The following is a 56767-nucleotide window of genomic DNA, read 5'->3' on the forward strand; positions in this document are numbered from 1 at the left end:
CGCGGTGCGGCGCAGCGCGAACCAGGTCCCGGCGGCGGCGAGCAGGGCCACGATGACGCCCACGTGCACGGCGGTGCCGGCCAGCAGCGGCAGCCGTGCGGCGACCTCCAGCGGCCGGGTGGCGGGCTGGCCGGAGCCGGCGGGGTCCTTCCACGGCTCGTAGATCAGGTACAGCAGGACGTCGAGGGCGATGTAGTTCAGCAGCAACGTGGTGACGGCCTCGTTGACGCCGGCGGTCAGCCGCAGCGCCGCCGCCAGCCCCGCCCAGGCGGCCCCGGCCAGCGCCCCGCCCGCCAGCAGCAGGACCAGGACCAGCGATCCGGCCAGCCGGGGGTCCAGGGCCAGGCCGATCCCGGCGGCGGCGACCGCGCCGATCACGACCTGGCCCTCCCCGCCGACGTTGGTCAGGCCCGCCCGGGCGGGGATCACCACCGCCAGGGCGGCCAGGACCAGCGGCACCGCCTTGATGGCGATCTGTTCGAGGGTCGGCGGGCTGGTGAGCGTCGAGGTGACCATGCCGGACAGCACGGCCAGCGGATCGGCGCCCTTGGCGGCCAGCAGCAGGCAGAACAGGACCAGCGCGCCCAGCAGCGCGGCGGCCCAGCGCCCGGCCGCCGACAGCGCGGCCCGGCCCCGGGACGGGGCGGTGGTCTCGGGCAGGACGGGTGCGGCGGCGGGCGCGGTGGCGGTCATGCGGCGCTCCCCAGCATCAGCCGGCCGATCTCCTGCCGGTCGGCGCCGGTGGCCGGGACGGTTCCGGCCGCCCGGCCGTCGTACATGACGACGATCCGGTCGCTGAGCGCGATCAGCTCGTCCAGGTCCTCCGACACCAGCAGCACGCCCGCCCCGGCGGCCCGCCGGGCCAGCAGCAGTTCCTGCGTGCGCCGGGTGGTGGCGACGTCCAGACCGCGGCTCGGGTAGGCGGCCACCAGCAGCCGGACATCCGGGCGGCCCAGCGCCCGGGTCAGCAGCACCCGCTGGACGTTCCCGCCGGACAGCCGGGCCAGCGTCCGGTGCCCGGCGGCCATGCCCAGGCCGACCGCCGCGTCGAGTTCGCGGGCGGCCTCGGTGACCCGCCGCCAGTCGACGTCCGCCCGGCGCCGGGGCAGTTCGGGCGAGCCGAGCGCCATGTGCTGGAGGACGCTCATCCCCGGCACCACCGCGTCGGTCAGCGGGTCCTCGGTCACCGCCGCCACCCCCGCGGCCAGCGCGCCGCGCGCCCCGCCGGCCAGCGGGACCCCGCCGATCTCCACCTGCCCGGTGATCGCCGGGCGCACGCCCAGCGCCACCTCGCACAGCTCGCGCTGGCCGCTGCCGGCGACCCCGGCCACCCCGACGATCTCGCCGGCGGCGACGGTCAGCGTCACCCCGTGCAGGGCGACCCGGCCGTCGTCGCCGTGCGCGGTGACGTCCCGCAGCCGCAGCACCGGGGCGGCGTCGTCCGGCACCGGGGGGCGTTCGGCGGGCAGCGCCGGGACGGACCGGCCGACCATGGCCCGGACCAGCGCGGCGTCGTCGTGGCCGGCCGGATCGGCGCCGGCCAGGACCACCCGGCCGCCGCGCAGCACGGTGACCCGGTCGGCGACGGCGCGGACCTCGCGCAGCTTGTGGGTGACGAGCACGACGCCCAGGCCCCGGGTGCGTAGTTCCCCGATCGCCGCCAGCAGCGCCTCGACCTCCTGCGGGGCCAGGACGCTGGTCGGCTCGTCCAGGATCACGATGCGCGCCCCGGCCATCAGCACCTTGAGGATCTCGGCGCGCTGCCGCTCCCCGATCGACAGGTGGCCGACCCGGGCGGCCGGGTCGACGGCCAGCCCGTACCGCCCGGCGGCCTCGGTGATCCGCCGGTGCAGCCGGTCGCCCCGGGAGCCGCGGCCGGGCAGGGCCAGCGCGATGTTCTCGGCCACGGTCAGCGCCGGGACCAGCCGCAGGTCCTGGAAGACCATGCCGATGCCGGCCGCCCGCGCCCGGGTGGGTGAGGTGATCGCGGCGGGCTCGCCGTCCAGCAGCAGTTCACCGGCGTCGGGACGGTGGACGCCGTACACGAGTTTGAGCAGGGTGCTCTTGCCCGCGCCGTTCTCCCCCACCAGGGCGTGCACCTCGCCGGGCCGCACGTCGAAGTCCACCGCGTCGTTGGCCAGCACCTCCCCGAACCGGCAGGTGTAGCCGCGCACCTCCAGCAGCGGCGGGGCGGTCATCACGCACCCCCGCGGTGCAGGGCCATCTGGGTGATCGCGTGGGCGGCCCGGCGCTCGACGACCTCCATCGACTCCCCGACATGGCGGTGCAGCGCGGTGAGCGCCTCGGGCAGCCGCTCCAGCAGCACCAGGTCGACGATCTGGTAGTGCTCGGCGCTGGACTGCTCGATCCGGTCGGCGGTCAGGAAGTCGTACATGCGGACCGCCCGGATCCGGGCGTTGACGGCCTCCAGCGCCTCCGTCAACGCCACGTTGCCCGACGCGCGCAGCAGCGTCACGTGGAAGTCCTCGTCCAGCAGCACGAAGCCCGGGTCCGGTTCGGGCGGGTCGGCCTGGAGTTCCCGCCAGCGGTCGCGCAGCGGTTCCAGCAGCGCGGCGTCGTGCCGGACCGAGTCCGACTCCACCGCCCGGGTGATCCCGCGCAGCTCGATCGTGATCCGCAGCTCGTACAGGTCGCGCAGGCCGGACACGTCCGGGACGGCGACGTAGTAGCCGCCGTCCTCGCGGACCACCAGCCCGTCGGTCTGCAACCGCACCAGGGCCTCCCGCACCGGGGTTCGCGAGACGCCCAGCGCCTTGGCCAGCTGTTCCTCCACCAGCCGGGTGCGCACCCCGAACTCGCCCACCATCACCCGGCGGCGCAGCTCGTTGTACGCCCACTCCCGCCGGGAGGCCGTCCGTCCCGGCTCCGGCCCGGCGTCCACCGATGTCTCCACGCGCGGCCTCTCCTCGCCTCGTCTCACGCGACCCGTCGCCTTCTGGGTGCATGGGACCAAGCGCCTGTTTCCCGGCCGTTACGAGCTGGATGCAGCGCTGTATACAAGTCCGCATACAGCTCTGGGGCGGACTGTCCGGCAGGTGGGAATCCGGGTGGCCGATTCAGTCGGCGGACGGCTCCAGGGGCAGCCGGAGGACGAAGCGCGCCCCGCCCAGCTGCGAATCCTCCACATGGAGGCTGCCGTCGTGGGCGCAGGCGATGTGCCGGGAGATGGCCAGCCCCAGGCCGGTGCCGCCCTCCTGGCGGCTGCGGGCGGTGTCGAGCCGGACGAACCGCTGGAAGATCCGTTCCCGGTCGGCTTCGGGGACGCCCGCCCCGTCGTCGGAGACGATGAGTTCGGCGTGGTCCTCGTTGCGGTGGACCTGGAGTTCCACGGTGCGCTCGGCGTGCCGCTGGGCGTTGCTGAGCAGGTTGGCGACGGCCCGGTCGACCAGGTCCGGAGAGGCGTTGATCGTCACACCGGGTTCCAGGTACAGGTCCACCGGGTGCGGGTCGTCCACCCGGCGGAGCAGGTGGGCCCGGACGAGCTCGGTGAAGTCGACGGTCTCCAGCGGTTCGGGGGTACCCGCACCGATCCGGGCCAGCAGGAGCATGTCCGTGGTGATCGACTGGATCCGGTCGACGTCATGGAGCACCCGGTCCAGCAGCTCGTTCAGGTCGGTGTGCTCCGGATGGAGGCGGGCCTCCTCCAGTTGGGCGCGCAGGCCGGCGATCGGGGTGCGCAGTTCGTGCGAGGCGTCGGCGGTGAACTGCCGTTGCCGCTCCAGCGCCTTTTCCAGGCGTCCCAGGGTGTCGTTGACGACGCGGGTCAGGCGGCCGACCTCGTCCTGCCCGGCGGGTTCGGGCACCCGGTCGGTGAGGTGGTTGACGTTGATGCGCTTCAGGGTGGCGCCGATGTCCTCCACCGGCCGCAGCGCCCGACCGGTGATCTTCCACGCGCCCCACCCCGCCAGCGCGATCAGCAGGAGGGCCTGGGCCGCGAAGAGCGTGTCGAACATGCCGGTGGCCACGGCGTTGGGGACGCGCGCTCCCGCGTACACCACCGGCGAGTCGGGAGCCGACGACACCCGCACCGCCGAGACCCGCACGCAGCCGCCCTCGGCCCGCGGGCACACCTGCACGTCGCGTTCCGGCCGGTCCGGCCCGGGCCAGACCCCCGCGATCGGCGGCAGCCCCCGGGCGGCGGGCGAGGAGGCGACGACCTTCCGGCCGGGTACCACCACCTGGACCAGGTCGACGCCCCGGCCGCCCGGCACCGTGGCGCCTCGCGTCGTGCCGTGCCGGACCGCCGCCGCGGTCTGCGAGGCCGTCTCCCCGGTATGCCGCCATGCGCTCTCGACCAGCGTGTGGCGTGCCATGAGCGCGCCGATCACACCCCCCGGCACGAAAACGCACATCGCCACCAGCGTGACGAGGATCGTCAGCCGTGCGCGGAGCGATCTCGGCCAGCGGAGAACGGCGGCTTTCCGCATGGAACACCCCTCTCGATGCTCGGCTTCCGTGCGCAGGTCAGTGCAGGCGCCGCAGCGAGGCCACGGTGGGCACCATGGTGGGGTTCGGCTCGCGGAGCGCGGTGGCGACGCCGGCGCTGATCACATGGACCGGCTCCTACCAGGAAGAATACTCATCCCGGACATAGCTCCGACCGCTTCGAGCGGCGCCTCAGCGCGCGCGATCGTCGGGCGCGCGATCCCGCCCGGAACCGCCGGCGAACGAGGCACTGGCGCTCCCCGGCGGGGCCGCCGCGATGTAGCCGTGCAGATGGCCGTCGGCCTCGAGCATGGCCACGCCCGTGCGGGTCAGGGTGGCCTGGCGCTCGGCGATGACGGCCCGCAGCGCCTCGGTGCTGCCGGTGCGGTGCAGGCCGTCGAGAACGGCCTTGATCTGCGGTACCGGGTACCGGCCCTGCCGCAGCAGGTGGACCACCCGGGCGTCGCGGACGTCGGCCGGGCCGTAGCGCCGGTAGCCGGTGGCGGGCTCGCGCCGCGGCGCCAGCAGCCCGGCGGCCTCCCACAGCCGCAGCGCCGAGGTGCGCACTCCGAGGCGGCCGGCGACCTCCCCGACGCGCAGGCCCGCGTGCGGCACCGCCGAGGCGTCGAGGGACTGCCCGGCGATCGCCTCGAGCGCCTCGCCGGCCGCATGGAGGGAGAGCCGCCGCTCGTGCAACGCGGCGTGGCCGGCGTTGACGAGGGCGAGCGCCAGCGCGGGGTCGTCCTCGTTCACCGCCTGCATGATCGACCGGGCGGTGTCCCACCCGTACCCCTGCGCCAGGGCCCGGTAGGTGATCAGGGCGGCGCGGTGCCGGCCGTCGAACTTGCGGTAGCCGGCGGGAGTCCGCTCGGTGGGCGGCAGGACGCCCGCGTCGACGTAGTTGCGGATCTGCTGGGCGGAGACCCCCACCAGCCGCGCCAGATCAATCGGGCGCAGCGCCCTCTCGCGGGTTCCCCTTCCGGTAGTTGAGGGTTTAACGGTCACGTACTGATCATATCGGGGCTGTAAAGCTCAAACTCTCAATTAGGAACTTCAATGAGAAAATTGAAGCATGAATGTTCACCGAACCGGTTCCCCACCGGGAGAACCCGACCCCCCGGCGGTCCCGGACACCGAACTCGCCGTGGAGACCCGCGGCCTGCGGATGCGCTACGGCTCCACCGACGTGCTGCACGGGGTGGACCTGCGGGTGCACCCGGGCGAGGTGGTGGCCCTGCTGGGCCCGAACGGCGCGGGCAAAACGACCACCGTCGAGATCCTGGAGGGGTTCCGCCGCCGCTCGGCCGGCGAGGTGCGCGTGCTGGGCGTCGACCCGGACGACGGTGACGAGGCGTGGCGCGCCCGGCTGGGCATCGTGCTGCAGTCCTGGCGCGACCACGGCAGGTGGCGGGTCCGCGAGCTGATCGACCATCTCGGCCGCTTCTACGCCCCCTACGCCACGCCGCGGCGCCCCCGGCCCCACGGCACCGACGAGCTGCTCGCCCTCGTGGGCCTGACCGATCATGCCGGCGCGGTGATCGGCACCCTCTCCGGCGGTCAGCGGCGCAGGCTCGACGTGGCCGTCGGGCTGGTGGGCCGGCCGGACCTGCTGTTCCTCGACGAACCGACCGTCGGCTTCGACCCGGAGGCGCGGCGCGACTTCCACGAACTGGTACAGCGCCTGTCGGGACTCGAAGGCACCTCGATCCTGCTCACCACGCATGACCTGGACGAGGCCGAGCGGCTGGCCGACCGGATCGTGATCCTGGCCGGCGGCCGGATCGTGGCCGACGGCGGCGCGGCGGAGCTCTCCCGGCAGGTCTCCGGCCGCAGCGAGATCCGCTACACCCGGGACGGCGAGCCGCACGTGGAGTCGGTCGAGGACGCCACCGGCCGGGTGCGCGAGCTGTTCGCCGAGCACGGCGCGGCCATCGGCGACCTGGAGGTGCACAAGGTGCGCCTCGAAGACGTCTACATGACGCTGGTGCGGGAGTTCGAGTCCGGCCGCCGCACCGAGGCGCCGAGCGAGCTGACGGAGGTCGCCCGATGAACCCGAACGCGGTCGCCGCCCGGGCGGGCCTGCAGCGCGCCCGGATCGAGCTCCGGCAGAGCCTGGGCAGCGCGCAGGACCTCTGGTCGCTGCTGTTCTTCCCGATCATCGGCCTGATCGTCATGTTCATGCTGCGGGGCAACACGGTGCCGGGCACCGGCTTCTCGCTCGGCTCGCAGTCCGTCCCCGGCATCCTGGGGATGACCGTCGTGTTCAACACGATGCTGGCCCTCGCGCTGTCGCTGACCATGGACCGCGAGGACGGCACCCTGCTGCGGGCGAAGGCGACCCCGAACGGCATGGTCGGCTACCTCACGGGCAAGGTGCTCGGCCGGGCTGCCGCGGCCGTGGCGGGGCTGCTCATCGCGCTGGTCCCCGCGGCGTTCCTGTTCGAGGGGCTCGCGCTGGGCGGCGTGTCGTCCTGGCTGACGCTGGTCTGGGTGGTGGCGCTCGGCCTGGTCGCCCTGCTGCCGATCGGCGCGATCGTCGGCTCGCTGTCCGACAACGCGCAGGGCGTGGGCTTCGTCTCGCTGCCACTGATGATGCTCATGGGCGTCTCGGGCGTGTTCTATCCGATCGGCACGTTCCCGGAATGGCTGCAGTGGATCGCCCAGGTCTTCCCGGTCTACTGGCTGGGGCTGGGGCTGCGTTCGGCGATGCTGCCGGAGGCGCTGGCCGCCGCCGAGGTCGGCGGGTCCTGGCGGCAGCTGGAGACCGCCGGCGTCCTGGGCCTGTGGGCGGTCGCGGGGTGCGCGCTCGCCCCGGTCGTGCTCCGCCGGATGGCGCGCCGCGAGTCCGGATCGGCCGTCGCCGCCCGCCGGCAGCGGATGATGCGGCGGGGCATGTAATCGGAGGCCGGCGCCCGCGCGGGCGCCGGCCCGCAGCAGGGGTGTCCGGAACGCGTGAATTCTTTACCGGACCCTTGAATTCGGGCGGCCATAATGGGAGCCATGGCACGTGCGGCAGACCTTTCGGGTTTCCTCCGCTCGCGCCGCGCGGCCCTGACGCCGGCCGAGGTCGGGTTGCCCCGGAACTCGAACGCCAGGAGGGTGCAGGGGCTGCGGCGCGAGGAGATCGCCATGCTGGCCGGGGTGAGCGTCGACTACTACACCCGGCTCGAACAGGGCCGGGCGCCCAACGTGTCCGCGCAGGTGCTCTCGGCCGTGGCCGACGCCCTGCGGCTGGACGGGATGGAGCGCCGCCACCTGTTCGACATGGCCCAGCCGGGAACGGCCCCCGTCCAGCCAACGAAAATCGGGCCGCGGAAGGCCCGGCCGGCGATGCGCATGATGATGGACGCGCTCGACCCGACCCCGGCCGTCCTGCACGGCCCCTGCCTGGAGGTGGTCGCCATCAACAGGATGGGCAAGGTGCTCTTCGACGACTTCGACGCGATGCCGCCAGGCGAGCGCAACACGGCGCGGTGGATGTTCCTGAACCCCCGCGCCCGCGTGGTCTTCCCGGACTGGGAGGAGATCGGCTCCCAGATGGCGGCCATCCTGCGGCTCACGGCCGGCCGGGTCTCGGTCGGTCCGCCCGAGCACCGCGCCTCGATGGCCCGGCTGGTGGACGACCTGTGCTCCCGCTCCGAGGAGTTCGCCCGCGTCTGGGCCGAACACCGGATCTTCCAGCACACCCACGGCACCAAGCGCTTCCGCCACGAGGCGGTGGGCATCATGATGATCAACTACGAGTCGCTGATCCCGCCGGCGGACCCGGGTCTGACCCTCACCCTCTACACGGCCGACACCGGCTCCCCGTCCGAGGAGAAGCTGCGGGCCCTGGCGGACTGGGCGGCGAACCGGGACGCGGCGGCCGGGGCCGGCTCGGAGAACCGCCCGGCCCGCTGACGCCGGGCCGCGACGCCCGCCCGGCCGACGTCCGGCAGGTCGACGGACAGGGCCGCCTCGCTCCGGTCGCCCAGGATCCCGGCGGTGGCGACCAGCCTCGCCCCGATGTCCTCGACGACGGCGCTCCCCAGCGGGAGCCGCATCGGCAGGGAGGCACCCCGGACTGCGGCGAGCACCACCTGCGCGGCCCGCACGGGGTCGCCGACCCGGGCGCGGCCGCCCGCCCGGGCCCGGACACGGGACTCCCCGGAGGTCGCCGTGTAGTCGCCGATCACCGTGGCGGCGTGGCACGGGGCGGAGCCGTCCAGGCAGTCCGTGCGCAGCGGGCCGTGCTCGACGGTGGTGACGCGGACGCCCAGCGGAGCCAGTTCCAGCGCCAGGGCCTCGGTCAGGCCCTGGACCGCGAACCTGGTCGCGCAGTCCACCCCCCACCCGGCCCGGCCGACCCGGCCGCCCACCGGGCTGACGTTGACGACGGTGCCGGACCGCGCCGCCCGCATGGCCGGCAGGACGGCCCGGGTGACGTTGAGCAGCCCGAAGACGTTCGTGTCGAACAGGACACGGGCCTCCGCGTCGGAGGTCTCCTCCACCGCGCCCACCAGCCCCCGGCTCGCGCCGTTGACGAGGACGTCGATGCGCCCGAAGCGTTCCAGCGCACGATCGACGACCGCCCGCGCCTGGCTCCGGTCGTCGACGTTCAGGCCCAGGACGAGGGCCCTGTCACCGGCCCCGACCCCATGGGCGCCGAGCGCGTCCGACACCGCACGGGGGTCATCGGCGGTGGCCACCACGTTGTCCCCCTCGGCAAGAGCCTGCCTGGCGATCTCCAGGCCAAGGCCACCAGAAGCGCCGGTGACGAACCAGGTGGTGCTCATGTCCAGTCCTCCAACTCGATCTCTTCGGCCACGAACTCCTACATCCATCCGAACAACCGAGCCAGGGCACATTCCATGGCCGACCGGGCACCGCTCGTCCTGGTTCTGGCAGTCCCCCCTTCGGGCACACCAGTGTGAAATGGGTCATATCCGCAGGGCCAATCCGGGCGGGTGGTGGTGCGCGAACCCCTGGCGCACAAGCACCCCGAAGGAGGGCCAGGAATGGCACGAAACGAAATGATCCAACGATGGTGGCGCCGGGGGCTTCTCCGCGCCGCCGGTGCTCTGGTGGCGGCTGTCGCCACCCTCGGGTCCGGCATCGCCCTGGCCGTACCGGCACACGCGGCCGCGCCGCCGCTGCCGTTCGACGTCACGCAAGGTACGACACCGGCGGTCGACCCGAACGGGCGGTTCGTCTTCTCCCGGGGCCAGGACTCCTCCCTGCTGTTCAGCCAGGGATTCCCGGCCTCGAACGGCTTCGGACCGTTCATCTCGCTGGGCGGGCAGGTCAGGGACTCGCCGACGGGCGTCGGCACCCCCGAGGGAGCCCGGGCGTTCGTTCGCGGATTCGACAACCAGGCGTACACGTACCTGGTCCGCGACAACACCACCCCGACCGGCTACGCGGTCATCCCGGGGTTACTGATCTCCAGCCAGATCACCGCCGTCCCGGTCCGGCGGCAGGCCACCGGCGCCACCGACGTCGCGGTCTTCGCCCGCGGGTTCGACGACGGAGGCGTGTACACCAACCTGCTCAGCTCCGGCAGATGGACCGGCTGGCGCAAGATCGGCGATCTGGTCACCAGCAACATCCAGGCCGCCCTGATCGGACCGGAGACCATCCGGGTGGTCGCCCGCCGCCCGAACATGCTGGTGGAGAACGTCATCATCGACCTCGGCGGCAACGTGGGCGCATGGCAGCCGGTCGGTGATCTGCGGGTCCTCGGTGACGTGACGCTCACCGGCATGGGCGGCCTGCCGCAGTTCCGGGGCGACGAGGTCTTCGCCCGCGCCACCAACGGGGAGGTCTTCGGCTACGACTTCAAGGTGTCCAACCCGGGATGGCTCAGCCTCGGCGGCGTCGCCACCAGCGACATCGCCGTCTCGGTGACGCCCGACCGGGGCCTGCAGTACTTCGTACGAGGCCAGGACAACGCGATCTACGCCAACCGCCGCCCGTTCAACGGCCTGTTCGGCGGCTACGTACGGCTGGGTGGCGTGGCCGTCGGCAACCCGGCCTCGACCGGCGCCGCACCGGCCGCGGGCCGCACCGCAGACGACGAGCTGGTCGTGCTGGGCCGCGGCGGCGTGCTGTACGGCAACATCCAGCAGCCGGGCGGCGCTTTCGGCGGCTACTTCGCCTTCACCGGCCCGCCGCACTCCTGATCGACCGGCGGGCGGCCCGGGACAGCCGGCCCTGGGTCGCCCGCCCACTCGGAAAACCCGGGCCGAAACCAGCGCCGATCCGCAGCAGCAGGCACCGCGAACACCGCCCACCGGCCCCGTGCAGCCTGCGTTGCCTCGGCGGGCGCGAACTCGCCCCGCTCATCGTCGAACCCAACGAGACCTTCCGCCCGTCTTCCGTCCCCTGGACCGGGCCTCGCCTGTGGGTGGGGCGGCGACCAGTAAGGCCGGAGGAGGGTCGCGGCCCGTCAGGCCGGGGCGAGGTCGATCAGGGCGGCCAGGTCGGTGCGGTGGCGGCCCGGGGTGCCGTGGGCAAGGGCGGTGCTCTTGGCGCGTTTGAGGTACAGGTGGGCGGGGTGCTCCCAGGTGAAGCCGATGCCGCCGTGCATCTGCACGCATTCCTCGGCTGCCCGCACCGCGACGACGCTGCAGTGGGCTTGGGCGACGGCGACCGCCACCGCGGTGTCGGCCGTGGTCTCGGCGTCGTCGCCAGCCGCGCAGGACGCCGCGTAGCGGGCCACCGCCCGCGCCTGGGTGATCGCGACCCAGAGCTCGGCCAGGCGGTGCTTGAGCCCCTGGTAGGAGCCGACGGGACGGCCGAACTGGTACCGGCCCTTGACGTATTCCACCGTGATCTCCAGGCAGCGTTCGGCCAGCCCGAGCTGTTCGGAGGCCAGCACCGCCGCCCCGCACGACAACGCCCGGGCCAGGGCGTCCCGCGCCGCGTCCCCGGTGGCGAGCGGGCGGCCCGGCGCGCCGTCCAGGTCGATGTCGCACAGCGCGCGGGTCATGTCCAGCGACGTCACCGGGGTCCGGGTGGTGTCCGCGCCCGCCACGGCGTACAGCGCGCCGCCGGCGGGCACCAGCAGCACGTCGGCGGGCAGCGCGTCGGCGACGCTGGTGATCCGGCCGGTCAGTCGGTCGCCGTCGGCGGTCACCGTCCCCGGGAACTCCGCGTGCGGCGGGGTCGTGAACGGCACCGCGAGGGCCGCCGTGCTCCGGCCCTCGGCCAGCTCGCGCAACATTTCCTCGGTGCCGGGGAGGGCGAGCAGCAGGGCCGTGGCGGTCACGGCGCTGCCCAGGAACGGCACCGGCGCGACAGCCCGGCCGGTCTCCTCGGCCACCACCGCGGCCTCCCGCAGCGTGGCCCCGGCCCCGCCGAGTTCCTCGGGCACCAGCAGCCCGGCGCAGCCGACGTCGCCGGCCAGCGCCCGCCACAGGTCCAGGTCGTAGGGGTCGGCGCTCTCGGTGCGGGCCAGCACCGCCGGCCAGGGTGCCCGGTCGGCGAGCAGTTCCCGCACGGCGGCCCGCAGCTGGTCCTCGTCCTCCCCGTACAGCAGGTCGGCGTTCATCGGGGCAGGTCCTTCCACGCGACGTCCTTGTCGACCCGGATCTCGCCCGGCAGGCCGAGCACCCGTTCGGCGATGATGTTCCGCAGGATCTCCGAGGTGCCGCCCTCGATGGAGTTGCCCTTGGCTCGCAGGTAGCGGTAGCCGGGGCCGCGGCCGAGGAACTCGACGCTGTCGGGGCGGCGCATCGTCCAGTCGTCGTAGCGCAGCCCCTCCTCGCCGAGCAGTTCCAGTTCCAGCCCGGAGAGTTCCTGGCTGAGCGAGGCGAAGGCGAACTTGGCGGCCGACCCCTCCGGGCCCGGCTGGCCGGCGGCGAGCTGCTGGCCGATCCGCAGCGCGGTCAGCCGCGCGGCCTCGGCCGTCACCCACAGGCCCAGCAGCCGGTCGTGCAGGGCCGCGGTGCGCGCCTCGGGGCGTTCCCGCCAGGTGCGGGCGACCACGCCGATCATCCCGGACTCGCGGGGGGCGGCCCCGCCGCCGATCGCGACCCGCTCGTTCATCAGGGTCGTCTGCGCGACGCGCCAGCCGTCCCCGACCTCGCCGAGGCGGTGCGCGTCGGGGATCCGCACGTCGGTGAGGAACACCTCGTTGAACTCCGCCTCGCCGGTGAGCTGCCGCAGCGGCCGGACCTCCACGCCCGGGTCGGTCATGTCGCAGGCGAAGTAGGTGAGGCCGCGGTGCTTGGGGACGTCCGGGTCGGTGCGGGCCACCAGGATGCCCCAGCGGGCCTCGTGCGCCATGGACGTCCACACCTTCTGCCCGTTGACCACCCACCCGTCGCCGTCGCGGACCGCCCGGGTGGCGACGGCGGCCAGGTCGGATCCGGCGCCGGGTTCGGAGAACAGCTGGCACCACACCTCCTCCCCCGTCCACAGCGGCCGCAGCCACCGGGCCCGCTGCTCGGGGGTGCCGAAGGCGAGGATCGTCGGCGCGGCCATGCCCAGGCCGATGCCGATCCGCCGCGGATCGTTGTCCGGTGCCCCGGCGGCCGCGAAGGCCTCGTTGACCGCCCGCTGGAGTTCGCGGGGCAGCCCCGACCCGCCCAACCCCTCGGGGTAGTGCACCCACGCCAGCCCGGCGTCGAAGCACGCCCGCAGGAACTCGGTGCGGTCCATGGCGGCCGGGTCGTGGGCGGCCAGGAACTCCCGGGCCCGGGCGGTCATGTCGGCGGCTGAGGGGGGATGACTCACGGAACCTCCAGGGCGTTCTCCCGGTTCAGCGGGGGCCTTCGAAGAAGCGGCGTGGGACGTCGACGAGCATCGCGGTGATCTGTTCCTCGGTCACCCCGCGCTCGCGGACGTGGGGCAGGACGTCCTCGCCGAGGTGCAGGTAGTGCCACTGGGGCAGGAACGCCAGCGCGCCCGGGTCGATCCAGTCGATGTAGCAGGCCGCGTCCTGCGACAGCACCATGCGCCCGGCGTGGCCGCGCCGGCACATCTCCACCAGCGTGTCGGCGCGCGCCTCGAAAGTGGTGCCGACGTTGATGCCGAACCGGTCCATGCCCAGGACGAACCCGGCGTCGGCGAGTTCGGCGAGGTGGTCGCAGTCGGTGGTGTCGCCGCTGTGCCCGAGGACGATCCGGGCCGGCTCGACGCCCTCCTCCTCGCACAGGACCCTTTTGACCTCGGCTCCGGTGCGCCGGCCGGGGTGGGTGTGCACGGTGATCGGGACGCCGGTCAGGTGGTGGGCGCGGGCGACGGCGCGCATCACCCGCTCGACCCCGGGCGTCAGCCCCTCGCGGTCGATCGCGCACTTGAGCATCGCGGCCTTGACGCCGGTGCCGGCGATCCCCTCGGTGATGTCGCCGACGAACATGTCGACCATCGGGTCGGGGACCCCGGCGCCCAGGGCGGGGCCGCGGTGGTGGAAGAAGAACGGGACGCTGTCGTAGGTGTACACGCCGGTCGCCACGACGATGTTCAGCTCGGGCACCTGCTCGGCGACCCGCTGGATCCGGGGGATGTACCGGCCGAGCCCGATGACGGTCGGATCGACGATCGTCCGGACGCCCTGCGCGGCCAGCGCCCGCAGCTTGGCGACCGCGTCGGCGACCCGCTCGTCCTCGTCACCCCACTCGCCGGGGTGGTTGTTCTGGACGTCGGCGGTGAGCACGAAAACGTGCTCGTGCATGTAGGTCCGGCCCAGCTCGGCGCTGTCGACGGCGCCCCGGACGGTCTCGACCGGACTCATCCGCACAGCCCCTTCTCATGGATCTTGCCGGTGGGTCCCGGCGGCATCGGCGCGAGATCGCAATTCATGATGCTCCCGGCCCCTCCTGTCCATACCGACCGTCCGGTATGTCCCGGGCAAAGTATCCCCGGCCCTGATCGGTGTCAACGAAGGCGCGGCGCAGGTGGGTCCGGGCACCAAGGTCGAAAATCCGTGCGTGGTGACCACTCGGCCAGGACCAGCCTGACCAGGCGATGACCGGTGTTCCACCTGGCCAAGGCGCCGGCCGCTCAGGAGTTCCGCGCAATCGCTCCTCGGCTTCGGGCCGAGCCGGTCAGCCTGCGTCGCGCAGCGGCTGGAACCGGACGCTCAGCCGCATCTCCAGCGCCTCGGCCAGGCGTTCCAGCATCGGGATCGTGGGCATCGTGCCACCGGCCTCGAACCGGGCCACCGCCGGCTGCTTCAGCCCCGCGCGCTCGGCCAACTGCGCCTGCGTCAGCCCGAGTTCCTCCCGCCGTAGCCGGACGGCTTCACCCAGCTCGAACCGGATCCGCGCCGCCTCGTACGCCGCCCCGGCACCCGGACGACCCATGACCTCGGCCCGCTTACCGGCCCACGCCCTGCGCTCGCCCATGTCGCTCACTCCTCGTTCGCCAGGTACATCTCGGCGATGCACCCGCCATGCCCGCTCGATCCCCTCGCGGGCCAAGGTCAAGAACCATTCGCGCTCTCCAGGGTCGGTAACTACAAATCCACAGCGCCTTCTTTTAGTACCGGATCTGTCACAGACAGCGAAATCCTGCGGCGGAGCGTTGGGGAGAGGAGACTGGAGGAGGTAGGAGGAGAACCCTGAAAGCCCTGGCTGCTGGCGGTCTTTACATGAGTGATGATGAGTTTCGGCCCACCCGAGCGAAGGCGGGGAAGATGCGTCGGCGGCCCGAGTGGGCACGAGAGATCCGGTTACGGCGGGAGCGTCTGGTCTGGTCGCAGAACCGGCTGGCGAAGGAGTTGGAACTCGCTGCAGACCCGGAGGTGCGCGCCACTCTTCCCTCCCGTAGTTCGATCATCCGGGAGATCCGGTTCCATGAGAGCGGTCAGCACCGGCCTGGCCCCGTGTACGGCGAACTGTACCGCCGGGTGTGGGAGAAGTACGGGGTCGGTGTCCTGGATCAGGAACTCGGGCTGGGGTGTGATCTGCTCGTACTCGCCTGGACGGTGGGGAGGCTTGCGCAGCGCGTGGACCGACGAACTCTGTTACAACTCGCCGCAGTGGCGTCAAGCGGCGTTGCGCTGGACCCGGCCGAACGTCTGATGCGTGCTCTGCGCGGCGGTGACCGGCCCGACGAAGTGACCGTCACCCACCTGGAGGCCCGTACCAGGGGGCTCCACCGGTTGGAGGAGCACTACCCCGCCCGGCTCCTGTACCCCGCGCTGATCACCCATTTGAACGAGGTGAGCGCGCTCCTTGAAGCCGGGCCCCCTGAGCTGGTGCGTCGTCGCCTGGCCGTCAGTGCCGGGGAGAGCGCCATTCTAGGCGCGTGGTTCGCCTGGGAGCTGGGAGACGCCGCCCGGGCCACCGCCATCTCCCAGGTGGCCGGCTTCGTCGCGCGCCACGCCACGGATCCTGCCGTCGGTGCCTGCATGGACGGATACCGCACCTATATGACCGGAGGCGACACAGCCCGCAGCGTCCGCCTGGCCGCCTCCGCCCTCAGTCACCTTGGCGAGGCCGATGCGGCGACCCGTGCCTGGTTGCTGGCCCGTCACGCCGAGGAGTCGGCCGTGCTCGGCGACCGCAAGACGGCGCTGGAGTCGATCCAGCAGGCGACCGAGGTCTACGCCTTCGCCGACATCAACGCACGCCCCTGGACCTGTTTCCTGGACTCCGGCCGGTTCGCCTCCATGCGCCTGTCGGTCTACTCACGCATCCAGTATGAGAACGAGGCGGTCGAGGCCATCGACGACATCGTGGCACATGTGGGCCAAGACACCGAGGTCAAGAAGCTGTGCGTGGTGAAGGCCGATCTGGCACTGGCCAGGTTCCGGCTGGGCGATGTCGCCGAAGCCGTCACGCACGCCCGCTCGGCTCTGGCCGCCACGGCGGAGATGGCGTTCCCTCTCGGCTGGGACCGGCTGGACCAGGTGGTGTCGGAGTTCCGTCCCGCCAAGGCACAGGCCGCCCGGGAGTTCCGCTCGGAGTACGCGGCTATGCGCCCGGCCGCGGCCCCGCCGTCTCTCGCGTGATCCAGTCCAGGTAGTCGCCCAGCCCATCTTCGATGGGCACGGCCACGATCTCCGGTACCTCGTAGGAGTGAGCGGCCCGCACCACCGCCGCAAGGTCACCGAAGCGTGACCTGGTGGTCTTCATGAGGATCAAGTACTCCTCCTCGCGCTGCACCTCGTCCTTCCACCAGTAGGTGGACACGATCGGCCCGGTGATCTGCGCGCCGGCCGCCACCCGGCTCTCCACCACGGTTCTGGCGATCTTCTCGGCCTCTTTCCGCGAACCGGCGGTCACATGGACTTCGACATGAGAGGTCGTCATGATCGCGAGCCTACGCCGCACGAATGGCCACCTCCTCTCGTCTCCTCTAGGCGCCCCCGCTGACACGGTCTTCACTGAGAGCACACTTCCGGTACCGGACCGGAGACCATCTGCACATGGGCCGCGTGGCCTCCCACCGGGAGCTCCGGCGGACTGCGACCGTCAGGCGTCTGCTCCGCATGGGAACCGACGATGACGGGCTCGCAGCGGGGCGTCTTCCCGTGGAGGACTTCGGTCCCCTGGCCGGCGGCGCGCCGGTGAGACCGGAGCAGCACGATCGCCGCGCCGCGAAGAGAGGAAGTGACCATGAAGACCAGCAGCGAGGTCTTGGACGACCTCACCACCGATCTGTTCGACCTCGATGCCCGGACGGTCGCCGACGACCTCCTGGCCGTCGACAGCATCACCGACAACGGCTGCGGCACGCAGCCCGCCTGCCGCTACCCCGACCCGCAGAGCTAACCCCTCCCGATGAGACGGGCCACGGCCCTTAAGGAGAGTGGGCTGTGGCCCGTCCGATCTTCACCGCCCGACCCCGTGCCCTTGCTCGCATTCCTCTTCTCCCTGAACCGGGCCGCGACTGCGTCGGCCCGGCTCATCCGCTGCTGGACGAGGCGATCACTCTGGCCAGTTCCTCGGCCCGCGAGGCGGCCGAACACGGCGAGGTGGGGAGGCTGACCTGGAGGGCCTATCGGATCAGGGCACAGACCCGCACCACCCCGCACGGCGTGTTCGCGGGCGTGACCAAAGCCTCCTTCGCCGCGACCGCGAACCTCCGTATGGGTGCCGATCATGAGACCGTCACCTACCCCGACCCCGGATGGCTGAACAAGCTGGTCAACGAGGTCATCAACGGCCCTGATGGCATGAGCGAGGCCACGGTGACCACCAGCAACCTCATCATCATGCGGGGAGACCGCTACGAGATCGAGCCCGCGATCGACGACGGCGCGGCGCGGACGACGAGCATCCGCGCCACCGAGGTGACCCGGTTCGTCCTTGAAACCTGCCGCGGAGGGAGTCGCGTCACGACGGTCCTGACCGAACTGGCGGCACGGTGGCCTGCCGGCCCGGCACAGCGTTTGCTGCGCGAACTTCTGGACCGGGGCTTCCTGCTCCACGACCTCATCCCCGACGATCCACGCGCCGACCCGCTCGGGCACCTGCTGCACCGGTTACCCCCGGATTCACCCCATCGCCGGCGGCTGGAGCGGCTTCGCGAACTCCTGACCGAGGCCGACCGGCACCGCCCGGGCACCCCGGAACGCCTGACGTTCCTCACCGATGCCCTGGCCAACGCCCGCGACCTCCTGCCGGCCGATCGGACTCTGCGGGTCGACACCGCGGCCGACGCCACCGTGACGCTGCCCGCCCGCATCGCCCACGTAGCCGCAGAGACCGCGAGCGTCCTGTGGCGGATCGGATGGGGCACCGATCCGCTGGACGGCTACCATCAGCGGTTCCTCTCCCGCTACGGCACCGCGCGGGCCGTGCCCCTCCTGGAGCTCCTGGACCCCGTCGTCGGCCTGGGTCCGGTCGAGGAGACGGAGGCGATCGGAGCCGGCGCCGACGACCCCGCCCGGTCCGCTGCGCTGGCCCGGCTCATGACCGACGCCGCGGCCCAGGGGCGGACTGAGATCGTTCTGGACGAGGCGGCCGTGGACCGGCTGACCAACCACCGTCCCGCAAGCGCGCCGCGTACGGCTGAAATCTATCTGCGGCTTCTGGCCGAACCGACGGCGGCTTGCTCGTTCCAGGTCGCGGTGTCCGGAGGATCGCAGGACGCGGGATCGACGAGCGGCCGGTTCTCCCCGCTGCTCGGCGTTGTTCCTGCTCCGCCCGAAAGTGAGGCGGTGGCCGGGGCCGTCGACGCCGAACTCGTGGTCCGTCCCCGGCTGACCTCCCTCGCTTCGGTCGCCACGCAGACCGGGGTCGCGCCCTTCCGGATCCCTGTCGGAGTCCCGCCGCGGCCGGGTGACCTCGATGTGGCGGCGCTGACGGTGTTCTCCGACGGGCACCGGCTCATCGTGTGGTCGCAGGTTCTGGATCGGCCGGTTCGTCCCGTCCTCTACAGCCGGATCGCGTTGCCGCTCCTACCCGCCGCCGCCCAGTTCCTGGTGATGGCCGGGCACTCGGGAGAACGGCCCTGGCACTGCTGGTCCTGGGGAGACCTCAGCGCGCCATTCACCCCCGCCGTCCGCTACCGCGGGGCCTGGCTGACCACCGCTCGCTGGACCCTGCCTCGCCATCTGATCTCGGCGGCGACCAGCGCCGAACAGTGGGAACGCGCACTGGCGTCGTGGCGGGCCACGGTGGTGCCGCATCTTCCCGACGTGGTGGTCACCGACGACTCGGACCGGCAACTGGCCCTGGACCTAGACCGAGCCGACGACCGGGGGCTTCTGCGCCGCTATGTTCGGCGAGGCCTGGCCGCCGTCACCGCACCGCCCGGCATGGCCCGATCCGGAGCGGTGATCCCCGGCCCCGACGGTGACCACCTCCTGGAGTTGGTCGTCTCCCTGGACCGTACCGGCCCGCAGAACAGCCACCCGGGTCGGCCCGCACCGCCGGTTCGCCGCGCGCGAGACGGCCTGTACCTGCCGGGCGGGCCATGGCTGTCGCTGGCGATCCAGGCACCGGCCGCCTGCCACGAACCGATCCTGGCCTCGCTCAGCCGCTGGATTCAGGACACCCCCACCGACTGGGATCGGTGGTTCTGGCTGCGCTACCACGACAGCCGCCGCGGGGAGCACCTGCGGATCCGGTTCCACGGCGACCCGGCCCGGCTGTACGGGGCATTGCTGCCGTCGCTGTCACTGTGGGCAGCCGATCAGCAGGAGCAGCGGCTGACCAGCGGGTTCTGTATCGAACCGTACGAGCAGGAGACCGAACGATACGGCGGACCCGCGGCCGTCACCGCCGCCGAACGATTCTTCGACGCCGACAGCCGTCTCGTCCTGCACCTCCTGTCGACCACCCGGCGGTACGAGCAGCACCTCGCCGCCGCCGCGAACGCCGCTGCCGAGATCGCCCTGCGCGTCGGCGGCGGAACGGTGTTCCTGCACCGGCGTCTCGACCGCGCCGACCACCGCCGCATGAACGCGCTGCGGCACCAGGTCCGCCGGACCGCCCCGGTGTTCGGGGACAGGTGGGAAGCAGCGCTGGACGCCTATGCCGCGGCGCTCTCCCAGCCCGACGAGACGATCGCCTCCGATCTGATCCACATGCACTGCAACCGGCTGACCCCGAGCGATGAATCGCTGGTCCGCGCATCGGCCGCCGACCTGATCGCCTACCGCGCCCACCTCACCGAAGGTTCGTCCCGATGACCGTCACTCCACTCACGACCAGCGTCGTCGATCCCGCAGAGACGGCCCTCGCCATCGCCGATCGACTGATCGACCCTGCCCCGATCATCGCCGCAACCGGGCCCGCCGCGACCTCCCTGTCCCGGGGGCTGGCGGGCACCGCGCTCCTGCATGCCCGGCTATCCCGGCACGACCGGCGGTTCGCGGGCGCGGCCGACGCGCACTGGGCCCGCGCCGCCCGCATGAACATCGAGACCCCGCCCCGGACCGGTGGGGTGTTCAACGGAACCGGAGCTCTGGCCGCTTCCCTCGTCCTCGGCGTCCCCTACCTGCCCGACCCCGGCCGCCATCACGCCTCGATCGGCCGCTCGGTCCGATGGCTGGCCTCCCGGGCCACCGCCATGGCGGCCTGGCAGCGCGACCGGCGGAACGCCGGTGATGCGGGGACTCCGTGGCAGACCTTCGACGTCATCAACGGCCTGGCTGGGATCGGCAGGATTCTCCTGGTCGCCGCCCAGGCAGGCAACCCCGACGCCGAACCGGGCCTGCACGCCGCGCGGGACTCCCTCACAGCCATGATCGAAACCCCGGACGGAACGCGGCCCGGCTGGTGGCGGCCCGCCCCGCAGAACCCCGCCGCGCTCGCCGACCCGCACAACGTCGATGCCGCCAACACCGGCCTCGCTCACGGCATCGCCGGGCCTCTCGCCTTCCTCGCCGCCTGCCAGCTCACCGGCCACGGCTCCATCCGGCACGCGGAGGCGATCCGGGTAGCGTCCGACTGGCTGCTGGCCTGGCGCGACGGCGACAGCTGGCCGCCCCAGATCACCGCCGACGACCTCGCCGCAACCGCCACCGCTCCCAGCGCCCGAGGCCGCCGCGACGCCTGGTGCTACGGAGCCCCCGGCATCGGCATCGCTCTCCACACCGCTGGCCAGGCGCTCGCCGCCCCGGACGTGGTCGGCGTCGGCCGGTCCGCGATCGACGCGCTCGCCGCCCGCCCCGGCCAATGGGATACCGAAGGCGCCACGCTCTGCCACGGGACCGCCGGAGTCCTGCTGTGCGCCGGCGCTGCGGGCAGCACCAGCACCGCGGACACCGCGCTCAGCGAGCTGATCGCACAGTACGACCCGCGGCTTTCGTTCCTCTTCCCCCACTCCGACCACGGGACGGTCACCGACGAGCCCGGTCTCCTGATCGGCGCAGCCGGAATCGCCATGCTCCTCGCCGACATCGCCGACCCCGCGACCCCGGCCACCTGGACCGCGGCCCTGCTCATGCCGCCTGCGACCGGTCCGTTTCGATCCCCGTTCAGCACCACGACCGAAGGTAGGTTCCCACGATGAGCACCGATACCCGAGCCACCGCCGACCAGCTCCACACCGGCCTCGTCGACCTCCTGCTCACCCGAGGAACCGTCACCTCTCCCCAGGTGGAGGCGGCGCTGCGGGCGGTGCCCCGCCACCCCTTCGTCCCGAATACGCCGCTGGGGACGGCCTACGCTCCCGATGACGCCGTCGTGACCAAACGCGACGCCGGTGGCGTGGCGCTCAGCTCGGCCTCCGCGCCCGGAGTCGTCGCCGCGATGCTGGAACAGCTCGACGTCCGGCCCGGAATGCGGATCCTGGAAATCGGCGCGGGTACCGGCTACAACGCCGCCCTGCTCGCCTCTCTCACCGGCCCGACCGGTCACGTCGTCACCGTCGACATCGACTCCGACGTCGTCGCCGGAGCACGCAACGCCTTGGCCGCCACCGGATTCACCCACGTCGAAGTGCTGACCTCCGACGGCGCACAAGGCCACGCACCCGGCGGCCCCTACGACCGGATCATCGTCACCGCCGGAGCCTGGGATCTACCGCCCGCCTGGTGGCAGCAGCTCACCCCCACGGGGAGGCTCGTCGTCCCGCTGCGGATCATCGGCGGCACCAGCCGAGCCATCGCCTTCGACCACGCAGGCGACCACCTCACCAGCCGCTCCATGATCACCTGTGGGTTCCTGGCCATGCGCGGCATCGGCGCCCGAGACGAACCCACGCTCACCCTCGCCGACGGAGTCAGCCTCCTGCTCAGCGAAGGCCGCACCGCCGCGGCCGAACCCATGTCCGACGCTCTCACCCGGGCGTCCACCCGCACCTGGTCCGGAGTGACCCTCCGGTCGGGACAGCCGTTCCAGGAACTCGATCTGTGGCTGGCCACCACCAGCCCCGGCTTCTGCCGCATCATCGCCGCTCCCGATGCCGTCACCAGCGACCTCGCGACCCCCGCCTTCCGGTGGGGCGGCGCAGCCCTCACCAACTCGACCGACTCCTTCGCTTACCTCACGATCCGGTCCGCTGAGCCGGAAGACCCCGACTCCGCAGACGACCGGCCGGTGTTCGAGCTGGGAGTGCGCGCCCACGGACCCCATGGCGACGCCCTGACCCAGGTGCTCCTGAAGCAGATCCAGAGGTGGGACGACGAGCACCGCGACACCACTCCCCGCATCGACGCCTACCTCAAACCCGCCTGGCCCACGGCCGGCACCGTCATCGACAAACCGAACTCCGTGCTGACCGTCACCTGGTGAACCGGATCCCGGCGCTACGTGAGGACATCGCCCGCCGTTTCCCCCTCGTGCCCCGCCCCACGCCTCCCTGCCACCCGTTGGAGGTGCGTGTCCGCCAGGTCGCCGACCTGGCGGACACCGCTACCCACAGCGGATCGGACCAAGCCGCCACCTCCGCGGCCCAGGCCCTCAACTTCGCCGCGCTCATCGCCAGCGACTGTGGCCTGCCCGACCTCGCCCACCAGTTATGCAGCCGCCAGTTCGTGCTCTTCCACGACGCCCGCCCGTTCGACGCCGCTACTGCGAAACTGGCCCTTCAGCCCCTGATCAACCTCGGCCGCCTCCGCACCCGCGACGGCGACGGAGCCGCTGGTCACCACCTGATCAACACGTTGTTCACCGCGGTTCGTCACCAGGCGGCCATCCGCCTCGAAGGCATCTCCGCCGATTTCGACGGCCTCACCCGAACGCCGGACGACCATCGAGAAGTCGTCCGATGGCTGTGGACCGTGCTCCTGACCGACGGGACCCGCGCCCTCGCCCGAGCCGGACACTGGGACCAAGCCCTCCAACACCTTCATGACCACAAGGGCGTCGGTCATGGTCTACTCGACGGCCGCCAGATCGGGATCATCGCCCACCACACCCTCGGCGACACCAGGACTTCCGACGATCTCCTGAACGCCACCCCCACGCCCACTCCGTGGGAAGCCGCCGTCGCGACCACCCTCAAAGCCCTGACCGGCCACGACGTCCCGAACGCGACACTCACGGACAGTTACCTCGCGCTCGATGACCGCTCCCCCCGCCAAGTACTGTTCAGGACCCGGCTCGGCCTCACCATGCTCGACCTCGCCGACGGAGAGCCGGACCGGCGAATGGATCTGGCGATCGAGGCCGACGCGCTCCGGACGAAGGACGCCTACGCCGCGCGAGACATCCTCATCCGCCCCTCCGGCCCGCCTCGGATCTCCCCCTCCGTGCAGAGCACGCTGAGCAGGCTTCTGGACGCCTCCGGACTGGGACGCGGAACCATGCCTCCCAAGCTCCTCAGCCAGATCACCACCACCACGGCGGCAGCCGAAACGTCGCTCGCCGAAGCACTGGTCGCCGATGGCCAAGTTCCGGAGAACGTACAGTCCCGGCCCTGGCAATAGTCGGTCACCGGTGGGTACTCCGTCCCTCTCCATGCGGGCTCGGGTCAGGCGGCGAGTTGGGGGCGGTACTCCTCCAGCCAGGTGTTGAACTGCAGGAAGCCCTCCAGCGTCGAGCGGACGTCGTGGTCGTTGCCGCTCTGCGGGCGTTCCAGCATGGCCCGGACCCGGGAGAGGTCGATCAGCGGGGACGCGGCGACGTGGCCGCTCGCCAGCAGGTGGGTGGCCTCCTCGCGGAGCGCCTTCTCGTAGCCGGGGTCCTGGGTGGAGGGGTAGGGGCTCTTGCGGCGCTCCAGGATCGAGTTCGGGAGCACGTCGGCGGCGGCCGCGCGCAGCAGGCTCTTCTCCCGGCCGTCGAAGGTCTTCATCGCCCAGGGGCTGTTGAAGACGTACTCCACCAGCCGGTGGTCGCAGAACGGCACCCGCACCTCCAGGCCGCTGGCCATGCTCATGCGGTCCTTGCGGTCGAGCAGGAGCTGCACGAACCGGGTGAGGTGGAGGTAGCTGATCTCGCGCATCCGCGCCTCCAGGCCCGTCTCGCCGGGCAGCCGAGGCACCTCGTCCAGCGCCTCGCGGTAGCGCCGGTCCCGGTAGCCGGGGAGGTCCAGTTCGCGCGCGGCGTCGGCGCCGAGGACGTGCTGCAGGCCGGTGAACTGCCCACCCGCCGGGGCGGTGAGCCACGGGAAGGTGCCGGCGTGCACCGCCTCGGGGTCGTGGAACCAGCGGTACCCGCCGAAGACCTCGTCGGCCGACTCGCCCGACAGCGCCACCGTGGACTGCTCCCGGATCGCCTTGAACAGCAGGTACAGCGAGGTGTCCATGTCGCCGATGCCCGCGGGCAGGTCCCGCGACCGCAGCACCGCGTCGCGCACGGCCGGGTCCATCAGCGCGGCGGAGTCCAGGACGATGTCCTCGTGCCGGACGCCGAGGGGCGCCAGATGCCGGGCCAGGTCGTAGACGAACGGGGCGTCGGGTGTGTCGCGCAGTTCATCGGGGCTGAAGTTCTCGGTGTAGCCGACGAAGTCGACGGCGAACGAGCGCAGGTCGCCCTCGCCGTGCTCCCGCAGGGCCCGGGCGGCGAGCGCGGTGACGGTGCTGGAGTCGAGGCCGCCGGACAGCAGCGTGCACAGCGGCACGTCGGAGATCAGCTGGCGTTCGACGATGTCGTCCAGCAGGGCCCGGACGGTGCGGACGGTGGTGTCGAGGTCGTCGGTGTGTTCGCGTGTTTCGAGCTTCCAGTAGCGGTCCTTGGTCAGGCCGCCCCGGCCGATCCTGACGATCCCGCCCGGCCGCACCTCGTGCATGCCGCGGTAGACGGCGTGTTCGGGGGTCTTGACGAAGGTGAGCAGTTCCCGCAGCCCCTCGGCGTCCACCACCGGCCGCGCCAGCGGGTTGGCGAGGATGGCCTTCGGCTCCGACCCGAAGATCACGCCGGCCGGGGTCGGGTAGTAATACAGCGGCTTGATGCCCATCCGGTCGCGGACGAGCAGCAGTTCCTCGGTCCGGGTGTCCCAGATCGCGAAGGCGTACATGCCGTTGAGGTGGGTGGCGAGGTCGGCGCCCCATTCGAGGTAGGCCCGCAGGACGACCTCGGTGTCGCTGCCGGTGCGGAAGGTGTGCCCGCGCGCGGCCAGTTCGGCGCGCAGCTCCCGGAAGTTGTAGACCTCGCCGCTGTAGGTGAGGACGGCGCGCGCCCGGCCCTCCTCGCCGGCGGCCATGGGCTGGCGGCCGCCTTCGATGTCGATGATCGCGAGCCGCCGGTGGCCCAGCGCGCCGTGCGGGGACAGCCACATCCCCTCGTCGTCCGGGCCGCGACACGCCATGGTGGCGGTCATGTCGCGCAGCGTGTCCCAGGCCCCCTGAAGGTCCCGATCGAAGTCGATCCATCCGCAGATTCCGCACATACCGACGCCCCCACGTCTTTGCCGAAATAGGCGTTTTACCTGGTCAACAGCCATCTACCCGGCTCTATGCCCCTGCGTTACGCCCGGATGAGAGGATCCAGACCCCTCGACGATCACAAGGAGAGCGCCATGACCAACCCGCCGCTGGCCCTCGAACCGCTCGCCGAACTCCACGTCCAGATCGGCGCCCCCATCGAGGTCGGGCGCGTTCCCGGCGGCCGGCGGCGCATCATCCCCATCCTCGGGGGCACCGTCACCGGCCGCATCACGGGGACCATCGAGCCCGGCGGCGCGGACTGGAGCCTGCAACGCGACGACGGCACCGCGACCGTCAGCGCCACCTACCCCGTCCGTACCGACGACGGCGCCATCTTGACCATCGCCAACAAGGGCACCATCACCGTCCACGACGGTGCGCCCCTCGGGCTCACCGCCATCGCCGTCGAGGCGCCCGAGGAAGGCCCGTGGGCCCACCTCAACCACACCCCCGTGGTCGGCTCCCTCACCCTGGAGCTCGGCAGCGACCGGCCCGTCCGCCTCGCGTTCTACACGGTCCAGGTCGCCTAGTTGTAAATTTCATTGGCCCGATCCGGCCAACCCCATAAATCCAGAATTTCCTTCACGTTAACCTTTAATACACTTCTATTTTCGACAATTCTCCCGCTGGGTTACGATTCCGAAAGGGGAATAGTGAAAAAAGCCAGGGGGAGTTGGAAAACGAGGGGTGGGGCGGTTGCCGGCGCGACCGCACTGCTGGTCACTGGGCTGATGTTCTCCGCGTCGCCCGCCCAGGCCGACGAGCCGTGCACCGATGGCAACGTCTGCTTGTACTACCTCCCCAGCTACAGAGGGGCGGTCTTCCGGGCCAAGCCTGCGGAAGACGCCTGCTACAGCACCTACGGCAAGGAGTTCTACGGGAACGGTGCAGGGTACGGCACGCCGGTCCGCGACCATACGCTGAGTGTCTGGAACTCCAGCACCTACTTCAAGGCCGGGGTCTGGCCCGAGGGGAACTGCACTGGCCCCTGGGCGATGATGAACCAGTTTTCCGGGATCTGGTCTCTCCAAGGCGCCGTCCAACTGCGGGTCTACTCGCTCAAGCGGTACATCTGACCTGAGAGAACGAATGCCCGCCTTCACCGTTTCCCAGGCCCTGCTCGTGCCGGGCCTGGTTCTGGTGGCCCTGTCGAGCGCGTGCTCGACAGGGCCGCAGCAGGCCACGCCGAGCACGCAGCCTGCTCCCGCCACTCCGGCCGGGCTGTCCGCGGCGGGGCTGCGGCTGCCCGTCCAGGACTACCAGTTGAGCCCTGAGCAGCAGCGCCGGTACGACCAGCGCTACTACGTGCTGGTCCGCGAGTGCGCGCGGCGCAGCGGCGTCGACTTTCCCCTCCCTCCGCAGTCCGCCGCCTATCCCGAAGTTCTCGACCGCCGGTACGGCATCAGCGATAAGACCATCGCCACCCGTTTCGGCTACCGGCTGCCGCCCGACCCGGAAACGGGCTTCAAGGAACCGAATTTCTCCCCCAGCCAACTCGCCGTCATCTTCGGCACCGTCGACCAGCAGCAGCCTCCCTCCGATTACCGGAACGGCGGCTGCGCCGCAGAGGCGTCCCGGACAATCAACGGCGTCCCGGCGGCAGCCCCCACGTTCGAATACCTGAGCCGGGTAGCCGACCGGGTGAACCTGGACGACTTCCGCAAGTCCCGCGCCGATCCCCGGGTGGCCGCAGCCGTGACCCGCTGGTCCCAGTGCATGAAAGGCCGCGGCTACACCGTCCACGACCCCTTGCGCGCAGGCGCGGAAGCGGGGTTTGCCGAAGGCCACGTCTCCCCCGCCGAGACAACCATGGCCCTGGCCGACATCACCTGCAAGGAGCAGACTGCTCTCTTCACCACCTGGCACGACGTCGAATCCCGCTACCAACGCCGGTCCATCAACGCCGACGCCAGTTCCTTCTCCCAGCTCAGGACCAGGCTCCACACCATCCTCGGCAACCTCGTCTGACCTGGCATGGAAGTCTGGCCCCATGGACATCGGGGTTGAGGAAGCAGCCCACGAGACGGGGTGCCGGTTGGATCGGGCCTGGACACCACCCGCCGCTGCACCCGGGCACGTCTCGGTGGTGTCCAGTTTTGACGGTCAGACCCTGGCCGCAGCCGCACCGGATCGTCAACATGGTGATGCGAAGGCGGCGCATCCCCCGTTGCCTGTCAGTTCTTAGGGAGCTGCCCCTTCCGTGGCCGGCGGGCTGTCACCGATGCGCATCACGATTCCGAACAATGTGGCGTTCACACGATGCCGTCCCGGAATCGTCGGTCTAACCTTCCCTCGTGTCGCCGCCCTGCTGGACCCCGCACCCACAGAGGGACTTTTCCGGGATCTCGTCTCCCGGTTCCGGCCACCCTGACCGTTGTGCCGGATACGCCCGGGATCTCGACGTAGGATGTAACGTGTGTCACACTCTCTCGGATATTATATCCAATGGATGTTCGGCCGGAAGGCCGCGGGAGGACAGCAGTGCGACACGTCATCGGCCTGGTCCTGGTCGGACTGGGGGTCTTCCTCCTCGGCACCGGCGCCATGGTCCACTTCCATGTGGCTCCCCAGCTGATCGCCGCGCCGACGGATACCTACAACAAGACCGTGCTGCGGGCCGACAACGCCACCTACTTCGACGTCGGCGCGCTGCAGACGCGCACCGGCGCCACGATCACCGCGACCAACACCGTCCGCGGCGACGTGCGGGCCAGCAACGACGACGTCGCCGTCTGGGACTCCTTCGCCGCCGTGCAGGACCTGAACAACAACGTCCTGGTGGACATGCGCCAGCAGCGGCTGGCCTTCGACCGCCGCTCCGGGGAACTCACCGGCTGCTGCGGCACCCACATCCAGAACCAGCCGCTGAACCGCCCCTCCGGGATCGGGCTGTTCTGGCCGGTCGACGTGGGCAAGCGCGGGTACCAGGTGTTCGACTCGCAGACCAGGCGGGCGTGGCCGGTGACCTTCGCCGGCGAGGAGACCCTCGACGGGGTGCGGACCTACCGGTTCGTCCAGCGCATCCCGCCCACCAAGATCACTGAGCCGGCGCGCACCGTGCCCGGCGGGCTGCTCGGCCTCGGCGCGGGCAGCGGCGACGTGGCCGTCGACCGCTACTACCAGGCGGAGGCCACCTACTGGATCGACCCGCGCACCGGCGCGCCGGTGAACCAGCGGCAGCACACCATCTCGACGCTCCAGGCCCAGCAGGGCCCGGGCCGGCTGGTGGTGGCCGACCTGGACCTGCGGATGACCGACGAGTCGCGCCGCGCCCTGCTGGACAAGTCCGAGGACGGCGCCCGCTCCGCGGGGATGATCAAGACGGTGGTCCCCCTGGTCTGCCTGGTCGCCGGGCTCGTCCTGGTCGTCGGCGGGCTGGTGCTCGCCGCCCGGCCCCGGGGAACGCGCGGCATCAGCCGCCGCGACGCCGCCGAAGCCTGAGCACAGGTGTGAGGCCGGCCCCTGCGGGACTGGGGCCGGCCTCACCCGCTCCGTTCAGCGCGCCGCGCAGCAGCCGTCCCGGACACCGGCGCCGGCCCGGTAGGGGTCGCTCCGGCGATGGCGGGGGCCGTACATGGCGCCGTTCCTTCCTAGAGGCGGACGATGTGGCCGCCGTCGACGGCCAGGATCTGGCCCGTGGTCCAGGCGGCGGCGTCGGAGAGCAGGAACAGCAGGGCACCCACATGGTCCTGCGGCGTGCCCAGCCGCTTGAGCGCGAGGCCCTGCACCATCGGTTCGACGAACTCCTCGGGCACCACGGACCGCGTCGCGGCGGTGTCGGTCGGGCCGGGGGCGATCGCGTTGACCCGGATGTTCATCCAGCCCAGTTCCGCGGCCAGGTTGACGGTCAGGCTGTTGATCGCGGCCTTGGCGATCGAGTAGAAGCCGCCGGCCATCCAGGCGGCGGTGGAGGACTGGTTGACGATCGAGCCGCCGCCGCGCTCGCGCATCGACCGGTGGACGGCGCGGGTGCAGTGCAGCGCCCCGTCCATGTTCACCGACATGAACTTCCGGTAGTAGTCCAGGTCCACCTTCATCAGCGACTCGATCTGCATGCCGCCGTAGATCGCCGCGTTGTTGACCAGGTGGTCGATGCCGCCGAACGCGGCCACCGCGAAGTCGGCCATGGCCAGGGCGCTGTCAGGGTCGGCGACGTCGACCGTCACGGCCAGGGCGGTGCCGCCGGTCGCCTCGATCTCCTTGGCGACCCGCCGGGCCTGCTCCCCGTTGAGGTCGGCGACCACCACCCTGGCGCCCTCGGCGGCCAGGGCCTTGGCGTACGCCTCTCCGATGCCCTGGCCGGCTCCGGTGACGATGGAGACCTTGTCCGCAAAGCGCATGCGCGTTCCCTCGATCCTCGGCCGCTTCCGGCGGGCATTGGCAGCTCGTTAACTTGGCGATAATATACAACATCAAGTTTTCAAAACCAGTGGGAGCGGTCGCGTGGAACACTTTCCGGAGCTGGGCTTCTACGGACTCGCCGGACATTCGGGAACCCCGCGCGACCTGCTGGAACAGGTACGCGAGGGCGAGCGGCTCGGCCTGGGGGCGGTGTTCCTGTCGGAGCGGTTCGCCACCAAGGAGGCCGCCACCCTCTCCGGGGCCGCCGGTGCGGTGAGCGAGCGGCTGGGCGTCGCCACCGCGGCCACCAACCACAACACCCGGCACCCGCTGATCACCGCGACGTTCGCCACCACGATGCACCGGCTCACCGGCGGGCGTTTCGCGCTCGGCCTCGGCCGCGGCTTCGACCCGCTGTTCGACGTGATGGGCCTGCCCCGGGTCACCCAGGCGCAGCTGGAGGACTTCATCGGCATCATGCGCCGGCTCTGGCGGGGCGAGGCGGTCGCCGGCCACGACGGCCCCGCCGGGCGGTTCCCCTACCTGCACCAGGACTCGGGGTTCGACGAGGACATCCCGATCATCCTCACCGCGATGGGCGAGCGCACGCTGGAGTTCGCCGGGCGGGTGGCCGACGGCGTCGTGCTGCACACCTTCTTCACCGACGAGACACTGGCGCGCTCGGTGGCCGCGGTGCGGCGCGGGGCGGAGCAGGCCGGCCGCGACCCCGCGGCGGTCCGCATCTGGTCCGTACTGGCGACCGTCCCCGACCACATCGGCGAGGAGGCCCGGCTGCGCAAGCTGACCGGCCGGCTCGCCACCTACCTCCAGGGGTACGGCGACCTGCTGGTCCGGCTCAACGGCTGGGACCCCGCCGTGCTGGCCCGGTTCCGCGCCGACGACCTGGTCTCCGGCTTCCCCGGCGCGTTCGACGCCGTCGCCACCACCGAGCAACTGGAGCGGGTCGCGGGCCTGCTACCGCCGGAGTGGACGGCCGCCTCGGCCACCGGGTCGCCCGACCGCTGCGCCGCCCGCGTCCTCGACCAGTTCGCCGCGGGCGCCGACGGCGTCATCCTGCACGGGCTCACGCCCGCCGAGGCCGCGCCCGTGCTCCCCGCCTACCGCCGGGTCCGGCCCGCCGGGGCCGCCGCCCACCACCCCAACCCCGGACGGAGCCGCCCGTGAACACCGCCGTCGTCGACGCCCCCGAAGGGCTCACCCCCGAGTGGCTGAGCGAAGTGCTGCACGCCCCGGTCACCGCCGTGACCTGGGAGGCGGTGGGGTCCGGCCAGATCGGCGCGTGTTACCGGCTCCTCCTCGACGGCGGCGCCGGCGCGCCGCGCCGGCTCGTCGCCAAGCTGGCCTGCGCCGACCCCGCTACCCGGACCTTCCTCGGCTCCGCCTACCGCGCCGAGGTGTCCTTCTACCGCGACCTCGTCCCGACCGTGGCGGTGCGCACCCCGACCTGCCACTACGCCGCGCTGGCCGACGACCACACCACCTTCGTGCTGCTGCTGGAGGACCTGCACCCCGCCACGCAGGGCGACCAGCTCGCGGGATGCACCCCGGAGCAGGCCGCCGACGCGGCCGTCAACCTCGCCGGGCTGCACGGGCCGCGGTGGTGCGACCCGACGCTGCCGGAGGTGCCGTGGCTGAGCGTCGTCCAGGAGGCGGACGCCCGGCAGCTCAGCGAGGCCTTCGCGCCCGCCGTGGAGATCTTCATCGAACGGTTCGCCGGCCGGCTCGCCGCCGAGGACGCCCGGACCCTGCGCGAGGTCGCCGACCGCATCGCCGACTGGGTGCTGGCCCGGTCCGACCGGTTCGGCCTGGTGCACGGGGACTACCGGCTGGACAACCTGATCTTCCCGCCCGACGCCGCACCCGGGGTGGTGGCGGTCGACTGGCAGACGCTCAGCATCGGGCACCCGCTGCGGGACCTGGCGTACTTCCTCGGCACCGGCCTGGCGCCCCGCGACCGGGCGGCGCACGAGCGCTCGCTGGTCGCCGCCTACCACACGGCCCTCACCGGCTACGGCGTCACGGGCTACGACGCCGAGGCGTGCTTCGAGGACTACCGGTTCGCCGTCCCCCAGGGGCCGCTGATCACCGTGCTGGGCTGCGCCTACGGGACGCCGACCGAGCGCGGTGACCAGATGTTCCTGGCCATGGCCGCCCGCTCCTGCGCCGCGATCCGCGAGCTCGGCTCACTCGACCTGATCTGAGGGCTCGCAGATGACGACCGGGATCTCCCGGTCGGTCCAGGACTGGTAGTTGTCGAAGTCGGCGTACATCGCGACCAGGCGCGGCCACAGCGCGGCCCGCTCGGCGGCGTCGGCGGTGCGGGCGCGCATCCGCCGGACGTCGCGCCGGACCTGCACGACGATCTGCGGGTCGGCCTGGAGGTTGCGGTACCACAGCGGGTCGCGGGGCATGCCGCCCTGCGAGGCGACGATGACCACCCGGTCGCCGTCGGCCAGGTACAGCAACGGCAGGGTGCGCGGCAGCCCGGTCTTGCGGCCCCGGGTGGTGACCAGGCAGACCGGCACACCCCGGGGGAAGGCGCTGCCGACGCGCCACTTGCCGCCCACCCGGCCGCCGGTGGCCCGGTAGGCGGCGACGTTCAGCCGGGACATCACCCGCATGATCTTCGGCACCAGCGGCGAGTCGAACCCCTTGGGCCGGGGTCGGGTCGTGGTCATCGGATCATCCCCATTCGAAGTCGGGCATGCCGGGCAGCCGGCCCGCGACCAGGCTCTCGGCCTGGGCCGGCAGGCCCGGGGCGTACTCGGGGTGGGTGAGGACGAGGAAGCGGCGTTCCCGGACCGCGTCCACCACCCGGTCGGCCACCTCCCGCGGCGGGATTCCACGTTCCACGGTAGTGGCGATCATCTCGTTCATGAAGGCCGAGTCCTCGCCCGGTTCGGTGGCCAGCGCGGCGGGCCGGACGCGCTCGGACTCGTGGATGCGGGTGGTCACACCGCCGGGGCACAGCGCGGAGACCCCCAGCCGGGTGCCGTCCAGCGCCAGTTCCTGGGCCAGGGAGAGGGTCGCGGCGAAGGCCGCCCACTTGGAGACCGTGTAGGGCGCCGCCCCCGGGCCGACGAAGAGCCCGGCGACCGAGCAGGTGTTGACGACGTGCCCGTCGGCGTCCTGCTCGATCATGCGGGGCACGAAGGCGCGCACGCCGTGCAGGATGCCCCACAGGTTGACCCGCAGGGTCCACTCGAAGTCGGCGGGCGGGCGCGTCCACATCCGCCCGCCCATGAAGACGCCGGCGTTGTTGCACAGCAGGTGCACGGCGCCCAGTTCGGCGAAGGCACGGTCGGCGAACGCGGCGACCGAGCCCTCGTCGCCGACGTCGACGGCCTGGGTCATGACCCTGACCCCGGCGACCCCGGCAGCCCTGGCGGCTTCGGCGGTCTCGGCCAGGGCCGCGGCGTCGATGTCGGCCAGGGCGAGGTCCATCCCCTCGGCGGCCAGCCGGCACGCCAGCGCGCGCCCGATCCCGCCGCCCGCACCGGTCACCACCGCGACCCGACCGCGGAACTCGCGCATGGCCCCTCCCGTCCGTCCGGCCCTGTCGGCACCCTGCGAAGAAAGCTAGTCTGCTCCCGACTATCCAATCAAGTATCAATTATTCAGGAGAATGGGATGGACTCGCGCATCCTCTCCCCGACCACCGGGGTGATCGTCACCGGCGGGGCGTCCGGCATCGGCGCCGCCTGCGCCCGCGCGCTCGCCGCGGCCGGCCGCCCGGTGGCGCTGTGGGACGTCGCCGACGCCACCGGCCCGGCGGAGGAGATCGCCGCCACCGGGGTGCCCGCCCTGGCCGTCCGGATCGACGTCACCGACTCCGCCGCCTTCCCCGCGGCGATCGAGCGCAGCAGGACCGCGCTCGGCTCCCTCGGCGGGCTGGTACACGCCGCCGGCGTCGCCGGCCCCGCGGCGGTGGGCGACCTCGACGAGGCCACGTGGGACGCGGTGCAGCACGTGAACCTGCGCGCCCAGGCCCTGCTCGTCCAGGCGCTGCTGGCCGACCTGCGCGGCCTGCCGGGCTCGGCGGTCGTCGGCGTCTCCTCGATCGAGGCGTTCCTGGGGCAGATGTTCATCCCCGCCTACTGCGCCTCCAAGGCCGGCCTGCTCGGGCTCACCAGGTCACTCGCCCACCTGCTGGCGGCCGACGGCGTGCGGGTGAACGCGGTGTGCCCCGGCTACGTGGACACGCCCATGCTGCGGGGCCTGGCCCCCGCGGAGATGTTCGGCGAATTCGCCGCCAAGGCGCCGGTCGGGCGGCTGGGCCTGCCCGAGGAGGTCGCCGGGGCGGTCCGGTTCCTGCTGAGCGACGAGGCGTCGTTCGTCACCGGCACCCACCTCACGATCGACGGCGGCGCCAGCGCGGTCGACCGCTGAACCAGCAGGCACACACGAAGGGAACCCCATGCGAGAACTGTCGGGAACGGCCGCCCTGGTGACGGGTGGCGGCAGCGGCATCGGCCTGGCCTGCGCGGCCCGGCTGGCCGCGGACGGCGCGGCGGTCACGATCTGCGGCCGGACCGAGGCGCGGCTGCGCGAGGCGGCCGAGCGGATCGGCGGTGACGTCTCCTACACCGTCGCCGACATCACCGACGAGGAACAGATCGCCGCGGCGGTCGCGGCGGCGGCCGGGCGGGGCCCGCTGCGGGCCGTGGTCGCCGCGGCGGGCGGGTCCACCTCGATCGGCCCGGTGGCCATGCTCGACGCCGCGGCCTGGCGGCAGACCCTGGAGCTCAACGCCACGGGCACCATGCTGACCGTCAAACACGCGGCCCCGGCCCTGGTCCGGGCCGGCGGGGGCGCCATCGTCGCGATCTCCTCGGTCGCCGCGGCCACCACCCACCGCTGGTTCGGCGCCTACGGGGTGTCCAAGGCCGCGGTCGACCACCTGGTCCGGCTCGCCGCCGACGAGCTGGGCGGTGCGGGTGTCCGGGTCAACGGCATCCGGCCCGGGCTGGTCCGCACCGAACTGGTGGCCGGCATCACCGACCCGGGGCCGGTGCTCGACGACTACCTGGCCTGCATGCCGGTCGCCCGGGTCGGCGAGCCGGAAGACATCGCGGCCGCCGCGCGGTTCCTGGCCGGGCCCGAGTCGTCCTGGATCACCGGGCAGGTGCTCGACGTCGACGGCGGGCACCACCTGCGCCGCGGGCCCGACTACTCGGCCCTCTTCGAGCCGATGTTCGGCGCCGCGGCACTGCGCGGGCTGCCGTCCGACGAAACGTAAGCAAGGGGTTGCATCGGTGATGTGACCCGCGTTACGGTGCCGAGCGTCTGCCATCAAATATCAGATATTTCATCTGAGTTATTGAGTAGATGTACGAGTTTTGCCGTACCGATGGGAGCAGCCCTGATGTCACCTGTCCTCCCGCCGCGCCCCGGGGGCCGCTGAGTGGCCGGCGTGCCGGCGCTCACCGGCGGCAGGCTGTCCGGCGCGCTCATCAACACCGGTGAGCTGTTCGCCATCGGGCTCGAAGGGCTCCGCCGCACCTGGGACGTCCGCACCTGGTTCTGGGAGTTCGTCGAGCAGTGCGCGTTCCTGGCCCGGGTCACCGCCCTGCCGGTGATCCTGGTGGCCCTCCCGCTGGGCGCCACGGTGGCCCTCCAGGTCGGCGACCTCGCCGGCCAGCTCGGCGCGCAGTCGGCCACCGGCGGCGCCGTCGTGGTCGGCCTCGTCCGCGAGGTGGCGCCCATCGCGGCGGCGCTGATCATCGCCGGGGCCGGCGGCTCGGCGATGACCTCCGACATGGGCGCCCGCCGGATCCGCGACGAGCTGTCGGCCATGGAGGTCATGGCCGTCAACCCGGTCCACCGGCTGGTCACGCCCCGGATGTGGGCGGCCAGCCTGATCTCCATGATGCTGGCGTCGCTGGTCATCCTGTCCGGCGCGGTGGGCGGGTTCGTCTTCAACGTGCTCCTGCAGGGAGTCACCCCCGGCGCTTACTTCGACGGCGCGCTCGGCCTGCTGCGGGTGTCGGACCTGCTGGTGACGCTCGGCAAGGCGTGGCTGTTCGGCATGATCTCGGCGCTGGTCGCGTGCCACATGGGCATGAAGTGCGAGCAGAGCCCCGTGGGGGTGGGGCGCGCGGTCAACAAGGCGACCGTGGTGGCCTTCATGCTCGTCTTCGCCTTCAACTACGTGATCACCACGATCTACTTCGTCGCCTACCCGCCGAAGATCTGATGTTCGCCGACATCCCGCGCAAGACCGCGCTGCACGTCTCCCGAGGTTCCCGCGCCGCCGCCGAGCGGGTGGCCCAGCCGGCGAGCTGGACGGTGTTCGTCGGCGGTGTGCTGCTGTACTCCGTCCGCGACATCATCTTCCGGTTCAAGTACGCCAAGACCGTCGCCCACCAGGTCAGCGACATCGTCGCCGGCGTCGGCGCCACCGTGATCGGCGGCGGCATGGTCTTCGTGATCTTCACGATGTCGCTGTTCCTGGGGACCGAGGTCGGGCTCCAGGTCTACACCGGGCTCCAGGTCATCGGCGCCGAGAGCTTCATGGGCCTGGTCGGCGCGTTCATCAACGTCCGGGAGATCACCCCGGTGATCGCCGCGGTGGCGCTGGCCGCCCAGTGCGGGTCGGCGTTCACCGCCGAACTCGGCGCGATGCGCATCTCCGAGGAGATCGACGCCCTGGAGGTCATGGGCATCAACTCCTTCACCTACCTGATCTGCACCCGGGTCGTCGCCGCCCTGATCGCCCTGGTCCCGCTGTACCTGATCGCCCTGTTCGCCAGCTTCTTCGCCACCCGGTTCATCAGCACCGTCTTCTTCGACCTGGCCCCCGGCGTGTACGACTACTACTTCCACCTGTACCTGCCGATGATCGACCTGGTCTACAGCGCGATCAAGGTCGGTATCTTCGCCTTCGCCGTCATCGCCATCCACTGCTACTACGGCTACTACGCCACCGGCGGGCCGGTCGGCGTCGGCCGGGCCGCCGGGCAGGCCATCCGGCTGTCGATCATCACGATCGTGACGCTCAACCTGCTGCTGTCCTACGTGTTCTGGGGCCAGGGCGGATCGGTGCGGCTGGCCGGATGAACATCGAGGACATGCCGCTGCGCCGGCGGCTCACGATCTCCCTGGCCACGCTGCTCGCGCTCGCCGCGACCGGCTACGCGCTGATCGCCCGGCCGTTCGCCGCCGAGGGCACCCGGCTGGTCGCCGACTTCGGCACCGCCGGCCAGGGGCTGGGCACCAGCTCCCCGGTCAAGATCCGCGGGGTGACGGTCGGCCGGGTCGACGCGATCGACCTGCTGCCCGACGGGCGCGCCCGGGTCACCCTCCGCATCGACCCCGGGACGCACGTTCCCGACTCGGTCAGCGCGACCGTGGAGCCGGAGTCGGTCTTCGGGCCGAAGTTCGTCGGGCTGGCGCCGGGCCCGCGCGAGGCCACCGGCCCCTACCTCGCCGACGGCGCCCGCATCGCCGTCACCGGCGAGTCCGGCGACCTCAACAGCCTGCTGACCGACGCCGACCGCACCCTGGCCGCCATCGACCCGCAGGACGTGGCGGTGATCGTCGACGCGCTCGGGCAGGGACTCGGCGGGCAGGGCCAGCGGCTGCGCGGCATCGTCGACAGCACCGGCACCCTCGTCGAGGTCGCCCACCGGCGCCGCCGGGAGGCCCAGGTGTTCCTCGCGGACCTCGGCGCGCTGGCCGAGCTCCGCGGCGTCGGCCAGAGCGCCGGCGCGGTCACCGGCGACGCCAACGCACTGATCGCCACGGCGTCGGCCGGGCAGAACCGGCTGCGGCGCACGGCCTCGGGTGTCTCCGCCGTCTCGGCGCTGCTCGCCCACGGGCTCGGCAAGCACGGCGGGAACGCGGGCGAGGGCTTCCGCTCCGCCGAGCGGGCCGCCGCGGTGCTGCGCGCCCAACTCGGCATCGGCGGACCCGCCGTGCGGACCCTGACCGAGTTGCTGCCGTACTACCGCGCGGTCGGCTGGGCCCCCGGTCCGGACGGCACCGGCAAGCACATGCTCGCCGTGCAGATCATGCTGCCCACCGACCCGTGCGAACTGCTCATCGGGCTGTGCCCCTGACCCCCCTGGAAGGACCGTGACCATGGCCGAACGCGCCCGGAGCCGAGGCCGCCGGCGCAGGGCGGGCCTGGCGGGCACCGACCCCCGGATACGCCGGCGGCACTCGTCCCTGCTGCGGACCGTCGCCTTCCTCGCCCTCACCGGAACGCTGACGTTCTTCATCGGAGCGCAGATCGCCCGGCTCGGCTTCGGCGGCGGTTACCAGGTGGTGGCCGCCTTCGACGACGCCAGCGGGTTGCAGGAGGGCGACCAGGTGAAGGTCGCCGGCGCGCCGGTCGGCCGGGTCGACTCGATCAAGGTGCGGGAGGGCCGGGCCGAGGTCCGGATGAGCGTGAACTCCGCGCACCGGCTCCCCCGCGACAGCGAGGCCGCCATCCGCTGGCGCAGCGCGGTCGGCCAGCGGGTGGTCTACCTGGTCCCGGGCACCGCGCCGGAGCGGCTGCGCGACGGTGACCGGATCGCCCGCACCCGTTCCGTGGTCGACATCGGCGAGCTGGTCAACCGGCTCGAACCGCTCACCCGCAGCCTCGACCCCGAGCAGGTGAACCGGATCCTCACCGCCATCTACCTCGCCCTGGACGGCAACGAGGAGAACGTCTCCCGGCTGCTGGTCGACGTGGAACGGCTGTCGTCCACCATCGCGGCGCGGCGCCAGACGCTCGCCACGATGCTGGCCGACTTCTCCACCGTCACCGGCATCATCGCCCGGCGCGACCAGCAGATCGCCAAGATGACCGACGACCTGGTGACCCTGTCGCGGGCGTTCGTCGACAACCGGGCGCTGGTCGACCGCGCCCTGGTCGAGCTGTCGGTCACGCTGCGCACCACGGACCGGGTCGCGGGCCGCAACGCGGCGGAACTGGCCCGGGTGGTCGAGCAGCTCTCGACCGTCCTGGACGGCACCCGCCGCAATCTCGACCCGCTCCGGCAGACCGTCGCGCTGACCGGCCCGAAGTTGCAACGGCTCCACGACCTGTTCGACGAGGGCCAGTTCGTGGTCGGCGCGGTCCCCTGCCTCACCCTCGCCCCCGGGAAGTGCCCGTACCCGATGAAGCTCACCAAGCCCCCCGAGCGCCCCATGACCTCCCCCGCATCCCTGCGGGGGCTGATCGGAGGAGGGACCCAGTGGCCCTGAAGTCCTTCCGGGACCGCGACCCGATCGTCGTCGGGCTGGTCTCCCTCACCGTCCTGGCGGTGGCGCTGGCCGCCGCCTTCTTCACCGGCACGCTCGGCCTGCTGCAGAGCAGGTACACGATGACCGGGGTCTTCGCCGACACCGGCGGGCTGCGCTCCGGGCACCACGTGGTCGTGGCGGGAGTCCAGGTCGGTGAGGTCACCGCCGTCGAGCCCGACTTCGCCCGGGGCGTCGTCCTGGTCACCTGGAAGGTCGACGGCGACGTCGCCCTCGGCCGGGGGACGCGCGCGGAGGTCAGGACCGCCAACATCCTGGGCGGCCGGTTCCTGCGGCTCAGCGGGCCGGTCACCGCACCCCACCTGGCCGACCTGCCGGAACGGGAGCGGCGCGTCCCGCTGGAGCGGACGCAAACCCCGATCACCGTCAACGACGTCCTGACGGCGGGCACCCGGTCGCTGTCCCGGCTGGACACCGCGACGATCAACAAGGTCATCGACCAGCTCGGCGGCGTCTCCGCCGCCACCCGGGAGCGGCTGCGCCGGGCCTTCTCCGACCTCGCCGCGCTGGGCGAGACCATCGACGCGAGCAGCCCCCGCATCAAGCGCCTGATCGCCGACGGCGACCAGGTGCTGCGGACGGTCAACGCCAAGGACCGGCAGCTGTCCGCCCTGGCGCGCAACGTCCAGACCCTGCTGGACGAGCTGCGCGACCGCCAGGCCGAGCTGTCGGTGCTGCTCGGCAGCGGCAGCGACGCCGTCACCCGCATCTCCGAGCTGATCTCCACCAAGCAGGCCGAGCTGATCGCGATCATCGACGACCTGGGCGGAACCGTGCGCACCCTCTCCCCGCAGCTCGACGACATCAACACCACGCTGGCCTGGCTGGGACCGACCCTGACCGTGTTCAACTCCAGCAACTCCCACGGCCCCTGGGTCGACGCGATCGGCGGCCAACTCGGCCCGCTGGCGGCCGAGGATGTGGCCCGGTTCGCGGAGATGCTGCGGCAGGGGGGCCGATGAGGACCGCCGAGCGGATCGGCGCGGCCCTCCTCGCCGCGCTCCTGATCGTCCCGGCGGCCGCCTGCTCGGTGCCGAGCGGCGGCGCGGGCGGGTTCCGGCTCACCGTGTACTTCGCCAAGACCCCGGCGCTGTACGAGGAGTCGCGGGTGAAGCTGATGGGCGCCGACGTGGGCGGCATCGAACGGATCCGCACCGCGGGCGACCGGGTCCGCGTCGACCTGCGGCTGGACGGCGACGTGCCGGTGCCCCGGGACGTGCGGGCCACGATCGCCGCGGCAAGCGCGATCGGCGAGCGCAGCGTCATCCTCCACCCGCCCTGGAAGCCGGGAATGCCCCGGGCCGTCTCGGGTGCGGTCATCCCGATCGAACGCACCGAACCGGCGGTCGAGATCGACGAGGCGCTGACCGCCTTCACCCGGCTGGCCGAATCGGTCGACCCCGGCAAGATCAGCGGTCTGGTGCACGCCGGCGCGGACCTGCTGGACGGCAACGGCAAGGACGTCAACCACGCGCTGGCCACCACCGCCCGCCTGTCGCGGGACCTGGCGGGCGAGGACGAGCGGCTGGTGTCCCTGGCCGGGAACCTGCGGGACCTGTCGGCCTCCCTCAACCGCCGGGACGACCGGCTCACCCGGCTGATCAACGGTTTCGGCGAGACCAGCAGGATGCTCGCCGACGAGCGGACCCGGCTGAAGAACCTCCTCACCGCCCTGGAGGCGGTGATCCGCCAGGGCGACGTCCTGGTCGTCGCCTACCAGGAGAAGCTGCCGGAGACCGTGGCCCGGACCTCGGAGCTGCTGATGACCCTGAAGGCCAACAGCGCCGCGATCGCCGAGGCCGTCGCCGGCCTGTCCCGGTTCACCGACCTGGCCCTGAACAGCTGGGACCGCAAGAACAACGTCGTCGCCATCCGGGTGCAGCTCAACGCCACCCTGCGGATCTGGCTGCAACCGATCTTCGACCTGATGGGCTGGGGCCGGGTGCCCTGCCTCGACAAGCCGATCGGCAACTGCCCGCCGACGATCGAGCGGAGGGGCCGGCCGTGAAAAGGCTGATCGTGCTGGTGATCGTGCTGGCGATTCTGCCGGTGGCGGCCGGCTGCTCGTTCCAGACGCTCGGTGCCCCCAAAGGCGACATGACCCTCGTCGCCGTCTTCGACGACGTGCAGAACCTGGTGGACGGGCACTCGGTGCAGCTGTCGGACGTGACGGTCGGCACGGTCACCGGCATCCGGCTGGAGGGGTACCGGGCCCGCGTCACCATGTCCATCGCCGACGGCCGCCGCATCCCCGCCGGCACCGGCGCCACCATCGCCAAGACCTCGCTGCTCGGTGAGAACTACATCCGGCTGGACCCGCCGCGGGGCGTCGACACCGGCCGGGGCCCGTTCCTGGCGGACGGCTCCCGGATCACGCGCACCTCCGTCCAGCCCGACCTGGAGCGGATCAGCGAGCGGGTCGGGCCCGTCCTGGCCGCCCTCGGCGGCCAGGACCTCGGGGAGGCCGTGTCCGGGCTGGCCACCGGGCTGGCGGGTCAGGGGCCCCGGCTACACACGATCATCGAGCGGGCCACCGAGATCTCCCGTGCCTACGCCGCGGCGAGCGACGACCTGGTCAAGGTCATCGACGGCATGGGCCGGCTGAGCCGTTCCCTGGCCGCGCACGGCGCCGAACTCGACCGGCTGCCGGGTTCGGTCCGGCTGGCCACCGAACGGGTGCGCAAGGACCGGGCCGAGCTCAAGCGGGCGCTGGCGGACCTGGTCGCGCTGAGCGACACCGTCAACGGCCGGATCCAGGAGCGGCACGGGGAGCGGATGCGGGCGCTGCTGCTGCGGCTGGACGCCGTCCTCACCGCGATGGTCCGGGGCAAGGACCAGCTCAAGGCGTTCTCCGACGCGCTGCTGACCAACTTCGCCCAGGCCCCGTCGATGACGCACGCGGGCCAGGGGCTCATCCACGTGTGGCTCGGCGGCTTCCTGCCCGCCGACCGGGAGCGGCCACCCGGGAACACCTGGCAAGACCTCCAGCGGCTCATGAAGCCGAGATGACGGGACGCCATGAAACCTCGCATCGTGCTCAACCTGGTCGCCTTCGCCGTGCTGGGCGCGGTCATGATGGTGTGGGCGCTGAGCACCCTCGTCACCATCGACGTCCTGGAACGGCCGGTCCGGGTGCAGGCCGAGTTCGCCTCCTCCCCCGGCCTGCGCACGGACCTGGAGGTCGACTACCTCGGCGTGCGGGTCGGCGAGGTCGGCGACGTCCGGCTGGCCCCCGGCCGGGTGGTGGTCGACCTCGACCTGGACCGGGGCGCCTCCGTCCCGAGCAACGCCGTCGCCCGGGTGCTGCGCAAGTCCGCGGTCGGTGAGCCGTACGTGGAGCTGTCCCCGCCCGCCACGGGTCCGCGGGGCCGCCCGCTGCGCGCCGGCGACGTGATCCCGCTGAGCCGCACCTCCGTCACCGTGGAGTACAAGCGGCTGTTCGAGAGCGCGGGCGGGCTGCTGCGGGCCGTGCCGCCCGAGGACGTGCGGGTGCTGACCCGCGAGCTGGCGGCCGGGCTCGAAGGCCGCGGCCAGGGGCTGCACGACACCGTCGCGGACCTGCACCGGCTGACCGGGACGCTGGCCGACAACGCCGATGTGCTGGACGCCCTGGCGGTGCAGCTCACCCAGCTGACCGGGACGCTGGCCGGCTCGGGGCCGCAGCTGGCGGCCGGGGTGAACGACCTGGCGGCCTTCACCGGCACGCTGCGCGGCTCCCGCAGGGAACTGAACGGGATCCTGGAGCGCTCGCCGGGGTTCCTGGACCGGATGAACGCCCTGCTGCGGGACTCCCGGCCCGGGATGAGCTGCCTGCTCACCGCGATGGGCTCGCGCGGCGCCCCGGTGTTCACCGGCCGCACGTCCGCCGAGCTGACGCGCGCCCTCAGCCGGTTCCACCACCAGTTCCCGGAGCTGGCCGACAAGGTCCTGGTCAAGCGACCCGAGGGCGCCTACGCCCGGGTCACGCTGGTGCTCACCGTGGCCGGTCCGGTGCCCAACGCGCAGGAGTACCCGCAGTCCCTGCCGGACCCCGCCGAACCCCCGCTCTACTCCTGTGCCGCCGCCCGGGCGCAGGGCGGCGGGCAGGCGGGCAAGGAGGGCACCGCCGCCGGGCGGGCGCCCGACCGGGTGTTCACCACGATCGCCCCCCGGTCCGCCGACCGCGCCGCCCGGGGGGACGAGCCGGGCACGCCCGGCTGGCTGCCGCTGCTGCCCGTGCTGGTCGCCGGCCTCGTGCTCGCCGGCACCGCCGTCCACACCGTGCGCCGGGTCCGGTCCCGCGCGCCCCGTCGATGAACTGGAGAGATGACCATGCCCACCGAGAGCACCCGCACCGAGCCCGCGGAGAGCACGAAGGCCGAGGAGCTCGAAGCGAGCGCGCCGGCCGAGGAGAACGAAGCGAGCACGGAGGCCGACGCGGGCACGAAGATCGAAGAGAACGACGCGGTTACGGAAGCCGGCGCGAGCACGAAGGGCGACACGAAGGGCGACACGAAGAGCGAAGGGAGCGACGCGGGCGCGCAGGCCGAGGAAGCCGAAGAGGACGCGAAGGCCGGTGAGAGGAAAGCCGGGCGGCGGATCTCCCTCTCGCTCCGCGGGCTCGACCGGCTGACCGCCGCGGCCCTGGTGCTGGTGCTGGCCGCCGCGCTGGCGACCGCGGTGGTGCAGTGGCGCGAGGCGAGCCGGCTGGCCGCCGCCAAGGAGACCGAGCAGCGGGTGCGCACCCGGGCCGCGGAGTTCGGGCAGGCCCTGCTCGCCTACAAGCACACCGACCTGGCCGGTGCGCGGGCCCGGATCCGGGGCCTGACCTCGGCGGACTTCGGTCAGAGCTACGAGACGGCCTTCGCCGGGCTGGCCGGCGTCATCACCAAGTACAAGGCGGACGCCACGGCCACCGTCCGCGACACCTACGTCAACGAGATCGACGGGTCCCGCGCCAAGGCGCTGGTGGTCCTGGACTCGGAGGTGCGCAGCACGGCGGGCGTGCGGCGCGTCGTCGGCACCAAGCTGCTGCTCGAACTCGTCCTGGAGAAGGGCTCCTGGCGGGTCGGCGCGCTGTCCAGCCTGGAGGCCGACAGCGAGACCATGACCGGCCCCGACGGGAAGCCGCAGCAGCCCTCCGGTGCCGACCCGCTGGCGCCGGCCCCGAAACCGAGTCCCTGAATCCGCGGCCACCCCTTGACTGCCGGGCCTGGAAGGAGGATTTTCTAAGTGATTTAGAAAATCCTTCCGAAAAGGAGGGCCCGTGACCGTACCCGAGCTCGCACCCCGCGGCCTGACCGGCCTGCCGATGCCCCGGGACCCCGCGCTCCTGACCGACCCCACCCGCCGCACCCGCCTCACCCGCCGGACCGAGGGCCGGTTCCCCTTCCCCGTCCCCAACGGCTGGTTCATCGTGGCGACCGCCGCGGAACTCGCCCCCGGCGACCTCCGCCCCCTGCACTACTTCGGCCGCGACCTGGTGCTCTTCCGCCAGGCGGACGGGACACCGCGGCTGGTGGACGCCTACTGCCCGCACCTGGGCGCGCACCTGGCCGTGGGCGGCCGGGTGGATGGCGACCGCATCGTGTGCCCCTTCCACGGCTGGGCCTTCGACGGGGAGAGCGGCCGGTGCGTGGACGTGCCCTACGACGAGTCCGACTTCATCCCGCGCCGGGCCGCGCTGCGCGCCTACCCCACCGTCGAGCGCAACCACTTGATCTGGGCCTGGCACCACCTCGAAGGCGGCCCGCCCTTCTACGAGGTGCCGGAGGTGCCCGAGTTCCACGACCCCGGCTGGTCGCCGATCGTGGTCCGCGACTTCGAGATCGCCACCTGCTGCCAGGAGATGGCCGAGAACAACGTGGACCGGGCGCACTTCAAGTACGTCCACGGCACCGACGCGATCCCCGAGGAGGAGTTCCACGTGGACGGCGCCTACAAGCGCGCCGTGGGCAACGGCGGCACGTTCGTCCGCGAGGGCTTCGGCCTGGGCCTGGGCGTGCTGCGGGTGCAGGGCTACACCACGTTCGTGTCGAGCACCACGCCCATCGACACCGACAACGTCCACGTCCGCTGGATCTTCACCTCGCCGCAGGGCCTGGGGCCCGCCGCGGCCGAGGAGGCCGCCGAGGCGTTCTGCGGCGGCATCAGCCAGGACATCCCCATCTGGGAGAACAAGGTCTACCGCGACAAGCCCGTGCTCCGCCCCATGGAGAAGGACATCAGCGAGCACCGGCGCTGGTCCCTGCAGTTCTACTCCCTCGACTCCCTCGACGAGGAGGCGTGATGAGCCGCACCCGCTGGGTCCGGCAGCCCACCACCGAGGACGGGCTCACCAAGTCCGTCCCCGTGCTGCCGTCCCTGGAGGCCGTCTACCTGACCGACCCCGACGCGCTGGCCGAGGTCCTGCCGCCGCCGCTCACCCCGCCGGCCGAGCCTCGCGTGCACGTCCGCATCACCGACATCGACCTGACCTTCGGCGAGTACCGGCACAAGGAACTCGTCGGCTACTTCGCCGTCGACGCCGTGCACGACGGGGACCCCGGCGAGTACCCGCTGCTGATCCCGATCGACATGGAACCCGCGGTGGCGATCAGCCGGGAGCGCTACGGCGAGCCCAAGAAGCTCGCCGACATCGAACTGACCCTCGACGGCGACGCCGTCACCGGGAAGATCACCCGGCAGGGCGTGACGTTCATCGAGATCACCGGCCGGCTCGCCGAGGAGCTGCCGGTGCCCGCCCCGTACCCGGCCCGGCAGTTCTGGTACAAGTTCCTGCCCGCCGTCGCCGGCCCGGGCTTCGACGCCGGGCCGTTGCTCGTCCGGATGGAGCAGGTGCGCAAGCCCGAGTCGGCCCGCCGGGTGGACGGCGAGCTCGTGCTCCGCGACCTGCCGAGCTGCCCGGTGGTGGACCTGCCGGTGCTGGAGACCGTGTCCCTCCAGTGGACCCGCCGGTCCAGCGACAACGCCCCCACGGTGGCCGGCCCCGTCGACCCGGTGGCCTTCGCGCCGTTCGCCCAGGCCCGCTACAGCTGACCGAGGAGGTTCCATGAGCGAGAAGTACGTCCTGATCTCCACCGACAGCCACGCGGGGCTGCCCGCCGAGGGCTACCGCGAGTACGTCGACGCCAAGTACCACCGGATGTTCGACGAGGCCCAGGCCGAGGCCGAGGCGCTGCGGGAGCTCGCCGAGACCGACGACCACCAGAGGTTCCTCCGGGAGTGGAACTCCGAGATCGGCGAGCACGGCGGCATGCGCGGCGCGTGGGACCCCGCGGTGCGCGACAAGGAGATGGACCACGACGGCGTCGCCGCCGAGGTGATCTTCCCCGACGCCGACTCCGCCGGGGTCGGCGGGGTCGCCAAGACCCCCTTCACCGCCGGGCTCGGCTCCACCGGCAGCGACGACGCCGAGATGACGCTGGCCGGCGCCTGGGCGCACAACCGGTGGATCGCCGAGTTCTGCCAGAGCAGCCCCGAGCGCCGGGCCGGGGTGGCCATCGTGCCGCTGCACGACATCGCCGCCGCGGTGCGGATGGTGGAGTGGTCGGCCGACAACGGCCTGCGCGGCGGCATCATGATCCCCACCAAGTGGGGGGCGCTGCCGTCCTACAACGACCCGGTCTACGACCCCGTCTGGGCCGCGGCGGCCGAGACCGGGCTGCCGGTGCACACCCACTCCGGCGTCGGACCGGACCCCGACGACTACGGCGTCACCCCGGGCCTCATCGCGATCTACACCACCGAGGCGTACTGGTGGGCGGCCCGCCCGCTGTGGGCGCTGATCCTGGGCGGCGTCTTCGAGCGCCACCCGGCCCTGAAGTACGTCATCGCCGAGAACGGCGCGTGGTGGACCCCCGACATCATCAGCCGGATGGACTCCAAGTGGGAGGGCGACCACGCCACCCGCAAGTTCGGGCCCGCCGCCTTCCGGTCCGGGCTCGCCATGAAGCCGAGCGAGTACTTCGACCGCAACTGCTGGCTGGCCGCCTCGGTGATGGGCGACGTCGAGATCGAACGGCGCGCGCAGATCGGGGTCGGCAACCTGATGTGGGGCAGTGACTACCCGCACCCGGAGGGGACCTGGCCCCACACCCGGCCTTGGCTGGCCGAGCGGTTCGGGAAGGTGCCGGTGGCGGACACCCGGCGCATCCTCGGGCTGACCGCCGCCGAGGTCTACGGCTTCGACCTGGCGCCGCTGGAACCCCATGTCCAGCGGGTCGGACCCACGCTGGCCGACATCCACGGGACCGCCGGATGAGCGGCCCCCTCACCGATTTCGCCGGGCGGGTCGCCGTCGTCACCGGCGGCGCTTCGGGCATCGGCCGCGCGCTGGGCGCCGAGTTCGCCCGCGCCGGGGCCCGGGTGGTGCTGGCCGACGTGGAGCGGGACCGCCTGGCCGGGACGGTCCGCGAGCTCGCCCCGGCCGGTGAGGTCACCGGGCTGTTCGCGGACGTGACCGCCCCCGCCTCGGTCGGGGAACTGGCCGAGGAGGTCTACCGGCGTTTCGGCGCGGTGCACGTCCTGGTCAACAACGCGGGGGTCGGCGCCCCGGCCGCCAAGGTGTGGGAGACCACGCCCAACGACTGGCGCTGGGTGCACTCGGTGAACGTCCTGGGCGTCGCGCACGGCGTGCAGGCGTTCGTCCCGCGGATGCTGGCCGGCGGCGAGCCGGGGCATGTGGTCGTCACCTCCTCGCACGACGGCGCGGTCAACCCGCTGGCGTCCGCCTCGGTGTACGCGGCGAGCAAGGCCGCCGTCTCGACGCTGACCGAGTGCCTGGCCGTCCAACTCCGGGAGTGCGGCGCCCCGATCGGGGTGTCGCTGTTCCTGCCGGCCGGCGGGCTGCTGGACACCGGGCTGTGGACCGCCGAGCGCAACCGCCCGGCGGAGCTGGCCCGGGAACGGCCGCGCGACACCCCCGCGATCACCGTGGCCACGCTGGTGGAGGCCGCTGCCGCGCAGGGCCGGGAACTGCCGGTACAGCCGCTCGACGAGCTGGCCGCGAGCGTGCTGGAGGGCATCCGGGCCGGCGCGTACTGCATCACCGCCGACCCGGCCGGCGCCGCCGAGATGCTGCGGCGGCGCGCGGACCGGCTGGGCCGGGCCGAGGTCCCGACGCTGGTGGAGGCACATGGCATCCTGAGCTGATCGGAAACCGGCCGAACAGGGGGAAAGCGTGATCCAGGAGGAGAGCCCGACCGCGGGGTCCGCTCCCCGCCGGCCCGGCCGCAGCGGCCGGGCCGGCCGGCCGGCGCGCATCGACCGGGCGGCCATCGCCCGGGTCGCCGGCGAGCTTCCGCTGGAGGAGGTCACCATGCGCTCGGTGGCGGAGCGGCTCGGGGTGAGCGTGCCCGCCCTCTACCACCATGTCGGGGGGCGCGACGACCTCCTCCGGCTGGCGGCCGAGCAGTCGGCCCTGCGGCTAACGCTGCCGCGGGACGCGGGCCAGCACTGGGCCGTGTGGTGCTACGAGTGGGCCGACTACATCCGGCGCGCCTTCGTCGCCGACCCGGAGCTACTCAAGCAGTACGTCGACGGGGCGCTGGGCATGGAGGTCATGGCCGAGCACATCGACACCGCGATCGGGCCGTGCGTGCGGCAGGGCTTCTCCGGGCCCGCGGCCCTCGCGCTCTACGAGTTGGTCTCCGAGTGCGCGCTGGGCGCCGCCATCTCCGAGATCCGGTCCGGCCGCTTCGAGCGGGACGGGCGGCCCATGGACGTGGAGCTGCGCCGGCTGCTGGCCCGGCGGGACCCCCCGGCGCTGCCGTACCTGCGCCGGCTGCTGGCCGCCGGGCCGATCGCCCTGCCCTCGTTCACCGAACGCATCACGACCGTCCTGGCCGGGGTCGCCGCGCGCCGCGGCGAGGACCCGGCCGACGTCATCCACCGCATCACCGCCACGGACCCCCCGGACTGACCCGCACGAGCAGGGAGTCGCCCAGCATGAACCCGGCCCGAGGCTCCGGCGCCGTCGCCGACCTCTTCACCGGCATCCTCGCCGAGGAACCCGCCGCGGAGGCGATCGTCGACGGAGGGCACCGGCTGACCTTCGAGCGGTGGTGGCGGTCCGCCGGATCGGCGGCCCGGGCGCTGCGGGAACTCGGCGTCGGCCGGGGCGACGTCGTCTGCCTGCTGCTGCCCTCCTCCGCCGAGTTCGCCTGCTGCTACCTGGGCGCCCTGCGGCTGGGCGCGGTCGTGTCGGGGATCAACCCCCGGCTCGGCCCGACGGAGATCGGCCACATCCTGGCCACCGCCGCGCCCAAGGTGGTCGTGACGGCGGGGCCGGGCCTGCCGCCGGGCGCCGGCGGCGCCGCCGTGCGCACCGCCGGGGAGATCCTCACCGGCCCGGCGGACGACGGCTTCGTCGCGGTGCGGGCCGACGACCCCGCGGTCATCGTGTGGACGTCCGGGACCACCGGCCGGCCCAAGGGCGCCTGGTTCGACCACGAGGCGCTCCAGCTGATCGCGCGCAACATCGGCCCGCTGAGCGCCCGGCACGACCGCAAGCTCTCCCCCGTGCCGTTCGCGCACGCCGGGTACATGACCCGGATCTACGACCAGTTGCTGTACCGGTCCGCGCTGGTGCTGACCCCGCCGGTGTGGCGGGCCGAGGACATGCTCGAAACCCTGGCCGCCGAGCGGGTCACCCTCGGCCAGGGGGTGCCGACCCAGTGGGAGAAGCTGATCTCGCTGGACGCCCTCGCCGGCACCGACCTGTCGGCGCTGCGGCTGGTCGCCACCGGCGCGAGCCGGGTGCCGCCGTCCCTGGTCCGGGCGATGCGCGAGCGGCTGGGCTGCCCGGTGGTGGTCCGCTACGCCAGCACCGAGCTGCCGCTGGCCTTCGGCACCGACCCCGGCGACCCGGTGGAGGCGGTCGCCACCACGGTCGGGCGCCCGCTCGGCGACGTCGAGGTGGAGATCCGGGACGAGGCCGGCGCGCCGCTGGGCCCGGGCCGGGCCGGGCGGATCCACCTGCGCTCCCGGGCGGCGATGCGCGGCTACTGGGCGGGCCCGCGCGGCGCCGCCGGGCCCCGGCCCGCGGACCGCTGGATCACCGCCGGGGACGTGGGCTCCCTGGACGCCGACGGGCGGCTGACGATCCTCGGCCGGGCCGACGACGCCTACATCCGCGGCGGGTACAACGTCCACCCCGCGGAGGTGGAGACGGCCCTGCTGCGCCACCCTGCGGTCGCCCGGGTGTCGGTGGTGGGCACGCCCGCCCCGGTGATCGGCGAGATCGGGGTGGCCTTCGTGGTCCCGGCGGCCGGGCGGGCCCCGGCGGCGGAGGAGCTGCGCGACTGGTGCCGGGGCCTGATCGCCGACTACAAGGTGCCCGACCTGGTGGTGTTCGCCGACGACCTGCCGGTGAACACCGTCCACAAGATCGACCGCACCGAGCTGCGGCGGCGGGCCGCGGCGGAGGCGGCGGCCCGCCCGCGCGTCAGCCGTACTCCTTCAGCACCCGGTCACTGATGATCATTTTCTGGATGTCGGCGGTGCCCTCGCCGATCAGCAGCATCGGGGCGTCGCGGTACAGCCGTTCGATCTCGTACTCGGTGGAGTAGGCGTAGCCGCCGTGGATGCGGAAGGCGTCCTCCACGACCTCCTTGCAGTACTCGCTGGCCAGGTACTTGGCCATGCCGGCCTCCAGGTCGTTGCGGTCGCCGGAGTCCTTCACCCGGGCCGCCATCACCGTCATCTGGTGCGCGGCCTCGACCTTGGTCGCCATCTCCGCCAGCCGGAACCGCACCGCCTGGTGCTCGGTGATCGGCCGGCCGAAGGTCTCGCGGCGGCGGGCGTAGCCGACGGCCAGTTCGAGCGCCCGCAGCGCGACCCCGCAGGCGCGCGCCGCCACGTTCACCCGGCCCACCTCGACGCCGTCCATCATCTGGTAGAAGCCCGCGCCGGGGGCGCCGCCGAGGATCTGCCCGGCCGGGATCCGGAACCCGTCGAAGAGCAGTTCGGTGGTGTCGACGCCCTTGTAGCCCATCTTCTGGATCTTGCCGGGGATGGTCAGGCCGGGCGCCACCTCGCCGAAGCCCGGTTCCTTCTCGACCAGGAACGTGGTCATGTTCCGGTGCACCGAGGCGTGCCCCTCGTCGGTCTTGACCAGCACCGCGACCAGGGAGGAGGAGCCGCCGTTGGTGAGCCACATCTTCTGGCCGTCGATGACGTACTCGTCCCCGTCCCGGACCGCCCGGGTGCGGATCGCCGCCACGTCCGAGCCGCAGCCCGGCTCCGACATGGAGAACGCGCCCCGGAGCCCGCCGGCCGCCATCCGCGGCAGGTGCCGGGCGCGCTGCTCGGCGGTGCCGTGCTGCCGGACCATGTACGCCACGATGAAGTGGGTGTTGACGATGCCCGACAGGCTCATCCAGCCCCGCGACAGTTCCTCGACCACCAGCGCGTAGGTCAGCAGCGACTCCCCCAGCCCGCCGTACTCCTCGGGGATCATCAGCCCGAAGACGCCGAGGTCCCGCAGCCCCGCGACGAGGGCGTCCGGGTAGGCGTCGGCGCGGTCGAGGTCGCCCGCGACCGGCAGCACCTCCTTGTCCACGAAGTCCCTGACGGTGGCCAGGATCTCCCGCTGGGTCCCGCTCAGGCCGTCCGTGCGCGCCAGCCGTCCCATGTGCGCCTCCCTTTTCCGAACCGTGGCGGTTCACATCCTGTCGGCCAGGCGCTCGGCGTGGACGCCGGGCTCCCCGAAACCGGTCTCCAGCAGCCAGGCCCGTTTGAGGTACAGATGGGCCAGTACCTCCCAGGTGAAACCCATGCCGCCGTGTACCTGGACGCAGCACCGCCCGCCGGCGGTCGCGGCGTCGTCAGCGAGGATCTTCGCCGCGGCGACGGCCTCGGCCAGGTCGCCGGCGGCCGGGTCGTCCAGGGTGAGGGCGGCGGTCAGCACCGCCGCCCGGGCCAGGTCCACCCGCACCAGCGACTCGGCGAGCAGGTGCTTGACCGCCTGGAACGAGCCGATCACCCGGCCGAACTGCTCCCGCTCCCCGGCGTACCGCACGGCCAGGTCCAGCGCGCCCTGGGCCACCCCGACCTGGAGGGCGGCGGTCAGCACCGCCCCCCGGTCCCGCCAGGCCGCGGCCCGGCCCACCGGATCGCCCGCGGGCAGCTCCACGACGTGGGAGACCGGGGTCAGCGGGTCGAGCGGGATCCCCGCAGGGGTCCCGGCGACCTTGCCCGCGGGCAGGGCCCACAGCCCGTCCTCCCCGGCCGCGATCACCTCGTCCGCGGCGGCCAGGTGCTCCACCACCTGGACCGGGGCGGTCCGGTCCGCCCAGGTGACGACGGTGGCGCCGGTGGCCGCGCCCGGGCGGCCGAGCAGCGCCGCGGCCAGGTAGGTGGCCACCAGCGGGCCGGGGACCAGCGCCCGGCCCAGTTCCTCGAACACCAGGACGGCCTCGGCCGCGCCGAGCTCCATCCCGCCGTCGGACTCGGGCACCTCCAGGCCGAACACCCCCAGGTCGGCGAGGGCCCGCCACGCCCCGCGGTCCAGGTCCGGGGAGTCGGCCGCGGCGCGCAGCCGGTCGGCGGTCCAGGCGTCCCGCAGGAAGGCGCGCAGGCCGTCGCGCAGGTCGCGCTGGTCGGTGCTCAGGGTGAGGTCCACCGCGGCTCCTTCGGCAGGCCGAGGACGCGCTCGGCGAGGATGTTCTTCTGGATCTGCGAGGTGCCGGCGGCGATGGTGAAGGAGAGGGTGTTGACCCGGTCCTCCACCAGCCGGCCGTTACCGGCCCCCGGCAGGTCGCTCATCGCCAGGGACGCCCGGCCCAGGACGCGGGCGGCCAGGTCGCCGATCCGCTGCCGGCTCTCGGTGAAGCGCAGCTTGAACACCGACGCCCCCTGGACGGGGACCATGCCCGCCGCCGCCTCCGAGACGTTCTTCCTGGCCAGCGCCCACAGCCCGGTCACCTCGGCGGCCAGCCGGCCGACCTCGCGGCGCAGCCCCGGGTCGTCCCACAGCGTGCCGCCGGCCGTCCCGGTCGCCCGGGCGAGCCGCGCGACCTCCGCCAGGATGTTGCGGGACTCGATGACGTCCCCGATGAAGGCGGTGCCGCGCTCGAAGGAGAAGGTGACCATGGCCACCCGCCAGCCGTCGTTCTCGGCGCCGACCCGGTCGGCCACCGGAACGCGCACGTCGTCGAGGATCAGCTCGCTGAACTCGCTGCTGCCCACCACGGTGCGCAGCGGGCGCACCCGGACGCCCGGCGCGTCCATCGGCAGGATCAGCCAGGTGATGCCCCGGTGCCGCGGCGCGGCGGGATCGGTGCGCACCAGCAGTTCGCAGTGGTCGGCGACCTCGGCGTGCGAGGTCCACACCTTCGCCCCGTTGACGACGTAGTGGTCGCCGTCGCGCACCGCCGTGGTGCGCAGCGCGGCCAGGTCGGAGCCCGCGTCCGGCTCGGAGAAGCCCTGGCACCAGACCTCCTCGCCGCGCAGGATGCGGGGCAGGTGCCGGGCCCGCTGCTCGTCGGTGCCCGCCACGATGAGGGTGGGGCCGGCGTGCAGCAGCCCGACGAAGTTGGCGCCGACGTAGGGGGCGCGGGCCCGGGCCGTCTCCTCCAGGAAGATCAGCTGTTCCGTCGGGGAGGCGCCGAGCCCGCCGTGCTCGGCGGGCCAGTCCACCCCGGCGTACCCGGCGGCGTGCAGCCGTGCCTGCCAGGCGGTGTCGTAGGCGCGGCGGGCCGGCCAGTCGTCGCGGTCGGGGGCGGGGGGCAGCTGGGGCAGGGTTTCGGCGAGCCAGGCCCGCAGCCGGTCCCGGAAGGCCAGTTCCTCGTCGCTGTAGCGCAGGTCCACGATGGTTCCCGTTCAGTGGCTCGTACCGGACGCCGGGCGGGGTGCCACGCCGCTCACCAGCCCCGGAAGGTCGGCTCGCGGCGCTCGACGAAGGCCCGGACGCCCTCCTGGCCGTCGTCGCCGGACATGTTGATCTCCACGGCCATGGCCTCCTCGGCGAAGGACGTCGCCCGGTCGCCGTCCAGCGCCCGGTTGATCAGGCGCTTGCCCAGGCCGAGTGCGACCGTGGGCCCCCGGGCGAGCCGTTCCGCCCACTGCCCGGCGACCTCCGGCAGCTCCGCGGCGGGGACCACCCGGTTGACCAGGCCCATGTCCCGGGCGTCCGCGGCGCTCACCGAGTCGCCGAAGAAGACCAGTTCCTTGGCCCGTTGCGGGCCGACGAGCCGGGTCAGCAGGTAGGCCCCGCCGCCGTCCACCACCAGCCCGCGCCGGACGAAGACCTCGACGAACTTCGCCGAGTCGGCGGCCAGCACCAGGTCGCAGGCCAGGGCCAGGTGGACGCCGATGCCCGCGGCGGTGCCGTTGACCGCCGCGATCACGGGCTTGTCGCAGTCCTGGACGGCGGCGATCAGCCGCTGCGCGCCGCCGGCGATGGTGCGGGCGATCGACCCGGCGGGCCGCTCCGGGGCGCCTTCGGGCCCCGGCCGGTCCGCCGCGGCGGGCGCGCCGAGGTCGGCGCCGGTGCAGAAGTGCCGGTCCCCCGTGGCGGTGAGCAGGATCGCGCGGACCCGCAGGTCTCCGCTCGCCTCGCCCAGCAGGTCGATGATCCGCTCGCGCTGGTCCGCGGTGAGGGCGTTGCCGGTCCGCGGCCGGTTGAGCGTCAGCCGGCCGACTCCTTCGGGGGTGATCTCCCATCGCAGGTCCTCGGTCACGCGCCACCTCTGTTCCCGACACTGGCATTCGCAGAATGTAGATTGTATAAAACATTATCATTGCGGGTCACGGACCGGAGGCAGGGGAGCGCGTGAACGACAAGGTCTACATCCACGAGTTCATCCACATCACCAAGCAGAACCGCGCCCGCTACATGCACCACATGACCGCCAACTGGAGCCCCATCGGCCAGGAGCAGCGCGGGCAGCTCTGCTACGGCGTGTGGGGCCTGGTCGGGTCGACCGGCCCCTGGCCCCAGGTGGTCAACATCTGGGAGGAGGACGGCTTCGCCGGGCTGGCCTCCTCCTTCCGCCTGGAGCTGGGCAACGCCGGCCTCCAGGACCCGGCGCTGGCCAAGTGGTGGGCGGCCGCCGCCGACCTGCGCTCGGGCGGCGTCGACCGCATCCTCGTCCCGCACCCCGGCACCCGCACCATCGAGGAGCTGTGCAAGGACGGGGTGCGCGGCGAGGTCTACGCGCACGAGCTGGTCCGGGTGTCCCCCGGCGGCGCGCGGCGGTTCCTGGACGCCGCGATGGAGGACGCCGCCGCGGGCCGCGACCGGCACGGCTGGCAGCTGGTCGGCGCCTGGTCCACGGCCATGCGCAACGACCAGGAGTGCGTCCTGCTGTGGGCGATCCCGACCTGGGAGGACTGGGCCGGGGTCGAGGCCGACGAGGCTCAGGGCCGGTCGCGGCTGCTGGACCGGTCGGCGGTGATGGTCCGGGACCGCGAGCGGGTACTGCTGGCCGACGCCCCGCTCTGCCCGTTCAAGACCGGGCGGCAGCCCTCCCGGGACGACCGGACCGACTGGGTGGACTGACCCGGCCCGCTCACACGCCCACGATCGACACGAAGCTCACCATCTCCCCCGGGTAACCGCCCAGGTTGTGGGTGAGCGCCAGGGAGCGGGAGCCGTAGGTGGAGATCCGGCGCTCGTCGGGCGCCTCCCCGCGCAGCTGGAGCCACGCCTCGAACATCATGCGCAACCCCGAGGCGCCCACCGGGTGGCCGCAGGCCTTCAGCCCGCCGTCCGGGTTGACCGGCAGCGCGCCGTCGAGATCGTAGCCGCCGGCCAGGACCTCCTTCCACGCCTGGCCCCGCTCGGCGAAGCCCAGGTCCTCCAGCAGGACGAGCTCGGTGGGGGTGAAGCAGTCGTGGACCTCGGCCATGGCCAGTTCGTCCCGCGGCGAGGTGACGCCCGCCTGCGCGTAGGCGTCCGCCGCCGACGCCGCCACCTCCGGGAAGGTGGTGTAGTCGTAGGCCGGGTCGGTCAGGCCACCGCCGTCCCCGGCCACGAAGGACAGCGCCTTGATGTACAGCGGCCGGTCGGTGTACCGGTGCGCGTCCTCGGCCCGCACCACGATCGCCGCGGCCGAGCCGTCGGCGACGCCCGCGCAGTCGAACACCGACAGCCCGCCGGCCACCGCCGGCATCGCGCACAGCCGCTCGACCGACATCTCCCGGCGGAACTGGGCGCGCGGGTTGCGGGCCCCGTTGGCGTGGTTCTTGGCCGCGATGCGGGCCAGTACGGTCCGCATCTCCTGCTCGGACACCCCGTACCGGTCGGCGTAGGCGGGGGCGACCATCGAGAACATCGCCGCCGCGGTGAGCGTGCGCGCGGTGCCGTCACCGGGGATCGGGAAGGCGTTCAGCCCCTGGTACCCCGAGTCCTTGACCTTCTCCACCCCGACCGCCATCGCCATGTCGTAGGCGCCGCTGGCGACGGCGTAGGCGGCCTGCCGCAGCGCCTCCGACCCGGTGGCGCAGAAGTTCTCCACCCGGGTCACCGGCTTGTCCCGCAGCCGCAGCGGGCGGGACAGGGTGAGGCCGCTCATGCCGGACTGGGCGGTG

Annotated in this window: 54 protein-coding genes (2 of these 54 running past the window's edge); 34 read left to right on the plus strand and 20 right to left on the minus strand. The window is 72.6% G+C overall.

Annotated features, from left to right (window positions below; translation table 11 throughout):
* The 5 genes from DPM19_RS04705 to DPM19_RS04725 all read right to left on the minus strand — a co-directional run.
* Positions 1-693 carry the 5' portion of an ABC transporter permease gene (locus tag DPM19_RS04705; protein ID WP_111863543.1) on the minus strand. It extends 387 nt beyond the left edge of the window, so only the first 693 of its 1080 coding nucleotides appear in the window; the start codon lies at positions 691-693; the stop codon falls past the left edge of the window.
* Positions 690-2198 (minus strand): ABC transporter ATP-binding protein, encoded by a 1509-nt coding sequence (locus tag DPM19_RS04710; RefSeq protein ID WP_111863544.1) that lies wholly within the window; start codon positions 2196-2198, stop codon positions 690-692. Before DPM19_RS04710 ends, DPM19_RS04705 begins: the two co-directional genes overlap by 4 nt.
* On the minus strand, positions 2198-2914 hold the full coding sequence (locus DPM19_RS04715; RefSeq protein WP_233509850.1) for a GntR family transcriptional regulator: 717 nt from the start codon (positions 2912-2914) through the stop codon (positions 2198-2200). The genes DPM19_RS04710 and DPM19_RS04715 overlap by 1 nt, the downstream gene beginning before the upstream one ends.
* Before the next feature lie 163 nt (positions 2915-3077).
* A complete protein-coding gene (locus tag DPM19_RS04720; protein ID WP_111863545.1) occupies positions 3078-4448 on the minus strand; it encodes a HAMP domain-containing sensor histidine kinase in 1371 nt (456 codons plus the stop codon).
* Positions 4449-4638: 190 nt separating this feature from the next.
* The gene (locus DPM19_RS04725; protein ID WP_111863546.1) at positions 4639-5451 is read right to left on the minus strand and encodes a MerR family transcriptional regulator; all 813 of its coding nucleotides are present in this window, start codon (positions 5449-5451) and stop codon (positions 4639-4641) included.
* Between the two features lie 67 nt (positions 5452-5518).
* On the opposite strand from DPM19_RS04725, the gene DPM19_RS04730 reads away from it, so the two are divergent.
* From DPM19_RS04730 to DPM19_RS04740, 3 genes are all read left to right on the plus strand, one after another.
* Complete coding sequence (locus DPM19_RS04730) at positions 5519-6496, plus strand: ABC transporter ATP-binding protein (protein ID WP_111863547.1); 978 nt, start codon at positions 5519-5521, stop codon at positions 6494-6496.
* Entirely contained in the window at positions 6493-7344 is an 852-nt protein-coding gene (locus DPM19_RS04735; protein WP_111863548.1) for an ABC transporter permease, read from the plus strand. Before DPM19_RS04730 ends, DPM19_RS04735 begins: the two co-directional genes overlap by 4 nt.
* Before the next feature lie 102 nt (positions 7345-7446).
* Positions 7447-8346: a helix-turn-helix transcriptional regulator gene (locus DPM19_RS04740; RefSeq protein WP_158566696.1), complete on the plus strand. Its 900-nt coding sequence runs from the start codon at positions 7447-7449 to the stop codon at positions 8344-8346.
* On the opposite strand, the gene DPM19_RS04745 is transcribed toward DPM19_RS04740, so the two are convergent.
* Positions 8232-9221 carry an SDR family NAD(P)-dependent oxidoreductase gene (locus DPM19_RS04745; RefSeq protein WP_111863550.1) on the minus strand — a complete coding sequence of 330 codons (990 nt, stop codon included), beginning with the start codon at positions 9219-9221 and terminating at the stop codon, positions 8232-8234. The genes DPM19_RS04740 and DPM19_RS04745 overlap by 115 nt on opposite strands.
* A 222-nt stretch (positions 9222-9443) precedes the next feature.
* On the opposite strand from DPM19_RS04745, the gene DPM19_RS04750 reads away from it, so the two are divergent.
* Positions 9444-10607 (plus strand): hypothetical protein, encoded by a 1164-nt coding sequence (locus DPM19_RS04750; protein WP_146778741.1) that lies wholly within the window; start codon positions 9444-9446, stop codon positions 10605-10607.
* 266 nt (positions 10608-10873) lie between these two features.
* Here DPM19_RS04750 and DPM19_RS04755 read toward each other — a convergent pair whose 3' ends face one another.
* The 4 genes from DPM19_RS04755 to DPM19_RS04770 form a co-directional block, all read right to left on the minus strand.
* Positions 10874-11977 carry an acyl-CoA dehydrogenase family protein gene (locus tag DPM19_RS04755; protein WP_111863552.1) on the minus strand — a complete coding sequence of 368 codons (1104 nt, stop codon included), beginning with the start codon at positions 11975-11977 and terminating at the stop codon, positions 10874-10876.
* Positions 11974-13137, minus strand: a complete 1164-nt coding sequence (locus DPM19_RS04760) for an acyl-CoA dehydrogenase family protein (RefSeq protein ID WP_111863553.1) — start codon at positions 13135-13137, stop codon at positions 11974-11976. The genes DPM19_RS04755 and DPM19_RS04760 overlap by 4 nt, the downstream gene beginning before the upstream one ends.
* A gap of 52 nt (positions 13138-13189) precedes the next feature.
* Positions 13190-14164, minus strand: coding sequence for a phosphotriesterase family protein (locus DPM19_RS04765; RefSeq protein WP_111863907.1), 975 nt, complete (start codon positions 14162-14164; stop codon positions 13190-13192).
* A 313-nt stretch (positions 14165-14477) separates the two neighbouring features.
* Positions 14478-14777, minus strand: coding sequence for a helix-turn-helix domain-containing protein (locus tag DPM19_RS04770; protein WP_111863554.1), 300 nt, complete (start codon positions 14775-14777; stop codon positions 14478-14480).
* Between the two features lie 245 nt (positions 14778-15022).
* On the opposite strand from DPM19_RS04770, the gene DPM19_RS04775 reads away from it, so the two are divergent.
* Entirely contained in the window at positions 15023-16387 is a 1365-nt protein-coding gene (locus DPM19_RS04775; RefSeq protein ID WP_146778742.1) for an XRE family transcriptional regulator, read from the plus strand.
* Here the strand turns inward: DPM19_RS04775 and cutA are convergent.
* A complete protein-coding gene (gene cutA, locus DPM19_RS04780; protein WP_111863908.1) occupies positions 16350-16688 on the minus strand; it encodes a divalent-cation tolerance protein CutA in 339 nt (112 codons plus the stop codon). The two genes, DPM19_RS04775 and cutA, sit on opposite strands and share 38 nt — an antisense overlap.
* A 306-nt stretch (positions 16689-16994) precedes the next feature.
* Between cutA and DPM19_RS35140 the strand changes: the two genes are divergently transcribed.
* Genes DPM19_RS35140 through DPM19_RS04800 form a run of 5 tightly spaced genes read left to right on the plus strand, consistent with a single transcriptional unit; the run spans position 16995 to position 23701 of the window.
* On the plus strand, positions 16995-17150 hold the full coding sequence (locus DPM19_RS35140) for a hypothetical protein (protein ID WP_158566697.1): 156 nt from the start codon (positions 16995-16997) through the stop codon (positions 17148-17150).
* Between the two features lie 44 nt (positions 17151-17194).
* A complete protein-coding gene (locus tag DPM19_RS04785) occupies positions 17195-20017 on the plus strand; it encodes a lantibiotic dehydratase (protein WP_111863556.1) in 2823 nt (940 codons plus the stop codon).
* Positions 20014-21342, plus strand: a complete 1329-nt coding sequence (locus tag DPM19_RS04790; RefSeq protein WP_111863557.1) for a lanthionine synthetase C family protein — start codon at positions 20014-20016, stop codon at positions 21340-21342. The genes DPM19_RS04785 and DPM19_RS04790 overlap by 4 nt, the downstream gene beginning before the upstream one ends.
* Entirely contained in the window at positions 21339-22565 is a 1227-nt protein-coding gene (fxlM, locus tag DPM19_RS04795) for a methyltransferase, FxLD system (RefSeq protein ID WP_111863558.1), read from the plus strand. The genes DPM19_RS04790 and fxlM overlap by 4 nt, the downstream gene beginning before the upstream one ends.
* On the plus strand, positions 22562-23701 hold the full coding sequence (locus DPM19_RS04800; RefSeq protein WP_111863559.1) for a hypothetical protein: 1140 nt from the start codon (positions 22562-22564) through the stop codon (positions 23699-23701). The genes fxlM and DPM19_RS04800 overlap by 4 nt, the downstream gene beginning before the upstream one ends.
* Before the next feature lie 44 nt (positions 23702-23745).
* Here the strand turns inward: DPM19_RS04800 and asnB are convergent, their stop codons facing one another.
* Positions 23746-25656: an asparagine synthase (glutamine-hydrolyzing) gene (asnB, locus tag DPM19_RS04805; RefSeq protein ID WP_325050195.1), complete on the minus strand. Its 1911-nt coding sequence runs from the start codon at positions 25654-25656 to the stop codon at positions 23746-23748.
* A 75-nt stretch (positions 25657-25731) separates the two neighbouring features.
* Between asnB and DPM19_RS04810 the strand changes: the two genes are divergently transcribed.
* From DPM19_RS04810 to DPM19_RS04825, 4 genes are all read left to right on the plus strand, one after another.
* A complete protein-coding gene (locus tag DPM19_RS04810; protein WP_158566698.1) occupies positions 25732-26169 on the plus strand; it encodes a DUF3237 domain-containing protein in 438 nt (145 codons plus the stop codon).
* A 123-nt stretch (positions 26170-26292) separates the two neighbouring features.
* On the plus strand, positions 26293-26715 hold the full coding sequence (locus DPM19_RS04815; protein WP_158566699.1) for a peptidase inhibitor family I36 protein: 423 nt from the start codon (positions 26293-26295) through the stop codon (positions 26713-26715).
* Between the two features lie 13 nt (positions 26716-26728).
* On the plus strand, positions 26729-27607 hold the full coding sequence (locus tag DPM19_RS04820) for a hypothetical protein (RefSeq protein WP_111863563.1): 879 nt from the start codon (positions 26729-26731) through the stop codon (positions 27605-27607).
* 513 nt (positions 27608-28120) lie between these two features.
* Positions 28121-29080: a DUF3068 domain-containing protein gene (locus DPM19_RS04825; RefSeq protein WP_158566700.1), complete on the plus strand. Its 960-nt coding sequence runs from the start codon at positions 28121-28123 to the stop codon at positions 29078-29080.
* 149 nt (positions 29081-29229) lie between these two features.
* Here DPM19_RS04825 and DPM19_RS04830 read toward each other — a convergent pair whose 3' ends face one another.
* A complete protein-coding gene (locus DPM19_RS04830; RefSeq protein ID WP_111863565.1) occupies positions 29230-29979 on the minus strand; it encodes an SDR family oxidoreductase in 750 nt (249 codons plus the stop codon).
* Between the two features lie 103 nt (positions 29980-30082).
* On the opposite strand from DPM19_RS04830, the gene DPM19_RS04835 reads away from it, so the two are divergent.
* Together DPM19_RS04835 and DPM19_RS04840 are read left to right on the plus strand one after the other, a co-directional pair.
* Positions 30083-31165 carry a TIGR03857 family LLM class F420-dependent oxidoreductase gene (locus DPM19_RS04835; RefSeq protein WP_111863566.1) on the plus strand — a complete coding sequence of 361 codons (1083 nt, stop codon included), beginning with the start codon at positions 30083-30085 and terminating at the stop codon, positions 31163-31165.
* Entirely contained in the window at positions 31162-32202 is a 1041-nt protein-coding gene (locus DPM19_RS04840) for a phosphotransferase family protein (protein ID WP_111863567.1), read from the plus strand. Before DPM19_RS04835 ends, DPM19_RS04840 begins: the two co-directional genes overlap by 4 nt.
* Here DPM19_RS04840 and DPM19_RS04845 read toward each other — a convergent pair.
* Both DPM19_RS04845 and DPM19_RS04850 read right to left on the minus strand, forming a co-directional pair.
* Positions 32185-32679: a nitroreductase family deazaflavin-dependent oxidoreductase gene (locus DPM19_RS04845; protein ID WP_111863568.1), complete on the minus strand. Its 495-nt coding sequence runs from the start codon at positions 32677-32679 to the stop codon at positions 32185-32187. The genes DPM19_RS04840 and DPM19_RS04845 overlap by 18 nt on opposite strands.
* A 4-nt stretch (positions 32680-32683) precedes the next feature.
* Positions 32684-33535, minus strand: coding sequence for an SDR family NAD(P)-dependent oxidoreductase (locus DPM19_RS04850; protein WP_111863569.1), 852 nt, complete (start codon positions 33533-33535; stop codon positions 32684-32686).
* A gap of 96 nt (positions 33536-33631) precedes the next feature.
* Between DPM19_RS04850 and DPM19_RS04855 the strand changes: the two genes are divergently transcribed.
* The 17 genes from DPM19_RS04855 to DPM19_RS04935 all read left to right on the plus strand — a co-directional run bounded on the left by DPM19_RS04855 (position 33632) and on the right by DPM19_RS04935 (position 50710).
* Positions 33632-34390, plus strand: coding sequence for an SDR family NAD(P)-dependent oxidoreductase (locus DPM19_RS04855; protein ID WP_111863570.1), 759 nt, complete (start codon positions 33632-33634; stop codon positions 34388-34390).
* A 28-nt stretch (positions 34391-34418) separates the two neighbouring features.
* The gene (locus tag DPM19_RS04860; protein ID WP_111863571.1) at positions 34419-35240 is read left to right on the plus strand and encodes an SDR family oxidoreductase; all 822 of its coding nucleotides are present in this window, start codon (positions 34419-34421) and stop codon (positions 35238-35240) included.
* 165 nt (positions 35241-35405) lie between these two features.
* On the plus strand, positions 35406-36197 hold the full coding sequence (locus DPM19_RS04865) for an MlaE family ABC transporter permease (protein WP_233509851.1): 792 nt from the start codon (positions 35406-35408) through the stop codon (positions 36195-36197).
* Positions 36197-37060, plus strand: coding sequence for an ABC transporter permease (locus DPM19_RS04870; RefSeq protein WP_111863573.1), 864 nt, complete (start codon positions 36197-36199; stop codon positions 37058-37060). Before DPM19_RS04865 ends, DPM19_RS04870 begins: the two co-directional genes overlap by 1 nt.
* On the plus strand, positions 37057-38061 hold the full coding sequence (locus DPM19_RS04875) for an MlaD family protein (protein WP_111863574.1): 1005 nt from the start codon (positions 37057-37059) through the stop codon (positions 38059-38061). The genes DPM19_RS04870 and DPM19_RS04875 overlap by 4 nt, the downstream gene beginning before the upstream one ends.
* A gap of 22 nt (positions 38062-38083) precedes the next feature.
* Positions 38084-39196 (plus strand): MCE family protein, encoded by a 1113-nt coding sequence (locus DPM19_RS04880; RefSeq protein WP_111863575.1) that lies wholly within the window; start codon positions 38084-38086, stop codon positions 39194-39196.
* A complete protein-coding gene (locus DPM19_RS04885) occupies positions 39187-40215 on the plus strand; it encodes an MCE family protein (RefSeq protein ID WP_158566701.1) in 1029 nt (342 codons plus the stop codon). The genes DPM19_RS04880 and DPM19_RS04885 overlap by 10 nt, the downstream gene beginning before the upstream one ends.
* On the plus strand, positions 40212-41261 hold the full coding sequence (locus DPM19_RS04890; protein WP_111863577.1) for an MCE family protein: 1050 nt from the start codon (positions 40212-40214) through the stop codon (positions 41259-41261). Before DPM19_RS04885 ends, DPM19_RS04890 begins: the two co-directional genes overlap by 4 nt.
* A complete protein-coding gene (locus DPM19_RS04895) occupies positions 41258-42262 on the plus strand; it encodes an MCE family protein (RefSeq protein ID WP_111863578.1) in 1005 nt (334 codons plus the stop codon). Before DPM19_RS04890 ends, DPM19_RS04895 begins: the two co-directional genes overlap by 4 nt.
* Positions 42263-42271: 9 nt before the next feature.
* A complete protein-coding gene (locus DPM19_RS04900) occupies positions 42272-43549 on the plus strand; it encodes an MCE family protein (RefSeq protein WP_111863579.1) in 1278 nt (425 codons plus the stop codon).
* 9 nt (positions 43550-43558) lie between these two features.
* Entirely contained in the window at positions 43559-44416 is an 858-nt protein-coding gene (locus DPM19_RS04905; protein ID WP_111863580.1) for a hypothetical protein, read from the plus strand.
* An 82-nt stretch (positions 44417-44498) separates the two neighbouring features.
* Complete coding sequence (locus DPM19_RS04910) at positions 44499-45521, plus strand: Rieske 2Fe-2S domain-containing protein (protein ID WP_199484853.1); 1023 nt, start codon at positions 44499-44501, stop codon at positions 45519-45521.
* Positions 45521-46270 carry an acetoacetate decarboxylase family protein gene (locus DPM19_RS04915; RefSeq protein ID WP_111863581.1) on the plus strand — a complete coding sequence of 250 codons (750 nt, stop codon included), beginning with the start codon at positions 45521-45523 and terminating at the stop codon, positions 46268-46270. Before DPM19_RS04910 ends, DPM19_RS04915 begins: the two co-directional genes overlap by 1 nt.
* A 13-nt stretch (positions 46271-46283) precedes the next feature.
* The gene (locus DPM19_RS04920; protein ID WP_111863582.1) at positions 46284-47495 is read left to right on the plus strand and encodes an amidohydrolase family protein; all 1212 of its coding nucleotides are present in this window, start codon (positions 46284-46286) and stop codon (positions 47493-47495) included.
* Positions 47492-48385: an SDR family NAD(P)-dependent oxidoreductase gene (locus tag DPM19_RS04925; protein WP_111863583.1), complete on the plus strand. Its 894-nt coding sequence runs from the start codon at positions 47492-47494 to the stop codon at positions 48383-48385. Before DPM19_RS04920 ends, DPM19_RS04925 begins: the two co-directional genes overlap by 4 nt.
* Positions 48386-48413: 28 nt before the next feature.
* On the plus strand, positions 48414-49154 hold the full coding sequence (locus DPM19_RS04930) for a TetR/AcrR family transcriptional regulator (protein ID WP_111863584.1): 741 nt from the start codon (positions 48414-48416) through the stop codon (positions 49152-49154).
* Positions 49155-49180: 26 nt separating this feature from the next.
* Entirely contained in the window at positions 49181-50710 is a 1530-nt protein-coding gene (locus DPM19_RS04935; RefSeq protein ID WP_111863585.1) for a class I adenylate-forming enzyme family protein, read from the plus strand.
* Here DPM19_RS04935 and DPM19_RS04940 read toward each other — a convergent pair.
* Genes DPM19_RS04940 through DPM19_RS04955 form a run of 4 tightly spaced genes read right to left on the minus strand, consistent with a single transcriptional unit; the run spans position 50679 to position 54915 of the window.
* A complete protein-coding gene (locus DPM19_RS04940) occupies positions 50679-51866 on the minus strand; it encodes an acyl-CoA dehydrogenase family protein (RefSeq protein WP_111863586.1) in 1188 nt (395 codons plus the stop codon). The two genes, DPM19_RS04935 and DPM19_RS04940, sit on opposite strands and share 32 nt — an antisense overlap.
* 30 nt (positions 51867-51896) lie before the next feature.
* On the minus strand, positions 51897-52856 hold the full coding sequence (locus DPM19_RS04945) for an acyl-CoA dehydrogenase family protein (RefSeq protein ID WP_111863587.1): 960 nt from the start codon (positions 52854-52856) through the stop codon (positions 51897-51899).
* Positions 52841-54043 carry an acyl-CoA dehydrogenase family protein gene (locus DPM19_RS04950; RefSeq protein ID WP_111863588.1) on the minus strand — a complete coding sequence of 401 codons (1203 nt, stop codon included), beginning with the start codon at positions 54041-54043 and terminating at the stop codon, positions 52841-52843. Before DPM19_RS04950 ends, DPM19_RS04945 begins: the two co-directional genes overlap by 16 nt.
* Before the next feature lie 53 nt (positions 54044-54096).
* Positions 54097-54915 carry an enoyl-CoA hydratase/isomerase family protein gene (locus DPM19_RS04955; protein ID WP_199484854.1) on the minus strand — a complete coding sequence of 273 codons (819 nt, stop codon included), beginning with the start codon at positions 54913-54915 and terminating at the stop codon, positions 54097-54099.
* A gap of 92 nt (positions 54916-55007) precedes the next feature.
* Here DPM19_RS04955 and DPM19_RS04960 point away from each other — a divergent pair, with 92 nt between their 5' ends.
* On the plus strand, positions 55008-55736 hold the full coding sequence (locus tag DPM19_RS04960; protein WP_111863589.1) for an NIPSNAP family containing protein: 729 nt from the start codon (positions 55008-55010) through the stop codon (positions 55734-55736).
* Between the two features lie 10 nt (positions 55737-55746).
* Here the strand turns inward: DPM19_RS04960 and DPM19_RS04965 are convergent, their stop codons facing one another.
* A protein-coding gene (locus tag DPM19_RS04965; protein WP_111863590.1) for an acetyl-CoA acetyltransferase crosses the window boundary here: on the minus strand, positions 55747-56767 show its 3' portion. It continues 167 nt past the right edge of the window; 1021 of the gene's 1188 nt are visible here — the last part of the coding sequence; the start codon falls outside the window, past its right edge — the gene reads right to left on this strand; the stop codon is at positions 55747-55749.

Source organism: Actinomadura craniellae (assembly GCF_003289645.1).
GTDB lineage: Bacteria > Actinomycetota > Actinomycetes > Streptosporangiales > Streptosporangiaceae > Actinomadura_D > Actinomadura_D craniellae.

Bases quoted from the DNA above. Each gene is read 5' to 3' on its own strand.
- DPM19_RS04710 (WP_111863544.1), bottom strand. From the start codon at position 2,198: ATGACCGCCCCGCCGCTGCTGGAGGTGCGCGGCTACACCTGCCGGTTC.
- DPM19_RS04720 (WP_111863545.1), bottom strand. From the start codon at position 4,448: ATGCGGAAAGCCGCCGTTCTCCGCTGGCCGAGATCGCTCCGCGCACGG.
- DPM19_RS04730 (WP_111863547.1), top strand. From the start codon at position 5,519: ATGAATGTTCACCGAACCGGTTCCCCACCGGGAGAACCCGACCCCCCG.
- DPM19_RS04735 (WP_111863548.1), top strand. From the start codon at position 6,493: ATGAACCCGAACGCGGTCGCCGCCCGGGCGGGCCTGCAGCGCGCCCGG.
- DPM19_RS04740 (WP_158566696.1), top strand. From the start codon at position 7,447: ATGGCACGTGCGGCAGACCTTTCGGGTTTCCTCCGCTCGCGCCGCGCG.
- DPM19_RS04745 (WP_111863550.1), bottom strand. From the start codon at position 9,221: ATGAGCACCACCTGGTTCGTCACCGGCGCTTCTGGTGGCCTTGGCCTG.
- DPM19_RS04750 (WP_146778741.1), top strand. From the start codon at position 9,444: ATGGCACGAAACGAAATGATCCAACGATGGTGGCGCCGGGGGCTTCTC.
- DPM19_RS04755 (WP_111863552.1), bottom strand. From the start codon at position 11,977: ATGAACGCCGACCTGCTGTACGGGGAGGACGAGGACCAGCTGCGGGCC.
- DPM19_RS04760 (WP_111863553.1), bottom strand. From the start codon at position 13,137: ATGACCGCCCGGGCCCGGGAGTTCCTGGCCGCCCACGACCCGGCCGCC.
- DPM19_RS04765 (WP_111863907.1), bottom strand. From the start codon at position 14,164: ATGAGTCCGGTCGAGACCGTCCGGGGCGCCGTCGACAGCGCCGAGCTG.
- DPM19_RS04770 (WP_111863554.1), bottom strand. From the start codon at position 14,777: ATGGGCGAGCGCAGGGCGTGGGCCGGTAAGCGGGCCGAGGTCATGGGT.
- DPM19_RS04775 (WP_146778742.1), top strand. From the start codon at position 15,023: ATGAGTGATGATGAGTTTCGGCCCACCCGAGCGAAGGCGGGGAAGATG.
- cutA (WP_111863908.1), bottom strand. From the start codon at position 16,688: ATGACGACCTCTCATGTCGAAGTCCATGTGACCGCCGGTTCGCGGAAA.
- DPM19_RS35140 (WP_158566697.1), top strand. From the start codon at position 16,995: ATGAAGACCAGCAGCGAGGTCTTGGACGACCTCACCACCGATCTGTTC.
- DPM19_RS04790 (WP_111863557.1), top strand. From the start codon at position 20,014: ATGACCGTCACTCCACTCACGACCAGCGTCGTCGATCCCGCAGAGACG.
- fxlM (WP_111863558.1), top strand. From the start codon at position 21,339: ATGAGCACCGATACCCGAGCCACCGCCGACCAGCTCCACACCGGCCTC.
- asnB (WP_325050195.1), bottom strand. From the start codon at position 25,656: ATGGCTGTTGACCAGGTAAAACGCCTATTTCGGCAAAGACGTGGGGGC.
- DPM19_RS04810 (WP_158566698.1), top strand. From the start codon at position 25,732: ATGACCAACCCGCCGCTGGCCCTCGAACCGCTCGCCGAACTCCACGTC.
- DPM19_RS04820 (WP_111863563.1), top strand. From the start codon at position 26,729: ATGCCCGCCTTCACCGTTTCCCAGGCCCTGCTCGTGCCGGGCCTGGTT.
- DPM19_RS04830 (WP_111863565.1), bottom strand. From the start codon at position 29,979: ATGCGCTTTGCGGACAAGGTCTCCATCGTCACCGGAGCCGGCCAGGGC.
- DPM19_RS04845 (WP_111863568.1), bottom strand. From the start codon at position 32,679: ATGACCACGACCCGACCCCGGCCCAAGGGGTTCGACTCGCCGCTGGTG.
- DPM19_RS04850 (WP_111863569.1), bottom strand. From the start codon at position 33,535: ATGCGCGAGTTCCGCGGTCGGGTCGCGGTGGTGACCGGTGCGGGCGGC.
- DPM19_RS04855 (WP_111863570.1), top strand. From the start codon at position 33,632: ATGGACTCGCGCATCCTCTCCCCGACCACCGGGGTGATCGTCACCGGC.
- DPM19_RS04860 (WP_111863571.1), top strand. From the start codon at position 34,419: ATGCGAGAACTGTCGGGAACGGCCGCCCTGGTGACGGGTGGCGGCAGC.
- DPM19_RS04870 (WP_111863573.1), top strand. From the start codon at position 36,197: ATGTTCGCCGACATCCCGCGCAAGACCGCGCTGCACGTCTCCCGAGGT.
- DPM19_RS04875 (WP_111863574.1), top strand. From the start codon at position 37,057: ATGAACATCGAGGACATGCCGCTGCGCCGGCGGCTCACGATCTCCCTG.
- DPM19_RS04880 (WP_111863575.1), top strand. From the start codon at position 38,084: ATGGCCGAACGCGCCCGGAGCCGAGGCCGCCGGCGCAGGGCGGGCCTG.
- DPM19_RS04890 (WP_111863577.1), top strand. From the start codon at position 40,212: ATGAGGACCGCCGAGCGGATCGGCGCGGCCCTCCTCGCCGCGCTCCTG.
- DPM19_RS04900 (WP_111863579.1), top strand. From the start codon at position 42,272: ATGAAACCTCGCATCGTGCTCAACCTGGTCGCCTTCGCCGTGCTGGGC.
- DPM19_RS04905 (WP_111863580.1), top strand. From the start codon at position 43,559: ATGACCATGCCCACCGAGAGCACCCGCACCGAGCCCGCGGAGAGCACG.
- DPM19_RS04915 (WP_111863581.1), top strand. From the start codon at position 45,521: ATGAGCCGCACCCGCTGGGTCCGGCAGCCCACCACCGAGGACGGGCTC.
- DPM19_RS04920 (WP_111863582.1), top strand. From the start codon at position 46,284: ATGAGCGAGAAGTACGTCCTGATCTCCACCGACAGCCACGCGGGGCTG.
- DPM19_RS04925 (WP_111863583.1), top strand. From the start codon at position 47,492: ATGAGCGGCCCCCTCACCGATTTCGCCGGGCGGGTCGCCGTCGTCACC.
- DPM19_RS04935 (WP_111863585.1), top strand. From the start codon at position 49,181: ATGAACCCGGCCCGAGGCTCCGGCGCCGTCGCCGACCTCTTCACCGGC.
- DPM19_RS04940 (WP_111863586.1), bottom strand. From the start codon at position 51,866: ATGGGACGGCTGGCGCGCACGGACGGCCTGAGCGGGACCCAGCGGGAG.